The sequence below is a fragment of the Thermacetogenium phaeum DSM 12270 genome, from assembly GCF_000305935.1.
Taxonomy (GTDB): Bacteria; Bacillota; DSM-12270; order Thermacetogeniales; family Thermacetogeniaceae; genus Thermacetogenium; species Thermacetogenium phaeum.
In genome coordinates this window covers 2,421,569-2,479,239 of sequence record NC_018870.1, presented here as the reverse complement: position 1 = coordinate 2,479,239, position 57,671 = coordinate 2,421,569, and the positions used below count along the sequence as shown (strand labels likewise).

Below are 57,671 nucleotides of genomic sequence, written 5' to 3'. Positions count from 1 at the left end.
GATGAGCTGCTGCAGTCCCTGCTGATTTTGGAAGAACGAGGGCTGGGGATGAATAAAGAAGATGGTTATGGGGCTGTGCGCATCTGCGACGAAATTCACCTAAATAAGGGGAGACGGGAGGTATAAACGATGAACGCAGCTGAGCGAACCGTAGATGGCTTGAATGCCGAGCGGGATAGGAGAAAGGACCTTGAGGGTCTAAAAGAAGAGCTTGCCCAAAGGGCTGCGAAGTTTCTAGGGGATGGCAGATCCAAACCTGGTGGGATGGGTTACAGCCAGATTCGCAACTTGGTGTCGCTAACCCAGACGGCCTCCTCAGTGCTGGAAATCGAGGCCTTTATCGACTATCAGATGGGGCGGGACAATGATTATAAATCATGGCGCTGCTCGGTAGGCGATCGGCCTTTCGGGGAAGCGCTGAAAGATGAGATCGAGGCGATTGAAGAATTAGCGTTGAAGAAGCGAAAGGACGATCGAAAGTTCGTACTTCTCTGCCTGACTTACTATTTCGGATACCTGGCCTGGCGTGCCAAGTACCTGGAGTATGCCGGCAGCAAAAAAACAGGTAAGGAAGGGAGTGGGCGCCGTGGCAGGAGACGCTAGTCTTTTCTATGATAGGTTTGACAACAGGAGAAGGATTATAGGGCGATTGGTAGCCATCACACCGGTGCGCATCGGGAGCGGTGGCGGTATACCCGAACCGGGGGCTGTTGATAATCCGGTTATTCGCGATGCTTATGGACGCCCCTTTATCCCGGGTTCCTCCTTTAAAGGGGTCTGGCGGACTTTTGCCGAGCAGGTTCTGGGGCAGCTTGCTAACGGCGACAGGGGTTGCTGCGACCCGCTGAGCGAGCCCTGTCTGTCTACAAAATCCGTGAAAGAGCTCAAAAAAGAACACGGCAAAAACCTCCAGGCTCTGGCACAGGCGATTTACGAGCAGCTATGCCCGGCGTGCCGCCTTTTTGGAAGCCCCCATTTCGCCGGCCGCGTAAGGGTAAGGGATCTATTGGTAATTGAATCCAGCTGGCCGGGCTTCTATGAAATTCGCCCCGGTGTTGCCATAGACCGTGATAAAAGGACTTCCTTAACGTCCCGCAAGTACGAAACAGAAGCAGTGCCCGCAGGAACCGCTTTTACTTTCGAGGCGATCGTTGAGAATGCCACCGAAGAGGAGTGGCAGGATCTGCTCTTAACACTGTTCCCTTTTATCAGGGGTGAGCTTCCGATCGGAGGGAGTACGGGTCGTGGCCTAGGAAGGGTGCGCTTGGAAAATGTAAAGGTGGCCTCAGTTACTGTTTCCAACCTGCGGCAGTTTTTAATCGGTGGTTGGGAGTCTATATCTACAGAGGAGATGAAAGATGTCTGCAGGGCCTCAGAGCTCAATCCGGGGGGTGGAGAGAATGTTTAAGAACTTGCGCAACGAAATGAAGGTAACGTTCTGGCTACGGACTGCAGGCCCGTTGTTGATAAAGGGGCCCGATGAGCCCGGCTTAGATCCTCTGCTGCCCGACATGTGCTTTGTTCGTGCCTGGCAAAACGGCGAAAGTGTTCCCTATATTCCCGGCTCCAGCCTCAAAGGGGTGCTGCGCAGCCGTGCGGAGCAGATCGTCCGCTCCCTGGCTCCGGATGGGATGGAGATTCCGGATCCCTTTGATAAGCAGCAAATACACGACCTTGACAGATTGCTGCGGAACAAGTTGGGTTGCGAAGCCTATTACGCTTCAGATCCGCTGACCCAGCTTTTCGGGCAGACCTACCTGGCAGGAAGACTGCGCTGCTCCGATGCCTTTCCCGTGCCAGGCAAACCTTTAAGAATGAACGTCCGAAACCATGTTGCCATCAACCGCATCACAGGGGCCAGCCAGGGGACGGCATTGTTCAATCCAGAAGTTGTAGAGGAGGGGACTTTTGAAGCCGAAATCAGCCTCACCAATTTTGCCCTCTGGCAGCTGAAGCTCTTGGGGCTGCTGCTTCAAGATCTGGATGAAGGTTACGTTTTCCTCGGTGGCGGCTCTACCAGGGGGTATGGCAGGGTGCGGCTAGAAAACGTCCGCATTGTGCTGCGCGATTACCGCCGGGTTCTGCCGGAGGAAGTCCTGCTGGGCTATCAAGAAAAAGAAGACGCTGTAAAAGTAAGCGGACTCCGCTACGGCAGAAACGGTTTTTGCTGGGAAACCACCCGGGAAGGGCTTGCTTGGCTCCGCGATCTTGACGTGGATTTGGTGCAGGAACTGAAAAAACTGCACCGCCTTCAAAGTGAGATGCGTCAGAGGCTGGAGAGGGTGAATCAAGGTGGCTAAAGGAACCGGAACGCTGCTGCGGGATAAGCCCTATACGTTTATTCCTCTACTGCAGGTGCGTCCTGATGACCGCAGAGGGATTGTACCGCATAATCTGCTCGACAAAAGTCGCTGGACCGGAAGGATGACGCTCGAGCTGTCGGTGGTTACTCCTCTGCATATCGGCAGCGGCACTTATCGCCTAATTGACGGACGGCTGGTTCAAGCCTTTTTGCGTGACGGGGAGATCCCTGTAATTCCCGGCTCGTCCCTGAAGGGGGTTGTGCGCAGTCTGGCCGAGGCCTGTTCCCGGAGCTGTCTTCCCCGGCCGCCGGTGAAAAATAACTCCAGGCTAGAGAATGCCCTGCCTCCAGGAGTGCGGACAAGATGCAACGATAAGGCTGCCTGCATAACCTGTCGCCTCTTTGGATTTGTGGGCAGGGGGAAGAGCTATCGGGGAAGGGTGGTTTTCGGAGAGTTTCGCCCGGTAGGGGAGGTGCAGCTGTCCGTTGAGAAGCTGCCTACGCTGGAGCAGCCGTTTAAAGATTACCCCCAGAAGGATAACAGAGGTGGAGGGAATGAGCGACTGTATTACTGCAGTTTTTATGAGGCTGTTTCCTGTAATGGCCCCGCCCACTGCCCTGATTGCACGAAAGAGGAGTGGCTGAAATGGTTTAAACGGCTTAAAGAGAGGCTGCCGGCGGCGGCTTACCGCGGTCGTAAGCTTTACCTCCTGGGCGAACCGCGAAGTGGCAACCAGCCGGTTGAAACAGCTGCTCCCGGAAGTGTCTTTCAGGGAGAGGTGACCTTTCAAAACCTGGACGAGGATGAGCTGTCATTGCTCTGCTTTGCACTGGGCCTCGATGGGACGATCAATCTGAGCATCGGTTACGGAAAACCGGCTTACTACGGCACCGTTCGGACAAAACTGCTCGAGGTCAGCTGGTATGCCAGGGGCGGCCTTTTCGAACAGGCCGAATATCCGGATCTGTTGGGGCTTGCTCGAAATTACGGGGACCACGACCCTGACGTCAAAAAGAATGTGGATTTGGTCCGCCAGGTCCTGTCGGGTGAGCGTCGCGGCCCGCGCTGGGGCGCGGAAGGATATTAGGCGATGCAGGAAGGAGATGATTCCTTGATGGCAATGAATAAAGAGCGCCTTTTGAGCCTGGCATATCGATTGCTGGAGGGGCCGCCCTTGCGTGAAATGGGTGCTAAGAAGGGGACGACGGCAGTTAAAACTGTTGCTGGTATCTTTCGGGATGTTTCCCGTTCTTCGAAAGCGGATGACAGGATGCACAAGGCGTTGACAATGGTGGAGGCTTTGGCCGGAAGCCCTCTTGCCCGCTACGGTATGCGGCAGCAGTATGAGGCGATTATCAGCGCGCTCGAAATAAGCAGGGGGCGTGTGAATCACCCCGATTTAAAGGGTCTTTCATTTGATGAGCTTGCATATGTTCTGGGCTGGCTGAGCCGGATCTTCCACGCCCAGATTGCAGGGGTTTCGGCTTCAGGGGTACAGACTAGAAGTAAAAACAGGCGTTTGCAGGGTGATGTTGTGAAAAACGAAGAAAAACCCCCTCTAAATGAGCACGACGATTGGAAGAAAGTGCTCATGAACTGGGCCAATAAGCAAAAATTGTAACTGGGAGGGGATTTAGTGCAGCTCACCATTTTCTTCAGCGCCCCGGAGCCGGTGGCGGTCCCCGTTCAGTACGGGCATCTGCTCCAGGGGCTGATCTACAGCCACATGAACAATCCGGTGCTGAGGAGCTATCTGCACGAGCAGGGATTTTCCTATGAGAAGCGCCGCTTCAAGCTTTTTACCTTCTCGCGGCTCTTGGGGCGTGAGGTGCGCTATGACCGGCCGGCGGGTCGCCTGGTTTTGACTCCGCCGCTGCGTTTGGTGATCTGTTCTCCCATACCCTTCGTTCTGCAGGAGATCGGAACCGGTTTTCTCCGGAAAGGGCAGGTACGCCTCGGAGATGCCCGGCTGGAGGTGAAGGAGTTCGCCACCGCAGCTCCCCGGGTAAGGGAGGACAGGCTCAAGGTGCGGATGCTCTCGCCGCTGGTGGTCTATAGCACCCTTTCTGATGAAAACGGAAAGAAGTTTACTTATTATTATTCTCCCTTCGAACCGCGTTTTCCCGTTTTGGTGGCCGATAACCTGGCGAAGAAGCACCTTCTGGTCTACGGGCGCTCGGCGCGAACGGAGGAGTTCAGCATCAGGCCGCTGTGCGTGGAAAATAGGGACATGAAGATCACCCGCTACAAGGAGACCGTGGTTAAGGGTTGGATGGGTGAATACGAAATTCGTGCCGACCCGGGGCTTCTGCAGGTGGCGCTGGATGCCGGATTGGGGGCAAAGAACTCTCAGGGTTACGGTTGCTGTGTTCCGGTGAATTAGCTTGGTAAAGAATGCGGTGACAGAGAAGGGAGGTGATTCTGTGTTTGTGGTTCTTTCTACTATCGGCATTGGGAAATACGAGGAGATTGAGTATTGTTGGCTGCACGGCGGAGGGGGATACCAGATATATCGTACTGCTCTTTTCCCGCTGGCAGCTGATGCGTTTTTCCGACCGGACAAGCTTTTGTTGATGGTAACACCGGAGGCTCATGTTCACGAACATTACCGAGAGATAGAACGCCTGCTCGGCAATCGTTTACAGCCGGTGCCCATTCCACTGGGAAGAACAGAGGATGAGCTCTGGGAGATCTTCGATATCGTCTCAGGTGCAGTGCCGGATGGTGCAAGGGTTGTCTTAGATGTAACGCATGCATTGCGTTCTCTACCGTTTGTGATTTTTGGAGTCATTAATTATCTCAGACAGACCCGGGATATCCATCTGGAACGCATTATTTATGGAGCGTACGATGCTAGAGAGGCCGGACCCGACGGGGGGTGGCGCGCCCCTGTTTTTGATCTGACCATGCTGGTAGATCTGCACGAATGGCTGCAGGCGGTAGAGGCTTTCATAGTACGCAGTGAGGGAGAAAAATTGGCTGATTTGCTGATGGAGGCGCACCGCCGGCAGTGGATCTCAGAAAGGCGTGAGGGGGAGGAACTCCCCCGTCAGCTTCAGAAGATGGCGGGATGTATCAAGGTATTTTCCCGGTCTGTGCGCTTGTTGCGACCTTTAGAAGCGCTGAGCGCTGCAGCTAAAGCGCAAATTCTTGGTCGGGAGGTGGAGCGGGAAGCGGCACGCTGGGCGAAGCCGTTTGGACATATTCTTGCGCGGCTTACAGATGAACTAACGCCTCTGTCAGCGGCCGATACTCAGATGCTCGACGAAGGGGGACTCAGATGCCAGTTGTTCCTCATCAAATACTTCCTTGAAAAGGATCTCATTGTCCAGGCGGTGCTAATGGAAAGGGAGTGGCTGGTTAACTGGCTGGCATGGCGGGCAGGGTTTGGTGATCAATGGCTAAATTTGAAGGTTCGAAAAAAGCTGGAATCCGCAATGGGTGTGGCTGTTCAGAAATTAAAGAGAGAAAAGCCCACAGAGGAATCTCTTCCTTCATGGTACAGTCATCTAACAGAAGTAGACGAAATAACAGAGCTTTGGGATCATCTGACAGCGTTGCGCAATGATGTTGCCCACTGCGCTATGAACGACAGTCCGGCATCTCCGGAAAGCATAAGTAATCGGGCCAAGGAGATGGTGCAGAAGCTGGAACAAATGTTATCAACGGTAAGCTGAGTAAATTTCGTCCAAAAAATCTATTCTGGTAATTGGTTACTATTAAAAATAGCTAGTATCGTTCCAGTCAAGATTTTTCTTGTCTGCTATTTTACAGATGTTGACAAATATTTGAGGAGGTGATGACATGGGTTTCATCAGCGCCATTCGTTCACTGGGGTCGCTAACACCTGGGAAAGGGCTCGATCCGTATCTCATTTTCCCGATGGAAAAGGGCGGCAGGCTGATCCGGGTCGCCCTCAAGGTGGCCGATCGGGAGGCGGAACAGATCGATGTGTTGGGCGTTGCCTGGGTCGATCTGGCGGATCAGATCATGCAGCCCGAGATGAAGGGGAAATATCTTTATCGCAAGAGGGCGGGCAGCGCTGCCACCTGGGGTTTCAGCCCGATTCATCTGATGGGCAAGCCGAAGAAAGATAGTAACAAAAACAGAGAAGCAATCTTCGGGAAGGGTGATAACTGGGCGCAGGATAAGGGCTGTCACCTCAACAAGATCAGGAACAAGCTGCTGCTCGATTATGAGAGGGAAGAGACCTTCAGCCCCGGATCGGTAGATCGGGTGATGGCCGAACTACCGGAAAAATTGAAAGGGATTTTGCCCCACCTGGATCCGAAATCTTCGCACGCCTTTATCTTCGGGTTAGAAGGGGATGACGGCAGCTTCCTCTATCCCGGTGAGGTTCCCGCCTTTCTCGGTTACTTCAGGCGGAAGCTGGAGGACACCTTAAAGCTGGGGGAGGAGCAGGTTCGCTGCGCCTATTGCCGGAAGCTCTGCACACCCCGTTCCTTAAGTAAGGTCTTCAAGTTTTCTACCAGAGATAAAGTTAATATTTGCCATGGGTTAGACAAGAAACAGGAGCCATGGGATTTCCCAGTCTGTGATGATTGTTTTGAAAGCATCTCCTCCGGCCGGGACAGGCTCCAGATGAAGCTGAACAACAACACGGTACTCCCAGGGATCAACATCTGGACCCTCCCAGAGGCGGTCGGAGGCGGCGGTGGCCGGACGTTGAAGCAGCTGATCGCCAGCGTGGAGGAGGGCCTTTCTCAGGACAGGCTGCAGAGCCCCGGGGAGAAAAGGGAATCACGGTACTTCTCCCGCTTAGCCCAAGAGGGGAGCGGATTGGTTTTTCACTTCATCTTCTGGGAGAGAAACAACGCCCAGGAGCTGGTGCACCTGATGGTGGAGGACGTGCCCCCGGAACGGCTGGCCATGCTGGAGCGAAAATGGGGGGAAGCGATTAAAGCGGTATTCGGAGATGTTGGGCGGGATGATCTCTTCACCCTCGATTGGGCGATCAAGAGCCTCTATAAAACCCTGAGCGGTTTTGCCGGCAAGAGCGAAGGCGATAAGAAGGTTTTTAGAGATTATGCCTTAAAGGTGATCGGGAAGATGCTGCGGGGGGAGAGGCTGCCAGTGGCCTTCTTCAAACAGGCGGTTGTGGAACGGGCGGCCAGGCTGGCCTTCGAATCGGGGAGTTGGAACGATGTAGCCCGGACTCTGCTTTACGCACAGGCCTGGGCGGATTATATGTACCGGATCAATCAGGAGGTGGCAGTGTGAAACTGGATTTTCTATCGGATTTTGAGGATCCCTATCTGCAGAGTGAGCGGGGCAAAGGGGTCTTCCTGGCCGGGGTTCTTCTCGGCTACATGGCCCGCTGCCAGGTGGGGAAAGAGGGCGACATCAAGAAAGCCCCTCTTTTCAAGCAGATCGACTTCGGCAGGATGGACTTGAAGCGCTTGAAGAGGCAGCTGGCCCGGGTGCCCCAGCTGATCAGCGCCTACGAGGGGATGCAGAAGCATTCCTACCTGATCAACCGGCTGGCAGCCGAGGTGGGCAGGCTGATCCTGTCGGGGAACGGCGACCTGGGGATTGACGGCAATTTTGCCTTTACCGTCGGTTTTGGCAACGCCGCCAGTTACTTCTGGAAGATCTTTGGTAAAGAAGGGAAAGAAGAATTGGACAATGAGGGAGGTAATTAATGATGGAATTTAAGCGGAGAAGGGAGTTCGTTTTTCTCTATACGGTGGTTGATGCGAACCCGAACGGTGACCCTCTGAATGAAAACCACCCCCGTTATGACGAGGACACCTTACAGGCTCTGGTATCCGACGTCCGGATCAAGCGCACCGTCAGGGACGAGTGGGTCAACCAGGAGCGGCTGGTCTTCGTTGACGGCAAGCCGAAAACGCTGAAAACCAGGTTTGAGGAGCTGAAGCAAAGCACCGGCAAGGAGAAGGGCGACGAGGTATTGCGGGAGTGCATCGACACCAGGCTCTTCGGGGTCACCTTTGCCCTCGGCAACGAGTCCTTTGCCTGGACGGGGCCGGTGCAGTTCAAGTGGGGGCGCTCTCTGCATGCCTGCACTTTCGAGTTCATCCAGGGCACTTCGGCCTTTGCCACTGAAGGCGGGGAGGGGAAGGAAAAACAGCAGCGTTCCTTCCGCAACGAGTACAAGGTTCCCTTTGCCCTGATCGCCACCTACGGGATCGCCAACCAGCATGCGGCTAAGTACACCGGTGCTACCGAGGAGGACCTGGATCTGCTTGCGGAAGCCCTCTGGTCCGGCACCGATAACCTGATTACCAGGAGCAAGCAGGAGCATAAATCCCGTTTTTATTTGGAGATCACCTATAAAGAGGGCTTCAACGGCAAGATCGGGGCGCTGGATGAGAAGCTGCGCCTGCTTACGGCGGAGGGTGAGGAGCCGGATCGGGACGCCCAGAGGGCTTTGCGGCGCTTGAGCCAGCTGGTAGTGGATATCGAACCGCTCATCGATGCGGTGGAAGAAAAGTCGGATCAGATCGACCGGGTGAGGGCTATCGTCAATAAAGAACTCTCCCTGCTGGGCATCGACCGGTTGAAAAACCTGGCAGGAGCCGTTATTGAGGTGAGGTGAGCGGGATTGACCCTGGTTTTCGACGTCTGGGGGGACCTGGCCATGTTCCGGAAGCCCTATACCACCACATCCATGGTCTCCTTTCCCTTTCCCCCACCGACGGCCGTCTGCGGCTTGATCGCAGCGATTGTCGGCCTTGATCACGGCGCCTCGGAGGGAGCGCTCAAAGCCGAGTACTGGGATCGGGTCAGGGGTATGCAGGTGGCCTTGGGGCTGAGGCGGCCGGTGGCCTGGTTTTCTACCGCGGTCAATCTGATCAAGTTCAAATCGCCCAGTGGCGATATGGGGGAGCACATTCAGGTCAAACACCAGCTGCTGAAGAGGCCGGCTTACCGGATTTACGTTCGGGGCGGTGAGGTCTATGATGAGCTGAAGAAAAGGCTGGAACGGCAGGAGTTCATCTTCACCCCTTATCTGGGAGTGGCTTTTGCCCTGGCGGAATATTCCTATGTCGGGGAGTTCCGGGAGACCCCGGTGGAAGAGGAGGCTATGGGGATCGACAGCGTCCTACCCCTTTACGGAGATGTCCGGCTGGATCTGCAGCAGAGCGGCTGCCTCCATTCAGAGGTGGTCCCCTTCAGATTGGACGGTATAAGAAGGCAGCAGGAGACGGTCAACGTGATCTATCCCGAATACCGGGTGAACAGCCGGATCTACCTCCGGAACCGGGGGGATGTAGAAGTGAGCCTGGTAGGCACGGAAAGGGTGGCCTGGTTTGAGCCCTGGTGAAGTATACAGCCATAAGGGTAAGAGGTTGGAGCAGCACCTGCTGGAAACAGCTGAGCTGGCCCAAAAAATAGCGAGACACTTCCGGCTGGAACTCGAAGAGGGTGAAAGATGGGCGCTTCTCCTCCACGATCTGGCGAAGGCCCATCCCCTGTTCCAGAAGCACCTGCTGCAGCAGAAGGGGCGGTTTGGACACGCCGCTCCTTCTGCCGCCCTTGTGCTGGGGCTGACCGGAGATCTCCTCTGCACCGAAGCGGTGCGCCGCCATCACTCCTCTTTGGAGAACCTGGATGAGGCGAAAAAATTCTGGTTCTGCTGGGATTATCAGGAGAACGCCTGTGGGGTGATCGGCAAGATCCCGGTCTGGAACGGTGCGGAAGCCGTTATGGAGGCCCTGGGGCACCAGTTGGCGAAGTGGGGGGAGCTGCTGCCGGCTCAGGCGGACTGGGATGAGTTGATCTTTGAGCGGGTGGAGTTTTTCCCTCCGGATGAAGAAAAAATGGAGGAGGCCTGGCTGCGGCTCCGAATGCTCTATTCCCTGCTGGTCACCGCCGATCGCTATAATGCGGCTGTGGGCAGGGAGATGGAGTACCATCCCTTGAGGATCGACCAGAAGCGGGTGGAGGATTTTGCCGCATCCTTGAGGGGAAGACCGCTGGCGGAGTGGCGTCAGCAGGTACGGGAGGAGGTTGTCCGAAAGGCCGAAGAGGTCCTCAAAAAACCGGGCATTTATACCCTGACCCTGCCGACGGGAGCCGGGAAGACGCTGGTCGGGCTGGAGCTGGCCATGTTGGCGGCGGAAAGGTTTGCGGCAACCGGGATCATTTATGTGCTCCCCTTTATCAGCCTGGTCGAGCAGAATGCGGATGTCGCCCGGGTGCTCTTTAAGGATGCCTCTCCGGTCCGTGAGGATCACTACCTGAGTGAAGTAGCGGGAGAGGAGGGGGATCCGGAGAATTCCTCACCACAGGAGCGCTTTCTTTCCTTTTTCCGCTACTGGCAGGAACCTGTCGTGATAACCACCATGGCCAAATTCTGGGAAGTGCTCTACTCACCTAAAGGAAATGACACTATGTCCCTGCACCGGCTGAGCAGGGCGGTGGTGATTCTGGATGAGCCGCAGGCGATACCCTCCTGTTACTGGCAGGGATTTGGTAAAACCCTGAACCTCTTGTCGGAGAAGCTGAATACCACCTTCATCCTGATGACGGCTACACAGCCCGAGATCGCTCAGGGGTTAGAGCTGGCTCCCCGTCCCTACTTTTTCCCCATGATCAGGCACCGCTTTGAGTGGAGGCGCGAACGCCTGACTGTGCCGGAACTCCTGGGTTCCCCCGATGTTATTTCGAAGCTTCTGGCTAAGAGCGCCCTGCTGGTTTTCAATACGCACCGCTCGGCACTGCTGGCCTATCTGGAGCTGCAGAGCCGCGGAGTGACATCCTATTTCCTTTCCGGCTGGGTAACTCCCCTGGACAGGAGAGCGACATTGCAGCAGATAAGAGAGGATGAAAGTGCCGGTAAACCTGCCCGGCTGGTCTCCACGCAGGTGGTGGAGGCAGGGGTCGACCTGGATTTTCAGTTTGTCTATCGCGACCTCGGGCCGCTGGACAGCATCATTCAGGTGGCCGGCCGCTGCAACCGCCACGGGAAGAGGGAGCAGGGGGAGGTGCTCGTCTGCGAGCTGTGTGATGAGAACGGCAGGAGCTATGCAGGGTATGTCTACGACTCCACGCTCTTGGTTGCTACAAAGGCTGTTCTCAAAGACAGTTTCGATGAGAGAGACTGCCCAGGAATGGTTGCCGCCTATTACCGTAAGGTGCGGGAGATAACGGCGGAAAACCCGCTCTGGGAGGACATCAGCAGCGGCAGGTGGGGAGAATTCCACGATCTCATAGAGAAGGAGGAAAGAGGTGAAGCCACTCTGGTGGTGGCCTATGAGGGGGTGGAGAATGACCTCGATCTTCTAAGCCGGCAGGCGGCGCCGGATGAGGATGTCATGAGGATGGTGGAGCAGAAGCGGGAAGCCAGCCGGAGGCTCGGCCTCCATGCTGTTTCCGTGCCGGTAAAAATGCTGGAGGAGTGGCTGCTGCGGGTCGGAGGAATGATCTACGGGGCAGAGAGCGGCGATATCTTAAGGAAAGTATCCTCGGGTATTTATCTTGTTCAAGGAGAGGGGATCGGCAGGATATACAGCAGGCGGACTGGTTTTATGCCGCCTGATCTGGAGGCCGCAGGGGATGGGGTCGATGATTGGTGAACACTGGCCGGTCAACGGAACCCTGGTCTGGTACTACACCATCTGCCACCGCCAGGTGTGGCTGATGGCCAGACAGCTCACGCCGGACGAGGATGACGATAATGTGGCAATCGGCCGCTTCATTCACGAACACAGTTACCGGAGGGACAGGCACGAGCTGGCGGTAGGGAACATAAGAATCGACCTGATGCAGGCCTCCAGGGACGAGGTATTGATCGCCGAAATCAAGAAGTCGAGCCGGTTTCTGGAAAGCGCCAGGCTACAGTTGAAATACTATCTGTTTGTGCTAAAAAGTCTGGGTCTGGATTTCAAAGGGGTGCTGCTGGTGCCGGAGGAGCGCAAAAGGGAACTGGTTACTCTTGAAGAAGAAGATCTTGTTGAAATCGAGAGAATAATCGGGGAAATCAGGAGGATTATCGACTCTCCGGTGCCCCCGCCTGCGGTTAGAACCCGCTGGTGCCGCCCCTGTGCCTATGCTGAATTCTGCTGGGCTTAGGAGGAGAAGCCGTGCGCAAGTCGATCTATCTATTGAACAGTGGGGAGCTAAGGCGGGAGAACAATACCATCTGCTTGATCACGGATGAGGGCAAGCGTTTTCTTCCCGTTGAAGATATCGGAGAGATCCATGTCTTTGGAGAAGTTGACCTTAATAAAAGGCTGCTGGAGTTCCTCAGCGAAAAAGAGATCATCCTTCACTACTACAACCATTACGACTATTACATGGGGAGCTTTTACCCCAGGGAGCACTTCAATTCCGGGTATATGACGGTGAAGCAAGCAGAGCACTACATCAATCCTGAGCTGCGCATCTGTCTGGCCCGAGCCTTTGTCACCGGAGCAGTCAAAAATATCCGCCAGGTATTGATGTATTACCGGAACAGGGGGAAAGAGGTGGGCAGTGCTTTTGAGAGAATAGAAAAATTGATGGGAGAGATCGACTCAGCTTCCTCCGTTGATGAATTGATGGCCTATGAAGGGAACATCCGTGATGCTTATTACGGCACCTTTGATCTGATTATCGACAACCCGGATTACGTCTTCGAGGTGCGGAGCAAGCGGCCGCCGAAAAACCGGCTCAATGCTCTGATCAGTTTCGGCAACACACTGCTTTATACCACTACCTTATCGGAGATCTACCGTACCCACCTGGATCCCCGGATCGGCTACCTCCACACCTCCAACTTCCGGCGTTTTTCCTTAAACCTGGATGTGGCGGAAATCTTCAAACCGATTTTGGTAGACAGGCTGATATTCTACTTGACGGGTAAGCAGATGCTGAAAAAAAGCCATTTTGAGAAGAAGCTCGATGGGGTAGTGCTGAGCCGAAGCGGCCGCACCCTTTTCATTCAGAATTTCGAGCAGAGAATGATGAGCACTATCAAGCACAGGGAGCTGGGCCGCCAGGTTTCTTATCGGCGGCTGATCAGAATGGAGCTTTACAAACTGGAAAAGCACCTTATGGGTGAGGCAGACTACCAACCGTTCGTTGCCAGGTGGTAGAGATGTTTGTGATTGAAGTTTATGACGTTAACGAAAAAAGGGTGGCCAAGGTGCTCAAGGTGAGCAGAAAATACCTTTACTGGGTCCAGAACTCGGTGCTCGAAGGGGAGATCTCAGAAGCGAACTTCAGAAGGCTTAAAGAAGAGCTGCTCGAAATAATTGATCTGAAAGAAGACTCCCTGATTTTTTACACTTTCAGAACCACAAAATACTCTGAGCGGCAGTGCTTCGGGGTGCTCAAAGGCGGCGAGGAGACAATATTTTAAAGAGGGATCGAGAATGAGGTTGATCGTAGAATTCAGGGCAACCGAGAACGAAAGGATAACCCTTCCGCTGCAATATAACAAGGCCGTCCAGGGGATGATTTATCAGCGAGTCAGAGAACATCTGCCGGAACTGCACGACAGGGGGTTTGTTTCCGCCGGTAGGGTGTTTCGCCTGTTTGTTTTTTCCAGAATTGAGGGAAGCGGTGTTAAAATCATCAACGGGATGATATCTTTTAACTCACCGGTGAGGATAAAAATAGGCAGCCCCAATAACAACTTTTTGGAGTGCCTGGCCAACTCGCTGCTGCGTACTCCTCAGATCGATATCGGCGGCAGCCCTTTAGTAGTGGAATCGGTGGCAATTGCAAGAAACCCGGATTTCAGCTCCGGCCGGGTAAAGGTTAGGGCTATTTCACCGATCACCGTTTACTCGACACTAATGTCGGCAGACGGGAGAAAGAAGACTTATTACTATCACCCGGAAGAGAAGGAGTTCTCCGATCAAATAAGAAATAATATCATAAAAAAGGGCGCACTGCTGGGAGTTGATGACAAGGAGGCATACTTCACAATAGAGCCGTATCGGGTGCGGAATACAGATCTCAAGACCGTCTATTATAAAGATTACGTTGTAAAGGGATGGCTTGGGCAGTATCTCCTGAGGGGGACCCCTGAGTTGCTCAACATCGCCTATGATGCCGGAATCGGAGCGAAGAACTCCCAGGGCTTTGGTATGGTTGAAATTATATGACGCAGCTTCTGCACATTAAATGAAAAGCACTACTATGATAGATAAACTGACTGAGACGGCATGATACAACGCCCCGAATTGATTCGGGTGTTCCCAAAGAGACTTTTACTGAGATTCGACAATGTCTATATGCTGGTTTGTACTGACAACCTTGAAAAAGTGAAAAAGATAGAGGGGGAATCAGAAAAAGAAAAATGGCCTTTTGTGCTGTCGTCGACCCCGAGTAGCGTAAAAACTACCGGGGATCGACGACAGCAAAAAGTCCGTAATGAAGCCAGAAAGCCCTTAAATCCAACAAAAACCCCTCAACGGGTAAAAATCCATGAGGGGGCATTTTTGGCGGATCGTGACGGGTTTTCAGCGTACCTATGAGGAATTGAAACCCGCGGAACTCGACCCGACCATGCGGCATTCTCCCTCGTTTTCAGCGTACCTATGAGGAATTGAAACTGAACATACTTTGTTCCTCCTTCCGTAATTTTCCAGTTTTCAGCGTACCTATGAGGAATTGAAACGCGAGTAGGGGATGCGGATGCAGTTTGCGGCTTCGTTGTTTTCAGCGTACCTATGAGGAATTGAAACGTAAGTACATGGAAAGGCTGGAATAGGAATGGAGAAGTTTTCAGCGTACCTATGAGGAATTGAAACTCTCTTCAACGCTCTCTGCTTTTTCGATAATGAAAAGTTTTCAGCGTACCTATGAGGAATTGAAACAAGATATACGGCAATTGTGTGGTGATGAGCTTGAACGTTTTCAGCGTACCTATGAGGAATTGAAACATATTTTGACAGTTTACCGCCTGGGGTTTTCACTTCAAGTTTTCAGCGTACCTATGAGGAATTGAAACGCAAACTGCTCTATCAACCAATTCAACACATTTGCCGTTTTCAGCGTACCTATGAGGAATTGAAACTATGTCGTAAAAGTATAATAATACACACCTCCCTCTAGAGTTTTCAGCGTACCTATGAGGAATTGAAACATGCTTGGGCAGTCTGTGACTGTGTTAGGTTGCAGGGTTTTCAGCGTACCTATGAGGAATTGAAACGATACTGCCTCACGACATCCCGAATCTCTGCCAGTCGTTTTCAGCGTACCTGCCCTGAAAATAGATTGCATACCCTGCCGGTCTACCGCTCGACTCCCGATTCCAGGCCGGACAGGACGACGGCTCGCTTTGGGACAGCCCTGGGATGCTGCGTAACATGTTACAAACTGCTTCTGCCAATCGCAGCGTTTGGCCACGCAGCAAATCCATTCCGTTGAAACTCTTAAGCTCGCATTCCGGCCTGTCATCCTCGCTTCGCCTGTCCTGTTACCCGGCCTTCCATAGGTCGCTCGCCGGCAGACCCCGGGTATTTTCATTCTCTGATGGTGCCGCCGCTGGCGGCATGGTGGTCTATGAGGAATTGAAACCAGGTCAAAAACCTCCTGCCTGGGGTTGAAGCGGTCCGGTTTTCAGCGTACCTATGAGGAATTGAAACCCCTTTGGGCCGATGACAACCTGACGCCAGGTTTCAGTTTTCAGCGTACCTATGAGGAATTGAAACTTGAAGTGCCCCGGCATAGTGCATCATATAGTTTTTGTTTTCAGCGTACCTATGAGGAATTGAAACTAGGACTCAGGGGCGGCAGAAATCTCAAGGTGAGCCGTTTTCAGCGTACCTATGAGGAATTGAAACCAAGAACTCAGGCAAAAACTCGGTAATCTGTGTGATGTTTTCAGCGTACCTATGAGGAATTGAAACCTTCATATATCGCAGTGTCCGTTCGTCTGCCGGCTCGGTTTTCAGCGTACCTATGAGGAATTGAAACTCCGGAGGCATGGGCTCTGGACTGAGGGGCTCGCAGTTTTCAGCGTACCTATGAGGAATTGAAACACTGCTACCTGGGGGCTAAGCCTTTGGGAAGAGCAGTGTTTTCAGCGTACCTATGAGGAATTGAAACAACAGATCCGGGCCGAACACAACCTGGCTTACGGCAGCGTTTTCAGCGTACCTATGAGGAATTGAAACATCGGTATTCCAGCCAGGGTTGCCGGAATATCCCGTGGTTTTCAGCGTACCTATGAGGAATTGAAACACATAACTGTAACCGTAGTCGTCGTTTACATCGCCGGTTTTCAGCGTACCTATGAGGAATTGAAACAAAATAAAGAACTTGAATATCTTGCCGAATCAACACGTTTGTTTTCAGCGTACCTATGAGGAATTGAAACAAATGAACCCGACGATCCAGGAAAAAGAGGAATTTTTGTTTTCAGCGTACCTATGAGGAATTGAAACTTCTTCCTTCTCGCCCCGGAGAAGGACTTTATCCACGTTTTCAGCGTACCTATGAGGAATTGAAACCAGAAGTTGCTACAACAATTGAAGGTGCTAAAGCTGCGTTTTCAGCGTACCTATGAGGAATTGAAACCGATGCCCTTGCTCCCGTTGCCGCAGAACTTGCCCGTTTTCAGCGTACCTATGAGGAATTGAAACCATCCACGAGAAAGAGTTCGATGAAGAGTGGAAAATGTTTTCAGCGTACCTATGAGGAATTGAAACTAAGGCCGGATGCGGAGAAACCGTTCATCGTGGTCAGGTTTTCAGCGTACCTATGAGGAATTGAAACAAACCAGTACCCAGATCGCCGGCGGCTGGGGCGGAATGCGTTTTCAGCGTACCTATGAGGAATTGAAACGGCATTGAACGAAGACCCGCAGTAAAGGCTACAGGAGTTTTCAGCGTACCTATGAGGAATTGAAACCGACCACCGAAGTGTTCAGCATAAATTAACCAGGCCTGGTTTTCAGCGTACCTATGAGGAATTGAAACGAAAGTGCCAAGAAGGACGAAGGGGACGGTAACGTATCGTTTTCAGCGTACCTATGAGGAATTGAAACCATGGCACAGAGCTTACCATTTCGGTGCCCAACATTGGGTTTTCAGCGTACCTATGAGGAATTGAAACCGCATAAGGGATGCCGCCGCAGGTACATCTCTCGATAGTTTTCAGCGTACCTATGAGGAATTGAAACGCGGATCCAACGCCGTAAGCAACCAGAATCCCGGTCGTTTTCAGCGTACCTATGAGGAATTGAAACCCGGGATATCAAACAGATTGTAGAAAGCACAATCCGTTCCGTTTTCAGCGTACCTATGAGGAATTGAAACATGTTTGTAACTCCGCTTTCAACCTATCGCGTTCTTAGTTTTCAGCGTACCTATGAGGAATTGAAACCCACAATAGACAGGCAAACGCTTTTCTTTATACTGCCGTTTTCAGCGTACCTATGAGGAATTGAAACCAATCCGAACTCTTGAGGATGGAATTTCCAGACCCGGTTTTCAGCGTACCTATGAGGAATTGAAACTGATTCCATATATTCTTTTGCTACCCGCTCTTTCAGTTTTCAGCGTACCTATGAGGAATTGAAACTTCGGCCGCGGCCTCCCGCTCGGCCCGCAACCTTTTGAGTTTTCAGCGTACCTATGAGGAATTGAAACTTTCTTTATAGGCCAAATCGTCCGCTCGCGTTTCTTCGTTTTCAGCGTACCTATGAGGAATTGAAACACCGCATCAGCCACCATCTTGGTCAGTTCTTCTTTGGTTTTCAGCGTACCTATGAGGAATTGAAACTCATCAATCTCCAACAACTGGTAAGGCGTTCGGTTGCGTTTTCAGCGTACCTATGAGGAATTGAAACACGGGTGCAATTCCGGAACTGCAACATAATACCCCTGTTTTCAGCGTACCTATGAGGAATTGAAACCATCTTATGAACTACCACGTAAAAGGCTTCTTCAAGGTTTTCAGCGTACCTATGAGGAATTGAAACTCCTCGTCCCCGTATGCATCCCACGCCCCGCCGAACCGTTTTCAGCGTACCTATGAGGAATTGAAACCTGAGTAGTCCTCGTAGTAGTCCAGGCGCTCCCGCAGTTTTCAGCGTACCTATGAGGAATTGAAACGATTTGACACCAAGACGAAAGAAGTGAGAGAGGAGGTTTTCAGCGTACCTATGAGGAATTGAAACTACAATGGAAACAGGAAACAAACAAAGGGGGGAACGAAAGTTTTCAGCGTACCTATGAGGAATTGAAACTCTATGATGGTCGTTATCATGTTTACCATGCTTCGGTTTTCAGCGTACCTATGAGGAATTGAAACAGAAGCCTTCCGCTTTTTAGCCGGGCATTCGGAGAGTTTTCAGCGTACCTATGAGGAATTGAAACATTCTACATCAGTAAGAGGACAAACGTTTTTTGCGTGTTTTCAGCGTACCTATGAGGAATTGAAACGTGAAAACAGGCCAGGCAGAAACGACCATCAGTGCACGTTTTCAGCGTACCTATGAGGAATTGAAACCGATGCTTGGGTGCTATCTGGGTAAGGGGAGTAATTACGTTTTCAGCGTACCTATGAGGAATTGAAACTTGAGCTTCTTCGCGTATTTAAGTGCTTCAGATGCAGTTTTCAGCGTACCTATGAGGAATTGAAACTTCGGGTACTTCTGGACATCCGAAAGTGCCCAGAAAGTTTTCAGCGTACCTATGAGGAATTGAAACCCTCGTCAATGAGCCTCGGGCGACATGCTTTGATTGTTTTCAGCGTACCTATGAGGAATTGAAACACTTTGGATTATCAATTACGGCTGGAAACACCCCCGTTTTCAGCGTACCTATGAGGAATTGAAACCACTTCTTGCCGTTCAATCGCAAGAAAGGAGGGCATCGTTTTCAGCGTACCTATGAGGAATTGAAACAGCGTAATCCCAGGCCACCGAGAACATTTTCTCGGCGTTTTCAGCGTACCTATGACCGGAGTTCGACAGTCCATAGACAAACAGAAGGCCGGAAGCCGCATGGGACACAGAATTCAGTGAATATGTTTTTAAAGGTGTGTTACTAGGCGTTTTTCTTAGCTGTGGGGTTAATGGAGAAGAGAAGTGGCGGTTCTTTGACGGCTAACGCCTTGAATATCTGCTTCTGAGCAGGGGTGGTTTCGGTCCGCTGCCGTACCTGACCGGCTGTTCCGCTGAACTCTCCCAGCTGCATTCTCTGCAGGGTGGCCCTGAGGCTGCACCAGGTTTGCCCCGTTCTGTTCTCGGCAATCCTGATCAGCAAGAGCGCCAGCCAGCAGAGGAGCACATGGGAGCGGATGCGGTCTTCCAGGCGGTGGTAGACCGGGCGCAGCTCCAACCGGGACTTAAGGGTACGAAAGGCGTCTTCCACCAGCAGCAGCTGTTTGTAGCCCAGGGCGACATCTTCGGCGGAGAGGGTGTCGTCCGAGGTGCGCAGCAGGTATTTGCCGTCGAGTTTTTCTTCTTCCCTGATCTTGGCCCGGTCGATCTTCGGCAGGCTGCGGGAGTCCAGCTTCAGGTAGCGGCCGTAGACCGGATGGGCCATGAGTTCGCAGACTGCTTTGGCATGTGTCTTAATATGGGGAAGCTGTTCCTCCAGTTCCTTGATAATTTTTTCCCGCCTGGCTTTGTCCCGGGCAGCCTCTTCGGGGTTGCGCACCAGGATGTAGCGCTCCCTGGCCTCGCCGTTTCCGACGACGATCTCCTTGACTTCCAGGTTGTCCCGCACCGTCTGGTAGCGGCCTCCCCGCTTTAAGGCTTGCACGGTATTTTCCTTGCCGCTGCGCAGCTTCTCCCCGGCTATGTAGTGACCTCCCGCCCGCTGCAGGCAGCGCAGGTTGTCTTCGGAGTTGAACCCCCGGTCCAGCACGGTGATGACCCGGCCCAGCTTCCAGCCTATGAGGTCCTTCTTTACCTGTTCGACCACAGAGATGTCGGCGGTGTTGCCCGGCCACACCCAGCAGCGCACCGGGATGCCGTCCCTGGTGACGGCCAGGCCGATCACGGCCTGCGGCAGATCCGGCCGGTGGTCCTTGGAGTGCCCCCGGCGCCGCAGTCCGCCATCCTCATCTTCGTCCTCGATCTCAAAGTAGGTGGAGGTGGTGTCGAAGTAAAGGATGTCTACTTCCAGGTTGAGCAGGTTGGCCACGGAGTAATAAACCTGCTTCTGCAGTTCGGCTTCGTTCTCCAGAAGAAAGTCCATCGCCCGGTAGAGCTGCTGCAGGGGTATTTCCTCTACGCCCGGGATCACGGCGTCCTCTTTCACCCATTCTTCCACTCCGCGCTTGGACATGGGATCAAGGGCGCGGTTCGCTGCCATGGCAAAGATGGCTCTTTCTACCGGGGTCTTGTACTGCCGCTTCTTGAGCAGGGTTTCAAGTACGCCTTTGATCCCCAGCTCTTCCCAGAGCCTGTCCAGGACCCAGGCTCCTCCCAGTGGACGGCTGGTGATAAATTTGAGGGGTGCTGCACCTGTTTCCGCTTCATAACGCAGGGTCTCCCCGGGCCCCAGGAACCGGTTGATGCTCTTTACTAGACGCTTTAATGCCTCCCGGTCGACCTCCTCTTCACGCCCGAAGTTGAAGAGCACTTTGGCCTTGGCGCACCTGGCCTGGGGGTCCCATTGATTATGGGCAAGCTGGATGTAGCGGACGACGGAGCCGTCTTTGTTCTTGCGCTGGATGGTTCGGATGTACATGTCTACATTATACCACATGTACCATCCATACAACAAGAGATATAACACAAAACGTGTGCCTATGCATTTTTCGCTTTTTCTCCACTCCCAAACCCGCTAACCCTTGATATTAAAGGATCGCTCTTCAAAAATTTCGCTCTGAATGCCTCGTTAGTGTCGAACTCCGGTATGAGGAATTGAAACTACTCCCAGAGCACGTACATCCGCTCACAGTCCATGCGTTTTCAGCGTACCTATGAGGAATTGAAACTCCGGGACGGTATTGAGTATGAATTCACCATCTTTCTGTTTTCAGCGTACCTATGAGGAATTGAAACAATATACAAGCCCCATAATCATCCCGATTTTTCTCTTGTTTTCAGCGTACCTATGAGGAATTGAAACTCAACCCCCTCGTATCCAGTTAAAATTCCGATGCCGGTTTTCAGCGTACCTATGAGGAATTGAAACTGGGCTCTGCTCGCCGGGTGCTTCTTCACCTCTACCGTTTTCAGCGTACCTATGAGGAATTGAAACTAGGACTTTTTTCCTAACTTTAGTGGAAACTTCTTCGTTTTCAGCGTACCTATGAGGAATTGAAACGTTTTAGCGATGCGGCTTTAAAAGACCTTGAACAGAGTTTTCAGCGTACCTATGAGGAATTGAAACAGAGCGCCGACCGCGGGGCAGGTAATATGATAATACCGTTTTCAGCGTACCTATGAGGAATTGAAACGCAAGCACCGTCATTGCGCTCATCACGCCTGATGGAGTTTTCAGCGTACCTATGAGGAATTGAAACTTCAACAAAAGTGTGCCAAAAAATGCAAAACAGAAGTTTTCAGCGTACCTATGAGGAATTGAAACGGAAGGGGATCTCGAGAAGGGACTTTCTATTCTTGGTTTTCAGCGTACCTATGAGGAATTGAAACTGGCGCGATAGGACGAGAATATGCCACTTTCCTCTCTGTTTTCAGCGTACCTATGAGGAATTGAAACCTTCGAGGAGCTTCATCATGCCCTCGATCACGCTAAGTTTTCAGCGTACCTATGAGGAATTGAAACTAGGAAAAGAAGGATATTGTTTACTTATAATAGATGGTTTTCAGCGTACCTATGAGGAATTGAAACCTTCCAAATCGACAAATTCCGCAATCACCCTGTACTTCGTTTTCAGCGTACCTATGAGGAATTGAAACTAAGAACCTTCCCGTTCTTCTAATTCCCATGTAATAGTTTTCAGCGTACCTATGAGGAATTGAAACCCCGAGAAGAGCAAGTCCCTTCTCGAGTTCTCCTTCCGTTTTCAGCGTACCTATGAGGAATTGAAACGAGGTGCGTCGCAATGGTAGAGCTTGAATTTCTTTTGTTTTCAGCGTACCTATGAGGAATTGAAACCCGTACAACTCCATCAAATTAGGTTCAGCAGATTCCGGTTTTCAGCGTACCTATGAGGAATTGAAACAACTTCGGCAATTAAGTCTCTTAACTCCTTATCTGTGTTTTCAGCGTACCTATGAGGAATTGAAACCCTGTTTCCCAGATAACTGGGAGACAGGAAAGAGGGTTTTCAGCGTACCTATGAGGAATTGAAACACCGAGCAGGGAATCGACTGGATAGAAGTCCCGCGTTTTCAGCGTACCTATGAGGAATTGAAACAAGGAAACCCGTACGGAAGAGATAGAAGCCCTTGCTCTGTTTTCAGCGTACCTATGAGGAATTGAAACTAAAAAGTGCTATCACAATATCCCCCCTTACTCCACAGTTTTCAGCGTACCTATGAGGAATTGAAACGCAGGAGCCGCAGCCGCAGCCGCAGCCTTAGTCGGCGTTTTCAGCGTACCTATGAGGAATTGAAACCATCTCTTCAAGAACAGCAAAGAATGTGTGCTTGTGTTTTCAGCGTACCTATGAGGAATTGAAACTGGGGCGCGGTCAGGGTGGGCGTGCCGTAAAGCGTGCGTTTTCAGCGTACCTATGAGGAATTGAAACTTAATCGACTTGGCAGAGAAAGGAAGAATTACCCCGTTTTCAGCGTACCTATGAGGAATTGAAACATGTCATTTTTATCCCCTCTCTGCATCCTAAGCATGGTTTTCAGCGTACCTATGAGGAATTGAAACGGCCATTCCAACATATCCACAACGTCAAAGTATCTCGTTTTCAGCGTACCTATGAGGAATTGAAACCCTTTGGACACCTCAAAAGTGAAAGTGCATCTCTGGGTTTTCAGCGTACCTATGAGGAATTGAAACTGTATATGTCCGCCAACACAATTTCACCCAGTTTCTGGTTTTCAGCGTACCTATGAGGAATTGAAACGATTACTAGGATTATTATGGCGACGGCAAACTAAAAAGGTTTTCAGCGTACCTATGAGGAATTGAAACTGGCGACGGCAAACTAAAAAGTCAAAGAAAGTCAAAGTTTTCAGCGTACCTATGAGGAATTGAAACCCACTTCCATCGGGTTCCTACCGTCTACTACCGGGGTTTTCAGCGTACCTATGAGGAATTGAAACGGATATCTGCGCAGTTCGGGCACACCTCCGGCACATGTTTTCAGCGTACCTATGAGGAATTGAAACGCCCTGGTCATCGTCATCTTTCATACAATCACACACCGGTTTTCAGCGTACCTGCCCTGAAAATAGATTGCATACCCTGCCGGTCTACCGCTCGACTCCCGATTCCAGGCCGGACAGGACGACGGCTCGCTTTGGGACAGCCCTGGGATGCTGCGTAACATGTTACAAACTGCTTCTGCCAATCGCAGCGTTTGGCCACGCAGCAAATCCATTCCGTTGAAACTCTTAAGCTCGCATTCCGGCCTGTCATCCTCGCTTCGCCTGTCCTGTTACCCGGCCTTCCATAGGTCGCTCGCCGGCAGACCCCGGGTATTTTCATTCTCTGATGGTGCCGCCGCTGGCGGCATGGTGGTCTATGAGGAATTGAAACCAGAACGATATTTCAATCTACATAAAATTGAAAATGTGTTTTCAGCGTACCTATGAGGAATTGAAACGAAACGCTAAAAAACTCATAAAAGCAGGAGGGAGAAGTTTTCAGCGTACCTATGAGGAATTGAAACACCCCACCAGATCCAGGAGAATCCGCTTTACCGGCCCGGGTTTTCAGCGTACCTATGAGGAATTGAAACTACTTCGATAACTTCATACTCAGCATCGGGACGCATAAGTTTTCAGCGTACCTATGAGGAATTGAAACAGAACTCACGAGCAGTCACGATTCATCAGCACTCCTTTCGTTTTCAGCGTACCTATGAGGAATTGAAACGCGTGAGCGATTCTCGGGGCACGGCGGCACGATACGCCAGTTTTCAGCGTACCTATGAGGAATTGAAACCATAGTAACCACCGAGGAATCTGTTCCCGTAATCATTGTTTTCAGCGTACCTATGAGGAATTGAAACAATTAAGTTTAAGGAGGTCTTGAAATGTCAGTTGCTGGTTTTCAGCGTACCTATGAGGAATTGAAACCTAGTGTAAGACCTGTCTGGTGGTCAGATGGTAGTTTTCTGAGTTTTCAGCGTACCTATGAGGAATTGAAACTCAGCTTACACTTTCGGGAGGGATTGCATCTCTTCCGTTTTCAGCGTACCTATGAGGAATTGAAACTTATACTTTTACGACATATAATGCAGATGGTACTGAGTTTTCAGCGTACCTATGAGGAATTGAAACGAAGAAAAACGTAAAGAACTCGTTAAACCTTACAACGGTTTTCAGCGTACCTATGAGGAATTGAAACACAAACTGGAAGCCGGCAGAGAGTTGGACGCACTGGTGTTTTCAGCGTACCTATGAGGAATTGAAACCGGCATGGGCGGCGAATATTTATCCCGGCGAAACTGGTTTTCAGCGTACCTATGAGGAATTGAAACTCCGTAATCACCGCAGCCCCATCCGTAAAGGATTCCGTTTTCAGCGTACCTATGAGGAATTGAAACGCAGGATTCTCAAGGTAGAGGTCATCAATCTCCTTTGTTTTCAGCGTACCTATGAGGAATTGAAACTAAAGCTCCACATCCGACCGCGCATCGCCTTCAACTGTTTTCAGCGTACCTATGAGGAATTGAAACTGGAGACTGCTCAGCTACTGCATTTCCTTGGTTAACGTTTTCAGCGTACCTATGAGGAATTGAAACGACATCCGAAAAAGAAATGAAAGGAGTGCTGATGAAGTTTTCAGCGTACCTATGAGGAATTGAAACCATCTCTTCAAGAACAGCAAAGAATGTGTGCTTGTCGGTTTTCAGCGTACCTATGAGGAATTGAAACTGGTATATATAGACCTAACTCCTTCGTGATGTACTTTGAGTTTTCAGCGTACCTATGAGGAATTGAAACCAGGATTACGCTGGAATTTGAATGAAAGGAGGAGGAGTTTTCAGCGTACCTATGAGGAATTGAAACACGACCATGAACACCTTACTTCCTCCTCCTTTCATTGTTTTCAGCGTACCTATGAGGAATTGAAACTCGGGCAAGCCTATTTTACTCCGCCGGCAGGCTCCGTTTTCAGCGTACCTATGAGGAATTGAAACTTGAGCTTCTCCGCGTATTTAAGTGCTTCAGATGCATCGTTTTCAGCGTACCTATGAGGAATTGAAACATGTTGTGAATGATGATGGGATTCCGCTTGAAGAGCGTTTTCAGCGTACCTATGAGGAATTGAAACTCCGTTAGCATTTGCTAAGGATGAGGTGGTGGTCAAAGTTTTCAGCGTACCTATGAGGAATTGAAACTGCAGATGACGAGAGGTAAGCGTCAAATACAACCCACCTTGGCACAGTGCTCGAGATTAAGGGATAATCTTCCTCAGAAAACGAACTGAGGAGGATTTCCCCTTATGACCAGAGCCGAATTACAAAAACTTTGGGAAGCTCGCATAGCCGAATACAGGGAAAGCGGGCAAAGCGTTAAAGAATGGTGCGCCTCCCACGAAGGCATTAACCCCAGGCAGTTATGGTACTGGCTGCGGAAGTTTAAGAACCAGACCCCGGCTCCTCCGGAGATTTCCAACCGGTGGCTGTCGGTAGAAATAAGCGAGGAAGATTCCCTAGAACAGGCCCTACTGGTCAAAATAGGACCGGCCAGCATCGAGGTAAGACCCGGCTTTGACCCGGCCTTACTCACCAAGGTAGTTCAGGTGCTGATGGCGTTATGCTAAACGAAGCTGGTATCGACCGGGTTTACCTCGCCTGCGGAGCAACAGACCTGCGCAAATCTATTGACGGCCTGGCGGTACTGGTCAAGGAAGGCTTCGAATTAGACCCTTTTTCTTCTTGCCTCTTTGTCTTCTGCAACCGTAAGAGGGACAAACTGAAGATCCTCCACTGGGAGCACAACGGGTTTTGGCTTTATTACCGCCGGCTGGAGAAGGGCAAATTCATATGGCCTCAAGATACCACTTCTTCAACCATCACCATCAGCCGCCGGGAGCTGCGCTGGCTGCTTGACGGCCTCCCCTTAAAACAGCCTAAAGCTCATCCCGAAGTAAAAGCGCGCACCATCTTGTAAAAGAAATCGCCTTAGAAAGAAATATTTTTTTGTCTGTTGTTGATTTTAGAGGAATTCGACACGATTCGTCGAATCCTTAAAGCATGAACACTTCCCAATCTATCGCCACCATGACTATAGAAGAGCTGCGAGAGCGATGTGTCCAGCTGGAACAACAAAACGCCGAACTGACCGCTAAATTAAACTGGTTTATGGAGCAGTTCCGTTTAAGTAAGAAACGGCAATTCGGTTCTTCCAGCGAGCGGACTGAACCTCTAAAAGAGCAGCTTTTACTTTTTAACGAAGCGGAAGCGGAAGCCCGGCCGGAGGAAGCGGAGCCGGATTTGGAGACCATCACCTACCAGCGCCGCAAAACACGTACCCGCCGGGAGATGAACCTGGAAAAACTGCCGGTAGAAATAGTAGAGCACCGTCTGCCCGAAGAGGAGCGGGTCTGCCCGTGCTGCGGTGGCCCTTTACATGAAATGAGCACTGAGGTGCGGCAAGAGCTCAAAATCATCCCGGCCCAGGTGAAAGTGGTTAAGCACGTGCGCTACGTCTATTCCTGCCGCCGCTGCGAGAAAGAAGAAATAACCACTCCTGTTATCACGGCGCCTATGCTTGCTCCTGTACTTCCGGGAAGTCCTCCCTCATGGCCTACATTATGACCCAGAAATACGGGGCAGGATTGCCCCTCTACCGCCAGGAGCAGCAGTTTAAAAGTTTGGGGATAGACCTTTCCCGGCAGACCATGGCCAACTGGGTGCTTCATGGAGCTAACACCTACTTAACCCTTATTTACGACCGTCTTCATGAACACCTCCTCAAAAGAGACATTCTCCATGCCGACGAAACCACATTACAGGTACTTCATGAACCGGGAAGGGAGCCTACCACCAAATCATTCCTCTGGCTTTACCGTAGCGGGTGGGACGGTCCCCCGATTATCCTTTACGACTACCAGACCACCCGGGCCGGCAAACACCCCCGCCGGTTCCTGGCAGGTTTTAAGGGCTATTTGCATGTTGACGGCTATGACGGCTACAATGGACTTTCCGGGGTCACCCTGGTGGGCTGCTGGGCCCATGCCCGGCGCAAGTTTGACGAAGCTTTAAAAGCCCTGCCGCAAGATAAAAGAAACAAAGCAGTGGCTGCCCGGGAGGGGCTGGAGTTCTGCAACAGGCTTTTTGCCATAGAGCGCGAGCTTAAAGACAAAACCCCGGAGGAACGATATCAAATACGGCAGGGGCGCAGCCGGCCCGTGCTGGAGGACTTTTTGGCATGGCTGAAGAAGCAGAAAGCGAAAGTGTTGCCCAAAAGTACCTTTGGGCAGGCGGTTTACTATTGCCTGGGCCAATGGGATAAGCTAACGGCCTTTTTACAAGACGGGCGTTTGGAAATTGATAACAACCGCAGCGAGCGTTCTATAAAACCCTTTGTTATTGGCCGCAAGAACTGGCTATTTGCCAACACCCCTCGGGGTGCGAGGGCCAGCGCTATTGTCTACAGTATCATAGAAACGGCCAAGGAGAATGGGTTAAACCCCTTCCACTATCTCACTTACCTCTTCGAAAAACTTCCCAACCTGGACCCCCAGGATGAAGAGGCGTTGGACCGGCTCCTCCCCTGGTCCGAAACCTTACCCCCTACCTGCCGGTGAATTAATTGGAATGCTTAAGCCCCCACCTCAAACACAAGGTGGGGGTTATTTTACGCTTACGACGAGAGGATTCAATCTAAGGAGGCGATGTTTTCAGCGTACCTATGAGGAATTGAAACGAAGAACCGAGGACGGTATCATGAGGGTATTGTCCGGGGTTTTCAGCGTACCTATGAGGAATTGAAACATGAAGATCAATCGATATATCAGCAGCAAACTCTCCGTTTTCAGCGTACCTATGAGGAATTGAAACCTTGACGGTGAGTTTATTGGGATGGTTCATTAGGAAGGTTTTCAGCGTACCTATGAGGAATTGAAACTCCTCCGCTCATAACGCCGGATCGCGCCGCAGTGAGGTTTTCAGCGTACCTATGAGGAATTGAAACGAAACGCCTCCATGCAACGTAGCAAGAGCTTTCTTGTTTTCAGCGTACCTATGAGGAATTGAAACTGCTCTCTCGCAATGGCTTATTTAAATTTGGTAGTCCAGTTTTCAGCGTACCTATGAGGAATTGAAACAGAACAGGGGCAAGGGAAACAAAGGAAAATTCTCCTGTTTTCAGCGTACCTATGAGGAATTGAAACTACGAAATCCGCCAGTACGGGCCTGCGTCGTTCCAGTTTTCAGCGTACCTATGAGGAATTGAAACCGTCATCCTTGCGGCAGGCACCGGCCGGCCGGGGAGTTTTCAGCGTACCTATGAGGAATTGAAACCTTTGATAGGACAACACCCTCTTCCAAATCTGGTTGTTTTCAGCGTACCTATGAGGAATTGAAACCATCTCTTCAAGAACAGCAAAGAATGTGTGCTTGTCGTTTTCAGCGTACCTATGAGGAATTGAAACGCGACGTTCTTCCTCATTTCGCATTCCTCCCTTTTTGTTTTCAGCGTACCTATGAGGAATTGAAACATCTCCTGCAGCGGATAATACTTACCGGGGCATGCGTTTTCAGCGTACCTATGAGGAATTGAAACCAATAAATCATAATACGACACGAAACGGTAGCTTCCTCGTTTTCAGCGTACCTATGAGGAATTGAAACGGTAAGGGGAGTAATTACTTCGTTTCTTTCCCGGAGTTTTCAGCGTACCTATGAGGAATTGAAACTCGAAACACCCGCACTTCTCTCCTATACAGTTTCGGGTTTTCAGCGTACCTATGAGGAATTGAAACGAATCCCGCCGGTTCGTCCGGTAGCTCCGAAAGCGGGGTTTTCAGCGTACCTATGAGGAATTGAAACTGTAAGCATGTGACGCCCCCGGATATTGCTTTGCTCTGTTTTCAGCGTACCTATGAGGAATTGAAACGAAACGAAAAAGAAGCATATTGGCAGGAGTGGTTCCGTGTTTTCAGCGTACCTATGAGGAATTGAAACTGCCCAAAGAAAAAGACTGGGAAGGAATACGAGTTTTAGTTTTCAGCGTACCTGCCCTGAAAATTAGCTTCACAAAAAAGGCAATAATCAAGCAGACCCTAGGCATTAAAGGGATAATGAGACTTAAAAACGAATAAAACTAAGAGCTCGATTATGCAACCTCGATGCTCACACGATAACCCAATTGTTCTAATTGCTTAACAGCACGATTGACAACCGCTTTAGAATTTCTTTTCTCAAAATAGTCACCGCCGAGATCATGATAAGGCACTCTTCTAATCAACATGTAATAAACGCTGACCAAAATAGAATGAGCAACAGCAACAGCAGCCCTGTTAGCGCCTCTTCTGGCAGCAACACGGTGATACAGAGCGGAAAGGTAGGTGTTTTTAGTGCGGGAGGCAGCCCTGGCAGCCTGGATCAAGGTAGTGTGTAACAGCGTATTACCTTTGGTTGTTTTACCGCTCTTGCGTTTACCGGCGCTTTCATTATTGCCGGGGGCCACCCCTGCCCATGAAGACAGGTGAGCTGCGGATGGAAATCGTGACATATCTGCACCTATACAGGCTAAAATAACTTGAGAGGTTCTTCTCCCAACTCCTGGAATAGTATCCAAAAGAGCCAGCTCTGCCTCAAAAGGGCGCATCCGCTCCTCGATCTGTTGATCAAGGCGTGCAATTTCCTGATCAAGATAATCGATATGGCGCAGTTGGGCTGCTAAAAGCAATCGCTGGTGTTTTCCCACCAATCCAAACAGGGCTTGCTCCAGTTGCTCTTTCTTTTTCTTTAATTTCTTTTGTGCAAAGTCTGCGAGAACAGCGGGATCATCGATACCGGAAATGATACCTTCGATCATCGCCCTGCCGGAGACGCCGACAACATCTGTTGCCACTGATGACAGTTTAATCCCGGCGCCTTCCAGCGTTTTTTGGATACGGTTAACTTCCCTGGCACGTTCTTCGACGAGGCTTTTGCGGTAACCGACCAGTTCCCTTAATTCCCGCTGTTCTCTGTCAGGAATGTAGCTTCCTTTCAAAAGACCGTGGCGCAAGAGGTCTGCAATCCATTCGGCATCTTTGACATCGGTTTTGCGACCTGGAACGGCTTTAATATGCTTGGCGTTGACGACCAGGAGTTCCAGCTGATACTGTTCAAGGATATTATAGATCGGCTTCCAATAAACCCCGGTACTTTCCATGGCCACATGTGTACAGCCTTTGCTGGTAAGCCAGTCAGCCAGGTTTAAAAGATCTCTGGTCATGGTACCAAATGTTCTTATTTCCTTTTCATCTGGCGTAATAACGCAGGCAACGACAGAGTTTTTGTGAACGTCCAAACCACAACAGTACGGGAACACGACATCCATCAAAGATCCTCCTTTAGCGGCTTTGGATAGTCAGGGCTGGTGCAGTGGCCTTTGAATGAGCAATCTGCCCTGCGTGCTTCCCAGATGGGAGCAACAATCAGTGGTGCACCAGGCCGCTGGGGTCCGTCTAAGTATCGGGCTCAAAGCACCAAGGTATTTCGACCTCGTTACCAGCCGCTGAAGGTTTTATTCGACTAGCACCTATTTTCATCCTCTGTTGGTGTCACCGGAGGTGACATGATTGTCTATGAGGAATTGAAACTGAACCGGAACTGAAACACCCCCGCATGGTATATTTCGTTTTCAGCGTACCTATGAGGAATTGAAACAAAGAAACGTTCTTCGATGATATTATGAAGTACATGGGTTTTCAGCGTACCTATGAGGAATTGAAACAGGAACGAAATGAATGCAAAGTTTGAACAATATCGGTTTTCAGCGTACCTATGAGGAATTGAAACAAGAGCCTCGTCGGCACTATCTACCGGTTTTCAGCGTACCTATGACCGGAGTTCGACACTAACGAGGCATTCAGAGCGAAATTTTTGAAGAGCGATCCTTTAATATCAAGGGTTAGCGGGTTTGGGAGTGGAGAAAAAGCGAAAAATGCATAGGCACACGTTTTGTGTTATATCTCTTGTTGTATGGATGGTACATGTGGTATAATGTAGACATGTACATCCGAACCATCCAGCGCAAGAACAAAGACGGCTCCGTCGTCCGCTACATCCAGCTTGCCCATAATCAATGGGACCCCCAGGCCAGGTGCGCCAAGGCCAAAGTGCTCTTCAACTTCGGGCGTGAAGAGGAGGTCGACCGGGAGGCATTAAAGCGTCTAGTAAAGAGCATCAACCGGTTCCTGGGGCCCGGGGAGACCCTGCGTTATGAAGCGGAAACAGGTGCAGCACCCCTCAAATTTATCACCAGCCGTCCACTGGGAGGAGCCTGGGTCCTGGACAGGCTCTGGGAAGAGCTGGGGATCAAAGGCGTACTTGAAACCCTGCTCAAGAAGCGGCAGTACAAGACCCCGGTAGAAAGAGCCATCTTTGCCATGGCAGCGAACCGCGCCCTTGATCCCATGTCCAAGCGCGGAGTGGAAGAATGGGTGAAAGAGGACGCCGTGATCCCGGGCGTAGAGGAAATACCCCTGCAGCAGCTCTACCGGGCGATGGACTTTCTTCTGGAGAACGAAGCCGAACTGCAGAAGCAGGTTTATTACTCCGTGGCCAACCTGCTCAACCTGGAAGTAGACATCCTTTACTTCGACACCACCTCCACCTACTTTGAGATCGAGGACGAAGATGAGGATGGCGGACTGCGGCGCCGGGGGCACTCCAAGGACCACCGGCCGGATCTGCCGCAGGCCGTGATCGGCCTGGCCGTCACCAGGGACGGCATCCCGGTGCGCTGCTGGGTGTGGCCGGGCAACACCGCCGACATCTCTGTGGTCGAACAGGTAAAGAAGGACCTCATAGGCTGGAAGCTGGGCCGGGTCATCACCGTGCTGGACCGGGGGTTCAACTCCGAAGACAACCTGCGCTGCCTGCAGCGGGCGGGAGGTCACTACATAGCCGGGGAGAAGCTGCGCAGCGGCAAGGAAAATACCGTGCAAGCCTTAAAGCGGGGAGGCCGCTACCAGACGGTGCGGGACAACCTGGAAGTCAAGGAGATCGTCGTCGGAAACGGCGAGGCCAGGGAGCGCTACATCCTGGTGCGCAACCCCGAAGAGGCTGCCCGGGACAAAGCCAGGCGGGAAAAAATTATCAAGGAACTGGAGGAACAGCTTCCCCATATTAAGACACATGCCAAAGCAGTCTGCGAACTCATGGCCCATCCGGTCTACGGCCGCTACCTGAAGCTGGACTCCCGCAGCCTGCCGAAGATCGACCGGGCCAAGATCAGGGAAGAAGAAAAACTCGACGGCAAATACCTGCTGCGCACCTCGGACGACACCCTCTCCGCCGAAGATGTCGCCCTGGGCTACAAACAGCTGCTGCTGGTGGAAGACGCCTTTCGTACCCTTAAGTCCCGGTTGGAGCTGCGCCCGGTCTACCACCGCCTGGAAGACCGCATCCGCTCCCATGTGCTCCTCTGCTGGCTGGCGCTCTTGCTGATCAGGATTGCCGAGAACAGAACGGGGCAAACCTGGTGCAGCCTCAGGGCCACCCTGCAGAGAATGCAGCTGGGAGAGTTCAGCGGAACAGCCGGTCAGGTACGGCAGCGGACCGAAACCACCCCTGCTCAGAAGCAGATATTCAAGGCGTTAGCCGTCAAAGAACCGCCACTTCTCTTCTCCATTAACCCCACAGCTAAGAAAAACGCCTAGTAACACACCTTTAAAAACATATTCACTGAATTCTGTGTCCCATGCGGCTTCCGGCCTTCTGTTTGTCTATGGACTGTCGAACTCCGGTATGAGGAATTGAAACTTAGAACACCTCCTCTAAATCAGCCTGCCAGCCGAGAAGTTTTCAGCGTACCTATGAGGAATTGAAACCCCGCATTGCGGGAAGGCACTCCCCGAGGAAACTATCGTTTTCAGCGTACCTATGAGGAATTGAAACACATATACTGCTTGTGCATTGTTCCATACATCCTGACGTTTTCAGCGTACCTATGAGGAATTGAAACTCAGGATAACAAGCGGTAATTTGTATCTTTATCCTGACGGGTTTTCAGCGTACCTATGAGGAATTGAAACGATACCTTGTTGGTGTAGGTAGCGAAGTATTCTCACCGTTTTCAGCGTACCTATGAGGAATTGAAACACGCACCACCGGAAAAATCCTTTCAAGCATTTGCGTTTTCAGCGTACCTATGAGGAATTGAAACCATTTACATCGGCGGAGACGCAACACGGGATATTCCTGTTTTCAGCGTACCTATGAGGAATTGAAACTCTAGGAAAGAAACTGCCGGCGCCGGTGACCAGGTATCCGTTTTCAGCGTACCTATGAGGAATTGAAACGCAGGACAAGGCTGCTAAGGCTATTGCGACCGGTATAGGTTCTCAGCGTACCTATGAGGAATTGAAACTGAAGCAAAGAGGTAAGTTCCATGATTATTATTCGCGTTCTCAGCGTACCTATGAGGAATTGAAACTAAGGGAGAGCCTGTTTAGGCTCCCCCTCTTCCAGTCGTTCTCAGCGTACCTATGAGGAATTGAAACTAAGGGAGAGCCTGTTTAGGCTCCCCCTCTTCCAGTCGTTCTCAGCGTACCTATGAGGAATTGAAACCCAGGCTAACAAAGAGATGACGCTCGTACACCGCGTTCTCAGCGTACCTATGAGGAATTGAAACCCCGGCCAAAATGCGTATATAATGAAGCAAAAACCGCGTTCTCAGCGTACCTATGAGGAATTGAAACCTCCACCGACATAGCGGCGGCAATGGAGATTCTTGAAAGTTCTCAGCGTACCTATGAGGAATTGAAACACGCGAGCTGGGATACGGTTAATGGTGAGGAAGTCCGCACGTTCTCAGCGTACCTATGAGGAATTGAAACATGGTCAAGCATTCGTGCCCGACCAAAAGCTGGGGGTTCTCAGCGTACCTATGAGGAATTGAAACCCTGGGCGGCCAGCTGGTGAAGCGGGAGAAAAACTTGGTTCTCAGCGTACCTATGAGGAATTGAAACCCAGGCTAACAAAGAGATGACGCTCGTACACCGCGTTCTCAGCGTACCTATGAGGAATTGAAACCAACAATGCCAACGATTACAGTGGCAGTGTGCACCGTTCTCAGCGTACCTATGAGGAATTGAAACAGGTTTGCTCACTACGTTGAATAGAGTTTTAGGGGGTTCTCAGCGTACCTATGAGGAATTGAAACTCTTCATCATCCCAAAACTCCCAATCGCCAAATTGAAGTTCTCAGCGTACCTATGAGGAATTGAAACGAGTGTTCTTGTATCTGCCGAGCCACATCCCTACGGGTTCTCAGCGTACCTATGAGGAATTGAAACTCTCCATCTTTCACGCTCAGCTTCAGCGCCAGGGCAATGTTCTCAGCGTACCTATGAGGAATTGAAACCAACGCAGCGGCTTCGCCTTCCGCGCGGGGGGGATGGGTTCTCAGCGTACCTATGAGGAATTGAAACCCCGGTGCCTCAATTCCCCGGCTCTCATTACAACCGTTCTCAGCGTACCTATGAGGAATTGAAACTTGTGCCATAATTGCATTCCGCAATAAGATGATAAATGTTCTCAGCGTACCTATGAGGAATTGAAACTATCTGTGATATACCGTTTCGCCTAAACTGGCATAGTTCTCAGCGTACCTATGAGGAATTGAAACCCTTCCCATACATACTCTTTATTTGTTCTATCAACTCAGTTCTCAGCGTACCTATGAGGAATTGAAACACTGCATAGCCCAGGCGAGAACGACCTTGCCAGCATTGTTCTCAGAGTACCTATGAGGAATTGAAACGGCCATGAGCGGGCAAGCACCACCTCGGATATTTATGCGTTCTCAGCGTACCTATGAGGAATTGAAACTTCTAAGGATAGCGACAGATTCGTGCGACGTTTCGAGTTCTCAGCGTACCTATGAGGAATTGAAACACTTTTGCATCTTAACCTTCTCATGTTTTTCTTTCCGTTCTCAGCGTACCTATGAGGAATTGAAACCAGGGACTGCTCAGGGGAACTGACTTCGACACAGAAGTTCTCAGCGTACCTATGAGGAATTGAAACGGTTTTGGGGGCGTCGCTTTATGCCCCCAATGTGCAGAGTTCTCAGCGTACCTATGAGGAATTGAAACTCCTGACGGCGTGGTTTATGCATACAAGGAATATTATGTTCTCAGCGTACCTGCCCTGAAAATTAGCTTCACAAAAAAGGCAATAATCAAGCAGACCCTAGGCATTAAAGGGATAATGAGACTTAAAAACGAATAAAACTAAGAGCTCGATTATGCAACCTCGATGCTCACACGATAACCCAATTGTTCTAATTGCTTAACAGCACGATTGACAACCGCTTTAGAATTTCTTTTCTCAAAATAGTCACCGCCGAGATCATGATAAGGCACTCTTCTAATCAACATGTAATAAACGCTGACCAAAATAGAATGAGCAACAGCAACAGCAGCCCTGTTAGCGCCTCTTCTGGCAGCAACACGGTGATACAGAGCGGAAAGGTAGGTGTTTTTAGTGCGGGAGGCAGCCCTGGCAGCCTGGATCAAGGTAGTGTGTAACAGCGTATTACCTTTGGTTGTTTTACCGCTCTTGCGTTTACCGGCGCTTTCATTATTGCCGGGGGCCACCCCTGCCCATGAAGACAGGTGAGCTGCGGATGGAAATCGTGACATATCTGCACCTATACAGGCTAAAATAACTTGAGAGGTTCTTCTCCCAACTCCTGGAATAGTATCCAAAAGAGCCAGCTCTGCCTCAAAAGGGCGCATCCGCTCCTCGATCTGTTGATCAAGGCGTGCAATTTCCTGATCAAGATAATCGATATGGCGCAGTTGGGCTGCTAAAAGCAATCGCTGGTGTTTTCCCACCAATCCAAACAGGGCTTGCTCCAGTTGCTCTTTCTTTTTCTTTAATTTCTTTTGTGCAAAGTCTGCGAGAACAGCGGGATCATCGATACCGGAAATGATACCTTCGATCATCGCCCTGCCGGAGACGCCGACAACATCTGTTGCCACTGATGACAGTTTAATCCCGGCGCCTTCCAGCGTTTTTTGGATACGGTTAACTTCCCTGGCACGTTCTTCGACGAGGCTTTTGCGGTAACCGACCAGTTCCCTTAATTCCCGCTGTTCTCTGTCAGGAATGTAGCTTCCTTTCAAAAGACCGTGGCGCAAGAGGTCTGCAATCCATTCGGCATCTTTGACATCGGTTTTGCGACCTGGAACGGCTTTAATATGCTTGGCGTTGACGACCAGGAGTTCCAGCTGATACTGTTCAAGGATATTATAGATCGGCTTCCAATAAACCCCGGTACTTTCCATGGCCACATGTGTACAGCCTTTGCTGGTAAGCCAGTCAGCCAGGTTTAAAAGATCTCTGGTCATGGTACCAAATGTTCTTATTTCCTTTTCATCTGGCGTAATAACGCAGGCAACGACAGAGTTTTTGTGAACGTCCAAACCACAACAGTACGGGAACACGACATCCATCAAAGATCCTCCTCGTAAGATAGTTTTTGTAACACCAATTGATCCAGCCCTTAAAAGAAGCCCGGCTTGGATCAAAAATGCTCCTTGACAACTGGAAATTGGGTATTCACTTTTGGCGGTGTTCCAGGCAAAATGTAGTCGTGAGATTATGTTCTGGGTAGGTGTTGTCCTCCTTGAGGTCCGACCTCTTAGAAAGCCTGACCCCCAGCCCATAACCTGTACCCCTGACACGTAAGTTGCGCAACTTGTCAAGATCCTGTCCAATGGTAGCAGGTTGGATAGAATAAGGTCCTGACAGGAAAGCGTTGTTTCCGGCGAGGCTGTTGACCGGTTATGGTGCCTGGGACCCCGCATAATCTTGCACAATTCCTCCCTGGGAGGGGGTGAAACTGATGAAACTGTTTGTCGGTATCGATGTCAGCATGAAAGATTTCAAGGCCCGGATGTTCGACGCAGAGGGCGAGGAGATCGCCAAGCGTATGCGTTACAAGAACGACGATCCGGGAGCCGAGTCCTTTGTTAAGTACCTGGTGGAGATCTGCGGCGCCAACGAAGTTGATTCCCTGCGGATCGGCATGGAGTCCACCTCTGTCTATGGCTGGCACCTGCAGATGCGCCTGGCTGGTGAGCCTTTGCTGGCTTCCTTTCACCCCCAGGTGTACGTCTTCAATCCCAAGGTGATCGCCAACTTCAGAAAACAGTACGTCGATATTCCAAAGGATGACTGGTTCGACTGCCTGGTGATCGCCGACCGGCTCAGGTTCGGACGGCTGCCCGAGAGCTGCCAGGTGGACTTCCGCTACCTGCCCCTCCAGCGGCTGACCAGGTTCCGTTACCACCTGATCCAGACCATCACTCGGGAGAAGAACTACTTCCTGACCAACCTGTTCCTGAAGTTCAATACCATCTGCCAGGACAAGGTGCTGAGCGACATCTTCGGGGCCACCTCGGAGGCGATCCTGACCGAGTTCCTTTCTCCGGAAGAGATTGCGGCACGACCGCTTGATGAGTTAATTGACTTCCTGATGGAGAAGGGGAAGAGTCATTTCTCCAACCCCGAAGCTACGGCCAAGGCCTTAAAGCATGCCGCAGCCTGCGCTTACAGGCTGCACGGAAGCCTCCTGGAGCCGGTGAACCTGATCCTGGCCACCAGTTTGCAGACCATCTGCACCCTGGAACAGCAGGTCAAGAGTATTGACAGGGCGATTGAGAAAGAACTGTCACACTTTCCGAACACTCTGCAGTCGATGCCGGGCATGGGGCCTGTCTGTACCGCCGGAATAATCGCCGAGATCGGCGACATCCACCGGTTCGACAACGAGAAGGCAGTCGCCAAGTTTGCCGGCCTCACCTGGCGGAAACACCAGTCAGGCGAGTTTGAAGCCGATGACACGCCGCTTACGAAAACCGGCAACGTGTACCTGCGCTATTACTTTGTGATGGCCGCCGACAGCGTGCGTAAATGGGACCCCAGGTTTGCCGAGTTCTATGCCCGTAAGTTTAAAGAGAGTTCCACTCACCACCATCGCCGTGCTTTGGTTCTGACCGCACGTAAACTCGTGCGGGTGGTTGATGCTCTGCTACGCAGCAACCAACTATACGTGCCCCAGGGGCAGAGAAAGGTGGTTTAGGTTTAGTCTGTCGGGTGGCTCTTCTGCTAATAGCAACAGCTTCATAATACCGTATCGACCGTCCAGTAGGGTTTATCCCGAAAGACCACAACGGATAAGACGCTACAGTGCGTGGAGCAGCATGCATATCACCACCTGACTATTGTCTCTCAACCGATGAACCATTTATGTTGCTTTTTTCCATTTACCTCTGGAAACAAGCTTGGTTTGGTATGCGCTTTTTTAGAAAAATTTCTTAGAAATTTTGGTCCTTGGATCTTGACATATTACCGTAAGGCTTTAGCGGCTTTGGATAGTCAGGGCTGGTGCAGTGGCCTTTGAATGAGCAATCTGCCCTGCGTGCTTCCCAGATGGGAGCAACAATCAGTGGTGCACCAGGCCGCTGGGGTCCGTCTAAGTATCGGGCTCAAAGCACCAAGGTATTTCGACCTCGTTACCAGCCGCTGAAGGTTTTATTCGACTAGCACCTATTTTCATCCTCTGTTGGTGTCACCGGAGGTGACATGATTGTCTATGAGGAATTGAAACTATTCCGTTCCTTGCATTTCTTCCAAGCATCCAGAGCGTTATCAGCGTACCTATGAGGAATTGAAACCCAAGGCAGATTATCCCAGGGAATTTGTCCCATGGTAGTTCTCAGCGTACCTATGAGGAATTGAAACCGGCATTAGAGTTAGAAAAAAAGAGGGAGAAAGCAGGTTCTCAGCGTACCTATGAGGAATTGAAACCCGCACCTACGGTTATTGCCGCAGTAACAGCATCAAGTTCTCAGCGTACCTATGAGGAATTGAAACAGGCAATAAAGGATGATGAAGGAGAGGTAAAGGGGGTTCTCAGCGTACCTATGAGGAATTGAAACTCAACTTCTTCCCCGTATACTGCGCCAACCGCGGCGTTCTCAGCGTACCTATGAGGAATTGAAACTTACAAAGGGGGCGATAGTATATGACGCTAACGGAAAGTTCTCAGCGTACCTATGAGGAATTGAAACCGACACCTCCTTAGCGGGCTGAATTTTTATCTGACGTTCTCAGCGTACCTATGAGGAATTGAAACGCGGCCAGGGGGAGAACTCCCTTCAACCCCTCTACCTGTTCTCAGCGTACCTATGAGGAATTGAAACGTGGAGTCGTTCAGGAACAAATAACCGCCAAACCTGGTTCTCAGCGTACCTATGAGGAATTGAAACGCCGGGCATGCCGAGGGGGAGATGAAAGCCAATGCGTTCTCAGCGTACCTATGAGGAATTGAAACCCGTAATCGAAGCAGATGCGGCTTGACCCCCTAAAATTGGACAATTAGTCTTTGTTGCTAACTATTTCATAAAGTATCGTTGAATTGTTTAATCGGTTAATCGGAAGGCGGTGGCCTCGACTGCCACCCCGCAGGTGGTAGGCCAGGAACTACCGACGGGGTGGCTCCGGGGAACATGTAGGCAAGGTGTGCACGCCCCGTCGGAAAACACATTTTATGCGGGGTCCCCGGCCGTCAAGGCTTCCCTGACGGCGCCGCCCAAAGACCTCCAGGGCCCACCAAAGAACATGTTACACTTTTACTGGTTTTAACTCTACCTGGTTGTTTTTCAGCAGTTGATAGCATTCCAGCGGTGGTAAGTATTTAGTTGCTGAATGAATCCGGGTTTCGTTGTAAAAGTGGATGAAGTCGACAACCGTTGCATACGCTTCGGCATAGCTGGTAAACTCATGACGCGAGCATCCTTCGCTTCACAGGACAAACCGATATGGTAAGCTACAATGCAACGGTCAAAAACGTCAATGATCGGCATGATGAAAAAGAATCTATCTTCCCCGGCAATGTAGCCGTATTTAAGATCGGCTTCCCAGAGCTGGTTGGAAGCCGTAATGACCCGGTTCCTGGCCAGCCGGCGGGGGTGTTTGCGCTTTATTTTCCGCTGCGGCCTTAAGATATCCAGTTCCTTGCAAAGCCGGTACACCTTTTTCTTGTTAATGATCAGATGAAACTTTCGGCGCAGGCAGTGGGTTAATTTTAAGTATCCATAGGCAAACCCTTCGGCAGTAATTAATTCGCACAACCATTCTTTGACCTGTTCGTTGCTCACCACCTTGTTATCGCTGGTGAAGGTATAATGGGATTTAGGCCGGCCGCCGGCAAAGATCCTGGGTTTGGGTTGGCGCTTTAAATTAGGGTAATACGTGGAGCGGCTGATCCCGATAATCCGCAAAACCAGGGAGACTTTATATCCCAAAGAGATCCATTTTTGCGCCACGGCTATTTTATCGGGAAGGGTAGGTTCGTTTTTTTTAACAAATCACGAAGAATGGCGATTTCCAGGTCTTTTTCGCCCAGCAGTTTCTTTAGTTGCTCATTCTCCTTTGTTATCTTCTTGTAATCAGGAGGAATACAGGAGCCGTTTGTTCCTGGTACCTCCTTTTGCGGGTAAAATGTGCCGTATCTTTTATAGCACCTAGCCCAGCGGGCGACCAGGCTGGGTGCAATATCATGTCTTCTGGCCACGATCGAGGCATTGCCTGTTTCCAGGGTTTCTTTCACGATCTGCATTTTCATCTCTGGTGAATATTGTTTTCTGTTCAACTAAATCATACCCCCTTACTTAACTGTAACAGATTGTGGTCTAACTGTTCAATCTCGTTAGGGGGCTAAATAGCTTGTAGGTTCCCTTGAGCAACTCTTCCTTTATTTTCGGCCAGTGTTCCTTGAGGTATGGTCGAAGGGATTTTATCTCCATACCGTCTACACCATCCGCTCCTTTGTTGCTCTTTACCCGGCGCAAGGCTCGGAGCATGTTGCTCCGCTCTAACACCTTCTCCATCAGGTCGGTACCGCCTCCGCAGGGTTGCCCCTCTACTCGTGCTCATCCAACTGCTGCTAGCTTGCTTGCCGGTTCCTGTTCGTTGGGGCCGGAGGTTTGCCGCCGGCACACCAATCGGATTCCGCCTCACAACGGACACCTTTGCCTTAAGCTAACGACTACTGCCACCTTCGTCGTTCGGGACTTTCACCTGTAAGCCTTCGCCCATGCTGGGCATGTAAAAGAAGAAAGCCCGGCTTCAAAGCCGGGGCTTGCCTCAGTTTCCGGGGTTTCTCGTTCCTTATCCCTTGCCCTCCATCTCCCTGCGTATCCCTTCTGCTATCCAGGATCGCAGCAGGGTCTGGTAGGGGATGTCCTTCCTTTTGGCGATTTCCTTGGCCGCCTCTATCTGGGACACCCGCAAACGCAGGGTTACGCGCTTTGTTTTGGACGTGGCGGCAAGCTCCGGGTCGGGCTCTGCAGGGTCATCGGGCGCCAGCACACCCCGCTCCATAGCCTCCGCAAAGCTGTGCCTGTCAAAAAACTCGGCGGCTTCTTCCTCGCTGGCGAACTCCGGTATTTCGTCACCTTTAAACTCCGGTAATTCTTTCTTCTTGGCCATGCGCTTCATTCACCTCTCTCCCTCCGGTAATAACGCCTTTCAGAGGTGCTCATATCCCTCGCAGTGATCACACGGATCACATCGCTAGACTTCAAGGCAAAAACAACGAAAAGGTAGTGCCCCGCATCTGTCCGCCCCATCGCCACCTTCAAGCCTGACCGAGCCTTGCGGATCAAAGGCCTGCTGAGGAAGACCTCTTCAACTTCCTCCGGTTTCACATTGTGCCTGGCAATGTGGTTTACGTTGCGGGAATCCCACTCGAAACGCTTTGCTTTCGCCAACTGCACCCGCTTCCATTTTAGGCCTCCGTATTGCTTCTGACAATACACCGATCCAGGCGCTTTCTTCCTGGGGGACGGAAGCGTCCGGTCCCGGTTCTGGTCCCGGCTGCTTCGGCTTTAGGGTCCGCGCCGGACGCTTGCTGGAGCCCCTCACGGCGGCGTCGAAGCAGAGACCCTTGTGCTGGCCCTGCCCCCCTTCACCGGACCAGAGCTGCAGACGCAGACATAGGAGTCCTCCGTTGAAACGCCGCAGTTGGGGTACCTAGAGGTAAAAGCATCCGTGTCCCAGACAAACCCTTTAACCCCGCCGCAGTAGGGGCACCAGGTAGTGGTGCCCAGCTTCAGGTCGGAAGGGAAGCTGCCTCCGGTCGGCTTTTCGACTACATCGGACAAAAACACTTTCTGTCGGAGATCTTTGACGTATGGGCGTGTGCAATACCAACGGCTTCCAGAGGTCGTCCCGAAGAGAACTTTAGTTGACTAAAATGTACACAAAAAGGTATGCTAAAATGGAAACAATGCTGTCTAAGGAGGGATAGGCCGTGCCGTCCACCGTGCGAGTCAGCAACAGGGCGTGGAAGGCACTGAAGGAGATCGCGGAGCAGACGGGGGAAACGATGCAGGGCGTGCTGGAGCGGGCTGTGGAAGCGTACCGCCGCCAGTGGCTGCTTGAGAGGGCCAACAAGGCTTATGCGGCCTTGAGGAGCGATCCGGAAAAGTGGGATGAAGAGGTCGCCGAGCGCAGGGAGTGGGAGGCGCCCCTGGCTGACGGCCTGGAGGGCAGCGAGTGATGGCCTCCCCGCTGCGCGGCGAAGTCTGGCTGGTGGACCTGGACCCTGTCCGCGGGCACGAACAGGCCGGGAAGCGTCCGGCCCTGGTGATCTCGGTAGATGCCTTCAACACAGGGCCAGCAGGACTTGTGATCGTTTTGCCGATGACCTCAAAAGACAAAGGTATACCGCTTCACGTGAAGGTGGATCCCCCTGAGGGGGGCGTAAAGGCAACAAGCTTCGTAAAGTGCGAGGACATCCGTTCGGTCTCAACTGAGAAGCTGGTAGCCAAACTTGGCAGGGTCTCTGCCGAAGCGATGATACTGGTGGAAGATAGGGTGCGGATACTCGTGGGCTTGTAGCTGTGTGTGCCAAAAAAACCGGCGAAACCGCCCGGCCTCTTCAGGCTTTTAGAAGAACCGCTTTTCTAAAAAGCGTAGGGAGCGGCTCAATCGCCCACTCAGTCTGGACCCTGTCGTGGTAGGGCCAGACCCAGCGGGCCTGTTTGACAAGGCCGCGGAACTCGGCGACTTCTTTCGCTCAGCACGAGGGTTTTGTTCTCTCCTTCTTGTTCTCTCTCTTCTAACAGCGCTCTCTCAACCATCATCCGCGGGGCGGGCCGGTGAAGGCTTGCCCCAATCACCATCTTTCGTGAGAATAGGTTGGGCCGATTCTAACCTGAAAGTGCGAAGCTCGGTTTTCCTCAGACCCCCTCACGAAGTGAAACTCTCTTTCCACAGCACCATTTTGTCTTTGTTTCCCTCAGAACGCTGCCATATCTTGACCACCGTCACGCGCTTGCCCGGCGGGATCCAATAGACGTTCACAAAATTTTTGAACCAGATTGCGTCTATGTAGAAGCCTGTGTCTAACTCCGCCACCCGCGCACCGCGTCAGTCGGCCAGCTACATTGCTTCTTGGTGTTCCCACACAGCCACACCGTCTACGGTAGTCCACCCCTTTATGGCCCGGTAACGCTTGCGAGTTTTGCAATGCCGGTGCCGGCCACGAGAAAGGGTTAGTAGAAAATCTTATTGGATGGGTGAGGCGTAGTTTTCTGCCCCCTGTGCCCCGGGTTGAAAGCTGGGAAGAATTAAGCAACATCCCTTTAACAGCATGCCAGAATTTACGAGGAGCACCGGATCTGTGACCGCAGCCAGACAGTTGGTGAGGCCTTCGCAGTGGAACAACAAGCCCTTACGGTGCTCCCCAAATATCAGATGGCTTATGCCGATGTGGAGATCCTGGATGTTGACCCTTTTTCCACCGTCCGTTTTGACCGGAATCGCTACTCAAAACGTCATTATGGTTGGCAACCCCAGTACAGGCAAAACGCATCTATCTATCGGTTTAGGTGTTGCTGTCTGCAGGGATGGCCACCGGGTCTGCTTATTACAGCCCCGGCTCTGGCACCGGAGTTGGCCGAAGCCCAGGATAAATACCAACTGCGCCGCATCGAGCAGGGGATCAACAAAGCGGCTCTTTTAATCGTTGATGACCTCTCATACATTACTTTCAACCGCAGACACTCAGAGTTACTATTCAAGCTCATTGCGGAGCGGACGGAGAGCGCAAGCATCATCAGCACAAACCTTGAATTTTCCCGCTGGACGGAACTATTTGAAGACCCGATGTTAACAATTTATTCTTGCCATAATCTTCTATCGGTCGGTAATAATCCTGGTTTAATCATCATATATTTAAAGGAAAACTTTTTAGGGAGGCGATTAAATGTCTGACGTGATGGATGCCTTTGAGGCTTTTTCTAGTGTCTTAACAGATAATTTCCACAAAAAGAAAGTAAATGTGGAATTTTTCTGTGGGGAATGCTGTAAAAAGGCAGTCAAGGGCAAATTGGAGCATATTGACAGACATGTAATCATTCTAGATGGGGATGAAAAGGATATCAAGGTCATAACCTTTGGGGATAAGGGTCCAATTGATATTGAATTTGTAGAAAAAATCATAATTCCCATTAAAAATATTTGTAGCGTGGAGATTCCTTCTCGTGATGATAAGCGTGAGGATTGATCCGTAATATAAAGAGAAAAACAGCCTCCGGGATTCCAATGGATGTTTTATTTAACCAGCCTAGCTGGGTTGGCTTTAGTATTACCTAAAGAATAATATCTCATGTAACTCTGTCCCATAAGGCCCCGGGGAATATTGTTACCCAAAGTCTTAAAAAGTTATGGATAAAGTCATTGCTTCTTAATGAAAAATCCTATAATATCAAGGGTTTCAAGATGTATCGAAGAAGCCTGAATACCCGAAAAGGGTCTTCTAATCCGTCGGTCGGGGGTTCGAATCCCTCCTGGGACGCCATGAGAAAAGAGAATGGCAAGGGCAAGTTAATCGCCCTTGCCATTTTAGTTGGCCAGAGATTGTTTTTCCGGGTTAAGATTTATTATTTACCATTTCTCGTGGGGTCACGAATAATTTGATCAGCCAAAGTCCCGAGAGCCCCACCAGTACATAGATGAACCTGCTGAATGCCGATAAATCCCCTCCGAAGATCGCTCCTACTAAATTGAATCTTGCCAATCCAATCAGTAACCAGTTAATTGCTCCAATAATAACTAATACAAGTGCTATTCTGTCTACGGTGCCTACATTCACGGTAGCATGCCTCCTTTCAAAGGAAAGGATGCCCGGTTATTAAGACAAATATTCGGCAAGAGGTAATTTTTCTCGGTTAGCTCAAATTTCTTGTCTAAAAAGTCCTAGCAGGAGGTTGAGTATGGCTACCAGAGGGACGATGACCTTTTAAATTATCCGGTCTTTTGTGAAGATGTCATACGCCAATTATACTTTGGCGATATTCATAAGTAAATAAGCTTTATTTTCGGGTAAAAACACAAAGGATGTCGAAAAGTTTGATATAATTCTCTATTACTCTTTATTATTATAGCTATTGTTGTAGCTGGTTGTTGCGAAAGCCATAAAATGGCTAAATGTTCCACATGATAGAGCCAATAAAGATGTTGGGGGGATGGATTGTGGCTCCAATATAGTGTTTAAGGTCGGTTGGATTTTACGGCTGTATTTGCTTTTAATTTGTAATGAGAGAAAGGAGACACAGATCATGGGAAAAATTACACGCCGTACCTTTATTAAAGGGGCAACCCTGGGATCAGCAGGGTTGGCATGTGCAGGCATATTAGCGGGGTGTGGCCGATCAGAGGAAGGCTCGCAGTCATCTCAGATATCGGGTGAAGAAGCAAAGCCGAGTTTTATGAAACCACCGGCACCTATAGCTGACAGCGAGATCAAAGAAACCGTAACAACAGATGTAGTGGTATGCGGGGCCGGCATGGCCGGTTTATGTGCTGCCATTGCCGCTGCCGAAGGTGGAGCCAAAGTTGTGCTTCTGGAAAAGGGCAATTGCACAGGTTTCCGGGGGATGGAATATGGCGCAATTGGCAGTCGGATTCAGCGGCAAAGCGGAATTAATATAAACCGCGATGAGATAATTAATGAAGTTATGCGCTGGGGAGGGTATAAGGCTGACCAGCGTGTGGTTTCACTTTGGGCGGATCATAGCGGTGAAACTATGGATTGGATAGTAGATATGGGTAAGAAGTACGGCATCGAGGCCAAACCTGTTGCGTTAGAAAGACAGGTCATCAATGGAACGTACTTCAAATACTACCCTACAGTTGCATGCGAGTTTATTCCCAATGAAGAAGCTATGGCACAGGAACCGAAGCTGCATTTTCTCACTCAACATGCTCTGAGATATATTTTGGAGAGTGCTATTAAAGATCTGGGTGTAGATCTACGGTTTAAGACACCGGCAGTGCAGCTTATTCGTAAAGGTGAGGGCCGGGTCACCGGCGTTATTGCAAAAAATGACTCTGGCTATATCAAGTTCAATGCTAGCAAAGGCGTTATTCTCTGTACCGGTGATTATGCTAACGACCCGGAAATGTTAAAAACCTATATACCCTCCTCAGAGAACATTTACGGCATTACTTATCCGAGCAAGAACAATACCGGTGATGGTCACAAGATGGGCCTCTGGGTTGGCGCGGCTATGGATGAAGGTCCGCATGCTCCCATGTATTTTGACCAGGGATTGGATGGAATGCCACCCGGCTATAAGCCGGTACCCCTTACCCGTCAGCCCTGGTTGGGGATTAATATCCTTGGTGAACGGTTTGCCAATGAAGACCTTCCTTATGGTTATGTTTCAAATAGTATGCTCAGACAACCTGGATGCATGAAATGGGTTGTGTGGGATGCGAAGTGGCCAGAAGAAGTCGACCGATTTGGCTATATTGTATGCAAGGAGATGAAGCCGCCGCTCCACGATCCCAAGGAAATTGACGATCTCATTAAAAAAGGCATTATCAAAAGTGCTAATACGATTGATGAGCTGGCACAGAAGATGGAGGTACCTGTTGAGACCTTCAAGGCCACCGTGGCAAGGTACAACGAGCTGGCAAAGCTGGGGAAGGACCTGGATTTCGGCAAACGCCCTGAGTGTCTAACGACTCTAGAGAAAGCTCCATTCTATGCAGCCAAGCTGGCGGTGTGTTTGCTAGTTACTTTGGGAGGGCTGAAGGTCAACGAAAAGTTGCAGGTGCTGGACAAGGAGAATAAGGTTATCCCCGGCCTGTATGCGGCAGGTAACACCTCGGGTAATTTCTTCTTCTATGATTACCCCATTAATGTTTGTGGAATCAGCCATGGCAGAGCCCTGACTTTTGGACGGCTCGCCGGCATGAGTGTTATGCAAAATGGTTAGTATAGGCAATAATATCCAGAGCATGGGAGCTCAGCCATTTGGGCTCCCTAAGTTTGGTTATGACCCTCTAGAGACCGTCTAACAATCTTTCTGGAAGATAGGTGACTGATAGACAGCAATAAGCCTCTAATGGCCAGCTTGAATAAATAAGGATATAAATTTTCCTGCCGCTTTGGACGAAAGAAATGATGAAGATAAATCTAAGGGAGTGTGGGCTCCTATGCAGAAAAAAGCACCGTCCGATGTTTATTATTTATTGAATGGAATGTTAGAAGAAGGGCTTTCTTTTATAGCTGCTCATTTGGGAAAGACCATTAAATATCCGGTGGTGTTTACCGATGCTATTGGAAGAATTCACTATCCAGATGAGCCGGGCAGTCCATTACGGCTTGATGATCTGTTTATAGAACTCCCAAGGGGAATGAAAGATCAGGAGTATTACTATGATGCCGATAAGAGAAATCTCTACCTGCGCATCGGAGAGACCCGGGGTACTGCCTATATAGTTATCGAAAATCTTCCCAGATCAATGGTGGCGCAGACGATAGCTGATATAGATGATAAATCCAAGTTAGCTGTTAAATACTATTTTTATAATCTGGAAAAGCTTAGACAGAGCCAGACGAGATTTAAGCAGGAATTAGTAGAGTATTTATTTTTTAAGAGCCAGTTTAATATCAGGGACTACCTTAAATTGATCCAACAGGAACTCCAACTTGATAAGCCTTATATGGCTGCCATTATGAAAGCTGATCAAGCCAACAGTAAGGTTGACTGGGAATTGCTTAGCTCCTACACCGCCCATCATCTTAAGAGAATTGGCCTGGAAATCATCCCACTGTTCTGGAATGATTCTATGATAGCCATTTTTCCGGTCAGTTATAAGAAAGATACCCTGGAGGTCGACCCAGAGTGGGTCAATCAGATTATACAGAATAGCTATAAATTCAGGGATATAGTCAGCAGGATATTTGAACAAGATATCTCTATTGCTTTCGGACAGACCTATATATTAAATGAGCTTCACAAGAGTTTTAATGAGGCACGTATTGCCATGGCTTTAGCAAGACTGATGGGAAAGAAAAAATTTGTTCAACAGTTTGCTGAAATGGGTGTATTTACCTGTATTTTTTCTGCTGATGTTAATTTATTGAGATCTTACACAATAAATACTTTGGGTAAACTATTGGACTATGATCAAGCCAATAATACCCAACTATTGGATACTTTAAGGCACTTGCTGGATAATAATATAAACTGGAAGTGCACTGCAGATCATTTATGTATCCATGTGAACACACTGGATTATCGTGTAAAAAAGGTAGAAGAGTTACTGGGAGTAGATTTTTCCACAATGGAGACCCGGGTTAATCTGTATGTAGCTATTAAAGTGTGGGATGTACTTAACATGACCGGTTTTGGAATTAAAGAAGACAGCGATAAAAAGCAATAAAGCAACCTATCTACAGCAGATAAGAGAACGCACGAATTGGGAGGGTTTCCGGTGAAAAAAAACGATGGAGAGAGGCAAAGTTTTCGCGTAAGAATCTTTAACAGAAGGCTGATTTTTGCAATAGCTCTGCTGGTGATACTCGTTGGGGCAGGTGGAGGTATTTATATGATGAAAGCCGGTGATCATCCAGCCTTCTGCGCTACATGCCATATCATGTCTTATTACGACTCCTGGAATGACAGCAATCTTCTGGTCAACAAACACGCTGAGGAGGGGCTAGAGTGCCACGACTGCCATGAGCCATCTCTGTCAACGCAGCTTGAGGAAGGGATCAAATATATAACCGGGAATTATCAAACACCGCTGGAAAAGCGTGAATTTTCGCAAGAGTTTTGTCTTAAATGCCATGATGATATGGAGAGCGTTAAGGATGCAACCGATTTTGAAGAATCAAACCCTCATGACTCACATTTGGGGGAACAAGAGTGTAACTTGTGCCACAACATGCATCAGCAGTCCCAGGTGATGTGCGCAGAGTGCCATTTTTTTGATTGGATAGATGATCTAGATGATAGCTGGGTAACGGACGAGGTGAAAAATAACTAAAAATTAGGATATTAAGGGCGATGGGTCACAGCATCGCCCTACCCCGATTTCAGGAGCTCAAGCACAAACCGGTAGAAGTTTCCCAGATACTCTATTTGCCTCTTCGTAATACTCCTCGGAATGAGGTAGGGGGGAGATTCCAGGGGTGGATGTTTAATCTGTTATTACCTTCATCGCCATTTCCAGAACGAACCCAGCGTCTTCGATGGCCCGCTCGGCGTCTTCCAGCGTGTACTCTTCCGTGGGAATGAAGTCGACATCCCCGTAAAAGGAAAACTCCCGCTCCTTACGCAGCCACTTGGAGATTTCCGCCAGCCTGTTTGCCTTAGCGGCCACCTCTTGGGGTAGCCGGGAGCGGAAGTCCACGATCAGCCTTCCGACATCATGCTGTTTTGGTGGTTCGACGCCGATCTGCCGCAAGATACCCTTGAGGGCCAGTTCTACCAGTTCCTGGGCTTCCCGCACCACGTCCGAATAGGCATCCTCTTCTAGGAGCACCGAGAGCACCTTGAATCTTTTTCTTGCTTTCAGAAGATAGCTTTGGGCCAGGGTTTTGTTGGTCATATTTCGAACTCCTCACCGGGCTTGTATTTTTCTTTCAGCACCCAGTACCAGGCACCACCCCTGTATACCTTTTTGGCTCCCAGTTCGTCGAGCCTTTTCCTCAGTTCGATTAGATAGTTTCGGAAGAAGGAGTTTTTGTCGTAAAGAATACGGGCGTCGTCCAGCATGTCCAGAAAAATCAGGCTTCCTTTCAGGACATCTCCAGGCTCCTTGATCAGGGGGGAGAGGGATGTTTCGATTCCTTTTTGCCGCATTCTTTCCAGCAGCGGCTGCAGTTTTTCCTCTACCAGTTCGAACTCTCTTACCCGCCTGATCCGGCCGGGGGGGAGGTCGTCCGCTACGATCAACAGATCGATGTCTGAATCCGGGCGCGGCGTATTGCGCCCCACGGAGCCGAAAACGGCCAGGGTTACCAGCCGCTGGCCGTAGACCTCCTCTACGGCCTTCTGCAGTTCTTTGAGGATTTCTTGGAAGCGCTCCAGGTACACTCTTTCCCCTCCGGATGCCGGCGTAAGGTAAGTGCGGCCGCCGTTTCCCGATACCATCATACCATATTTTATCAGGGATAGGGTAACCCCGGCTGCACTGCGAATTCTTATCCTTGTGAAAGCTTCTTCTCGCCTTTCCTCCTTCCGAAGGTGGGACAAGCTGCACCCAAAGGGAACTATGGTACCGCGTTGGTTGCCCTCAGCACCGACGGCAGGATCCTGGAGGACTGAAGGCGCGGACGGTAATAAGGCCAGGGGGAAGGGCTTTAGAGCCGGCAGCGCCCGGCTTGACGCAGCCTCAGATGCGGCCTGCCGTTCCGGCGGCAGGCCGGTTATTATTTCTTTCCTTATGTCCTTAGCAATGCTCTTAGCACTCTTACCGCTCGAGTGCTAATAAATTTAAAAAATTTTTTGAAGGGAGGGAGGAGTTTTATTTTCGGCGGCGAATGGAATATATCAAAAGCATACACAGTGTATACAACGAATCAATCGAAGCCTGGATTTTATGATTTTGACAGGGGTTGCCCGGAAGGGCGGATGAGAGAATTACGCTAAAAAATTCTCTAAAAAATTTTTCGGGATCCGGCAGGAGATCCGGATCTTGTCGGCGAAACAGGTTAAATGTATGGGTGCGGTAGGTAGTCGGCTTTTGGAGAGGAGAGTTCCCCCTAGGACTTAAGCGAACAAGATCCAATTGATATCAGGCTCGAGAGATGAAACTTTATTTTTTACACGAAATTGTATACCAGAAGTATAATCAAAGTATGAGATGGGTATAAAGCAGGAGCTATCGATTATTTTCATCCGCGAGCATCCGTTTTCATTTGAAGCCTCTTGAAGTGATTGGGGCCGGGGGGGAGCAGTACTCAAGCGGCAAAAAGGTTTGTTCCAAGATCTCATTAACGTCATCCATCAACGTCATCAGCATCATCCTGTGAATAATCTCTAAGGAGGAAGAGACATGGCGGATCTGAGTGTAGAAGTAGCGGGAGTAAAGTTTAAGAATCCGGTGATATTGGCATCGGCGACTCCGACGATGGACAGGTATGGGATGAAGAGGGGTATTGACGGAGGTGCGGCGGGAGCCATAGCGAAGTCGCTGTTTGGCGAGAGTGGTAAACTGGGGCGGAAATTTCCGCGGCCGCGGTTCAAACTGTTTGACTACAAAGATTACCCGGGGTATCCGAACGAACTGCCGCACGCCTTCACCCTGCACTCGCTGGAAGAGTGCTCGCACTATGGGTACGAAGAGTACATGGACGACATCAACAAAGCGAAGGACATGGTAGGAGACGAAGGGGTAATCATGGCCAGCCTATCGGGTGCGACCATGGACGAATGGGAGGCCATGTGCAAGATGGTCAATGAGACCAAAGCGGACTGGGTAGAACTGAACGTCTCCTGCCCCTTTGCGGCGGACATGGGAGTGAAGATGGGAGCTGGGGCGGTAGAACTCTGTCCTGAGATCACCAAACTGTGTGCCGGGATACTGAAGAAACCGTTCAGCGTGAAGATTTCGCCGCAGGCAGCGGATCCGGTAGCGATAGCGGAAGAAGTGGAGAAAGCGGGAGCGATGGCGGTCAATCTTTCGGCCCGCTTATCGGGGATCATGATTGACATTGAGACGGCCAGGCCGATTGGTCCCGGAGCCATGGGAGGCTGGGGAGGGCCCTACCTCATCGGCTACGGGCTGAAGATAGTGAGCCAGGCGGCGAGGAGGCTGAACATTCCGATCATAGCCGGATTGGGAGTATGGGACTGGCAGGACATCATCCGCTACACAATGGTAGGGGCCAGTCTGGTGCAGTCTGGTGCGGGGATCATGCTGCAGGGTTACAACATCAGCAAGAAGTGGGTAGAGAACATCAACGCCTGGCTGGACAGCAAGGGCTACAGCTCGCTGGACGAGATTCGGGGGGTGGCGCTGCCGAACATACTGAAGACGAGAGACATCGAGAGGGAGCCGGAAGGGGTACATGCGGTAGTAGACTTCAAGAAGTGCAACAAATGCGGTACCTGCATCAGGAGCTGCTTCTACGCTGCCATCAAGCTGACGAAAGCGGGAGCGATAGTCAACCCCGAGGTATGCGATGGCTGCGGAATGTGCATGGAAGTCTGCCCGCAGAACGCCGTCTCCATGAGCAAGGGCAGATAAGGCAGATAAGCGGCCGGAAAAACGAGAAGCTGGGTGAAAAGCATGGTTGAGTTGAAGTGTGATGTTTTGGTAATCGGGGGCGGAGCGGCGGGAAGCCGCGCCGCCTATGAAGCGAAGCGAAGGCACCCGGAGCTGAACGTAACCCTTGTCGTGGCCGGCAAGTATGGGCTGAGTGGAAGTACCAATCTGATTGCTTCGGAGAGCTTAGGGATCAACGCCCCCTTTAATTACATGGGTGACGGGGACAGCCCCGAAGTCTATCTCCAGGATATGCTGGAAACCGGCGGGGGCTTAAGCGATCCCGTGCTTTGCAGGGTCATTGCCGAAGAGGCGTGTGCCAGGATCGAAGAATTAATGGCCCTCGGCCTGCAATTTGACAGCCGGGACGGACGGCCGGTGCAGAGGAAGTTATCCGGTTGCACCAAGGCGAGGTCCTTAACCTGTGGCGGTTCTACCGGACGGGAAATCGTCGCCGTCCTTAAAAAGGCCAATGCCGCAATCGGCGTCAACGTTCTGGAAAACGCCCGCATCCTGGATCTGGTTCAAGACGACAACGGTCGCGTCTGCGGGGCTGTAGGTTTGGTCGGCGAGGAGCCGCTCCATGTATCTGCAGGAGCGGTGGTGCTGGCTACCGGTGGGGCCGGAAGGGCCTTTAGAAAGAATGTGAACCCGCCGACAGTTGAAGGTGACGGATGGGCGATGGCCTACCGGGCAGGGGCGCGGCTGGTTAATATGGAGTTTTTCCAGATCGGGCCTGCCGTGGTGAAGCCGAGGATAAAGTTCATTATCCACAGCCATATGTGGCGTCTCCGGCCGAAACTCACAAACGCACTGGGTGAAGAGTTTTTGGGGCGTTACTGTCCCACAGGCGTCGATGTCGGGGAAGTAGTCGACGCCAAGGCAATGTCCTATCCCTTTTCGGTGCGGACGATCGCCATGTACCTGGATATAGCGATATTTAAAGAGATCTTGGAGGGTCGGGGGACGCCAGATGACGGGATAATTTTTGATGTGACCCATGCGGGAGAGGAGGTCTTAAGGGTAAAGGCTCCCATCACCTATGAGTTCCTGAAGAATGCCGGGGTCGATCTGGCCCGAGAAACGATTGAACTCGGCCTGGTCGTGCAGAACTTCAATGGTGGAGTCTTGATCGATGCCGACGGCTTCACAGGTGTAGAAGGGCTCTATGCGGCGGGTGAAGTTACCGGCGGAGTCCACGGCTCGGACCGCCCCGGAGGGAACAACCTGATCGACACCCAGGTGTTCGGCTACCGGGCGGGAAGAAAGGCCGCGGAAGCAGCCTTGTGCTTCAAAGAGAAGGGCACCTGCCGGCATGCGCCAAAGGGATTGCCTGTGAAGATCGAGGGAGTGTCCCCTCAGGCCGGTGAGGAAGCAATTCTAGAAAAAAGCGCATATCTCTATTATCGGGAACTGACCGTAGTGCGCAGGGCTCAAGGTCTGAAAAAGGTTTTAGAATTTATCGACGCCCAAAAACGACAGGCGCAGAGCCAGATGCTGATTAACCGTCTCCTGGTGGGCGAGATCCTGGCTTCGGCGGCGTTAGCCAGAGAAGAGAGCCGGGGCACGCATTACCGGGAGGATTTTCCGGCTACCGGCAGTGATTGGGTCAAAAGGCTGGTTGTTTATCGGGGCCCAGACGGTGAGCTGGTAGTGAAGACGGAGAAGCTTTAACAAAGCCCCCCCCTAAACACATTAACATATAATCTTAATGGGCATGGAGCTTTGTATGAGGGGACTGCCCCGGGCAGGATGAACCTTTGAGACATGCCCAAAGCCGATGAGAAATATGATCACGGGAGATGATTAGATTGCCGTTGGATGAGCGGTATCGCCAACGTCTCGAAAGGCTGTCGACAACCAATGTTGCGGATGCGCTCGATGCCCTCGGGCTTAAAGGGGCCACCTACGGAATTCGGCCGATCTGGGAGGGTGCGTCCAAAATCGTGGGAAAAGCGGTTACCGTAAAGCTTACGGCCGCCGGGTTGACCAAGAGCAAGCATCACCTGGGGGTGAAGGCCATTGAGGCCGCAGAGCCGGGGGATGTCATCGTAGTCGACAACGGAGGGCGTCTGGATACTTCGTGCTGGGGGGGAATCCTGGCAAACGGTGCCCAGATGAAGGGCGTTTCCGGAGTGGTGATCGACGGCGCCTGCCGTGATGTCGATGATTACGTCGCAATCAAGTTCCCGGTTTACGCTCGGGGCTCGGTTGTGGCTACGGCCAGAGGAAGGATCATGGAGGAGGCCACCAACGTTCTGATCCAGTTCGGCGGTGTTCAGGTCCGTCCGGGAGATGTGGTTATCGCCGACCGCAGCGGGGTCGTCATCATACCCCAGGAGAGGCTCGACGAAGTGGTGGAGAAGGCCGAAGAACTCTTCGAAAAAGAGGAGAGCATGATCGCCGAGATCCGTGCCGGGCGTTCTATGCTGGAAGTAGACACCAAGTATAACTATGAAAAAATGCTGAAATAGAGAAGGTTACTTTCAAGCAATAACGGCCAAGGAAGTGTTGAGAATGTCGTTGAGTCGGGAAGATATCCAGAGTTTTATGAAGCTGCCGACGGGTAATGTCTGTGATGCCAACGGTAAGAGCGGAAACATGGACCCAGCGATCAAACCGATTGATCCCAAAACCAAAATGGCCGGCCCTGCGGTGACCGTGCGCTGTCAGCCCGGAGATAACCTGACGATACACAAGGCAATTTATGAGGCGGAGCCGGGATCGGTTCTGGTGATCGATGCCCATGCCTACGTCGGGGCGGGGCCGTTCGGGGAAATCATGGCCATCGCCTGCCAGGAGAGAGGGCTTGCCGGTGTGGTTATCGACGGCGCCTGCCGTGATTCCGGCGATATTGAAGAGCTGGGGTTGCCTCTCTTCTGTCGGGCCTTTAATCCAGGAGGTACGGTCAAGGAGAGCGTGGGCACCATCAACGAAGTGATCCAGTGCGGAGGGGTTGTCGTCAGACCAGGTGACATTGTCGTAGGGGATCGCGACGGCGTGGTTGTCGTGCCCCGGGAGAAGGCCGGGGAGGTTTTGGAGCGGGCCAGGGGGATAGCTGCCAGGGAGGAGAAGGTAAGGGAACTGCTCCGCCAGGGAAAGACCACTCTGGAGATATACGGGTTCGACAAGCTGCTGCAGATGAAAAGCTCTAAATAACTTCTTTCAAAACTTTTTAAAGGAGGGAGTCTAATGGCTGCAAGTGTCGGAAAAACGGATCCGGATCTCATTAAGGCTTTCAAAGAACTGGATACGACCAGCGTTTCCGATGCTCTTGACAGATTGGGAATTAGCGGAGGTTTATTGGGTATTAAGCCGATTGTTCCCGGTGTCACCATGTGCGGGCCGGCCTTTACAGTGCATTACGTTCCCTGCGGCGTGGTTAAGGGAACTGTGGGGGACTTCCTGGATGACGTCGAGCCGGGGCAGGTTGTCGTGATTGACAACGCCGGACGGGAATACTGCACCGTTTGGGGTGACCTGATGTCGCTGACCGCATCCCGCAAAGGGGTCGCCGGTACGGTTATCGACGGGGTCTGCAGGGATATAAGCGGTATTCGTGAGCTGCGTTATCCTATCTTTACCAAGGGCTTTTATATGGTGACCGGCAAGGACCGGGTTCAGGTAGATGCTGTTAATGTGCCGGTGGCGATTTCCGGAGTGCTGGTCAAACCCGGAGATATCATGCTCGGCGACGACACCGGAGTTGTGGTTATACCCCAGGAGAAAGCCGCTGAAGTATTGGATGTAGCCAGGGAGATAGCCGAAAAAGAAGAGATTATTGTCCGGGAAGTAAAAAACGGGGCTACGCTGCGTGAGGCGCGATCCCGGGTAGGGTACCACAATTTACAAACACGCCGCAAATAATGTCAGCTACAAATGTGTGAGCTAATAGCAAGAAGAGTTGCACAGTAATCGAAAATCGTATTTAGTCATTGCCACTAATCTGTCAGACGCGGCATATAAGAACAGGTCAAAGGGGAGCAAAGATGCAGTTAACCGACGAAGAGAAGAGGATGCTTGACGGTGAGTACGGCGAGGTAGTTCGGAAATCCCTGAAGATACTGGTAGCTCTGGGTGAGATCTACGGCGCCGAAAGAATGCTGAAGATCAAGAATGTCCATTCTCCCGGCGTATCCTACCGGGTCGCGGGAGATGCTGGTTTGAACTTTGTGAAGGATGCCAGCAGGGAGGGGCGCTTCACGATCCCGGTGACCCTCAACACCATCGGGATCGATTCTGAGCGCTGGGAAGAACTGGAGTATCACTTTCCGCGGTGCTTTGCCCTAAAACAGATCGAACTGCTTGACGCCTACCAGAAAATGGGAGCAATAGCTACCTATACCTGTGCCCCATACTTGACGGGCAACATTCCGGCCATGGGAGAGCACATTGCCTGGGGTGAATCCTCTGCGGTAGCTTATGTCAACTCGGTAGTCGGGGCGCGCACCAACAGAGAGGGTGGCCCCAGCGCACTGGCGGCTGCCGTAACGGGAAGGGTCCCGGAGTACGGTTTTCATCTCGAAGAAAACCGCAAAGGGAAATACCTGATCAGGGTTGACATGGAGTTGAAAACTG

47 protein-coding genes, 2 pseudogenes and 7 CRISPR repeat arrays (2 of these 56 running past the window's edge) are annotated in these 57,671 nt (G+C 50.9%); of the genes and pseudogenes, 36 read left to right on the top strand and 13 right to left on the bottom strand.

Going from position 1 to position 57,671, the window contains the following annotated elements; genetic code table 11:
• The 17 genes from TPH_RS12160 to cas6 (TPH_RS12080) form a co-directional block, all read left to right on the top strand.
• A protein-coding gene (locus tag TPH_RS12160) for a hypothetical protein (protein WP_015051492.1) crosses the window boundary here: on the top strand, positions 1-126 show its final stretch. It extends 1,044 nt beyond the left edge of the window; 126 of the gene's 1,170 nt are visible here — the last part of the coding sequence; its start codon lies off the left edge, out of view; it ends in the stop codon at positions 124-126.
• A 3-nt stretch (positions 127-129) separates the two neighbouring features.
• Complete coding sequence (locus TPH_RS12155) at positions 130-603, top strand: hypothetical protein (protein ID WP_015051491.1); 474 nt, start codon at positions 130-132, stop codon at positions 601-603.
• Positions 587-1,408 (top strand): type III CRISPR-associated RAMP protein Csx7, encoded by an 822-nt coding sequence (gene csx7 / locus TPH_RS12150; protein WP_015051490.1) that lies wholly within the window; start codon positions 587-589, stop codon positions 1,406-1,408. The genes TPH_RS12155 and csx7 overlap by 17 nt, the downstream gene beginning before the upstream one ends.
• The gene (locus tag TPH_RS12145) at positions 1,401-2,300 is read left to right on the top strand and encodes an RAMP superfamily CRISPR-associated protein (protein WP_049886130.1); all 900 of its coding nucleotides are present in this window, start codon (positions 1,401-1,403) and stop codon (positions 2,298-2,300) included. Before csx7 ends, TPH_RS12145 begins: the two co-directional genes overlap by 8 nt.
• Complete coding sequence (locus TPH_RS12140) at positions 2,293-3,390, top strand: RAMP superfamily CRISPR-associated protein (protein ID WP_015051488.1); 1,098 nt, start codon at positions 2,293-2,295, stop codon at positions 3,388-3,390. The genes TPH_RS12145 and TPH_RS12140 overlap by 8 nt, the downstream gene beginning before the upstream one ends.
• Positions 3,391-3,417: 27 nt before the next feature.
• Positions 3,418-3,924, top strand: a complete 507-nt coding sequence (locus TPH_RS12135; RefSeq protein ID WP_015051487.1) for a hypothetical protein — start codon at positions 3,418-3,420, stop codon at positions 3,922-3,924.
• Between the two features lie 15 nt (positions 3,925-3,939).
• Positions 3,940-4,686 (top strand): CRISPR-associated endoribonuclease Cas6, encoded by a 747-nt coding sequence (gene cas6, locus TPH_RS12130; RefSeq protein ID WP_015051486.1) that lies wholly within the window; start codon positions 3,940-3,942, stop codon positions 4,684-4,686.
• 40 nt (positions 4,687-4,726) lie between these two features.
• Positions 4,727-5,980, top strand: coding sequence for a TM1812 family CRISPR-associated protein (locus tag TPH_RS12125; protein ID WP_015051485.1), 1,254 nt, complete (start codon positions 4,727-4,729; stop codon positions 5,978-5,980).
• Positions 5,981-6,107: 127 nt separating this feature from the next.
• On the top strand, positions 6,108-7,544 hold the full coding sequence (locus TPH_RS12120) for a TM1802 family CRISPR-associated protein (RefSeq protein WP_015051484.1): 1,437 nt from the start codon (positions 6,108-6,110) through the stop codon (positions 7,542-7,544).
• Positions 7,541-7,966 (top strand): TM1802 family CRISPR-associated protein, encoded by a 426-nt coding sequence (locus TPH_RS16240; protein ID WP_015051483.1) that lies wholly within the window; start codon positions 7,541-7,543, stop codon positions 7,964-7,966. The genes TPH_RS12120 and TPH_RS16240 overlap by 4 nt, the downstream gene beginning before the upstream one ends.
• Entirely contained in the window at positions 7,966-8,883 is a 918-nt protein-coding gene (cas7b, locus tag TPH_RS12110) for a type I-B CRISPR-associated protein Cas7/Csh2 (RefSeq protein ID WP_015051482.1), read from the top strand. The genes TPH_RS16240 and cas7b overlap by 1 nt, the downstream gene beginning before the upstream one ends.
• A 6-nt stretch (positions 8,884-8,889) precedes the next feature.
• Entirely contained in the window at positions 8,890-9,612 is a 723-nt protein-coding gene (cas5b, locus tag TPH_RS12105) for a type I-B CRISPR-associated protein Cas5b (RefSeq protein ID WP_015051481.1), read from the top strand.
• Positions 9,599-11,866, top strand: coding sequence for a CRISPR-associated helicase/endonuclease Cas3 (locus tag TPH_RS12100; RefSeq protein ID WP_015051480.1), 2,268 nt, complete (start codon positions 9,599-9,601; stop codon positions 11,864-11,866). Before cas5b ends, TPH_RS12100 begins: the two co-directional genes overlap by 14 nt.
• Entirely contained in the window at positions 11,847-12,362 is a 516-nt protein-coding gene (gene cas4, locus TPH_RS12095; RefSeq protein ID WP_015051479.1) for a CRISPR-associated protein Cas4, read from the top strand. Before TPH_RS12100 ends, cas4 begins: the two co-directional genes overlap by 20 nt.
• Positions 12,363-12,373: 11 nt before the next feature.
• Entirely contained in the window at positions 12,374-13,366 is a 993-nt protein-coding gene (gene cas1b / locus TPH_RS12090; RefSeq protein WP_015051478.1) for a type I-B CRISPR-associated endonuclease Cas1b, read from the top strand.
• Positions 13,367-13,368: 2 nt separating this feature from the next.
• Complete coding sequence (cas2, locus tag TPH_RS12085) at positions 13,369-13,632, top strand: CRISPR-associated endonuclease Cas2 (RefSeq protein ID WP_015051477.1); 264 nt, start codon at positions 13,369-13,371, stop codon at positions 13,630-13,632.
• Positions 13,633-13,645: 13 nt separating this feature from the next.
• Positions 13,646-14,383, top strand: coding sequence for a CRISPR-associated endoribonuclease Cas6 (gene cas6 / locus TPH_RS12080; RefSeq protein WP_015051476.1), 738 nt, complete (start codon positions 13,646-13,648; stop codon positions 14,381-14,383).
• A 353-nt stretch (positions 14,384-14,736) separates the two neighbouring features.
• Positions 14,737-15,432: direct repeats of the CRISPR family, unit length 30 nt; unit sequence GTTTTCAGCGTACCTATGAGGAATTGAAAC.
• 405 nt (positions 15,433-15,837) lie between these two features.
• A CRISPR array of direct repeats spans positions 15,838-19,134; the repeat unit is 30 nt; unit sequence GTTTTCAGCGTACCTATGAGGAATTGAAAC.
• A gap of 142 nt (positions 19,135-19,276) precedes the next feature.
• On the opposite strand, the gene TPH_RS12075 is transcribed toward cas6 (TPH_RS12080), so the two are convergent.
• A complete protein-coding gene (locus TPH_RS12075; RefSeq protein WP_081578676.1) occupies positions 19,277-20,947 on the bottom strand; it encodes an IS1634 family transposase in 1,671 nt (556 codons plus the stop codon).
• 202 nt (positions 20,948-21,149) lie between these two features.
• A CRISPR array of direct repeats spans positions 21,150-23,496; the repeat unit is 30 nt; unit sequence GTTTTCAGCGTACCTATGAGGAATTGAAAC.
• Between the two features lie 406 nt (positions 23,497-23,902).
• Positions 23,903-25,676: a CRISPR direct-repeat array (repeat unit 30 nt; unit sequence GTTTTCAGCGTACCTATGAGGAATTGAAAC).
• A gap of 104 nt (positions 25,677-25,780) precedes the next feature.
• Between TPH_RS12075 and tnpA the strand changes: the two genes are divergently transcribed.
• From tnpA to tnpC, 3 genes and pseudogenes are all read left to right on the top strand, one after another.
• Complete coding sequence (gene tnpA / locus TPH_RS12070; RefSeq protein WP_015049782.1) at positions 25,781-26,101, top strand: IS66 family insertion sequence element accessory protein TnpA; 321 nt, start codon at positions 25,781-25,783, stop codon at positions 26,099-26,101.
• Positions 26,095-26,451, top strand: coding sequence for an IS66 family insertion sequence element accessory protein TnpB (gene tnpB / locus TPH_RS12065; RefSeq protein ID WP_015051475.1), 357 nt, complete (start codon positions 26,095-26,097; stop codon positions 26,449-26,451). Before tnpA ends, tnpB begins: the two co-directional genes overlap by 7 nt.
• Positions 26,452-26,534: 83 nt before the next feature.
• A pseudogene (gene tnpC / locus TPH_RS14920) lies at positions 26,535-28,090 on the top strand (IS66 family transposase).
• A gap of 89 nt (positions 28,091-28,179) precedes the next feature.
• A CRISPR array of direct repeats spans positions 28,180-29,468; the repeat unit is 30 nt; unit sequence GTTTTCAGCGTACCTATGAGGAATTGAAAC.
• Positions 29,469-29,619: 151 nt separating this feature from the next.
• On the opposite strand, the gene TPH_RS12050 reads toward tnpC, so the two are convergent.
• Positions 29,620-30,834, bottom strand: a complete 1,215-nt coding sequence (locus TPH_RS12050) for an IS110 family RNA-guided transposase (RefSeq protein ID WP_015051472.1) — start codon at positions 30,832-30,834, stop codon at positions 29,620-29,622.
• Between the two features lie 655 nt (positions 30,835-31,489).
• On the opposite strand from TPH_RS12050, the gene TPH_RS12045 reads away from it, so the two are divergent.
• Positions 31,490-33,160: an IS1634 family transposase gene (locus TPH_RS12045; protein ID WP_081578676.1), complete on the top strand. Its 1,671-nt coding sequence runs from the start codon at positions 31,490-31,492 to the stop codon at positions 33,158-33,160.
• 141 nt (positions 33,161-33,301) lie between these two features.
• A CRISPR array of direct repeats spans positions 33,302-35,599; the repeat unit is 30 nt; unit sequence GTTTTCAGCGTACCTATGAGGAATTGAAAC.
• Positions 35,600-35,749: 150 nt separating this feature from the next.
• Here TPH_RS12045 and TPH_RS12040 read toward each other — a convergent pair.
• Positions 35,750-36,964: an IS110 family RNA-guided transposase gene (locus TPH_RS12040; RefSeq protein WP_015051472.1), complete on the bottom strand. Its 1,215-nt coding sequence runs from the start codon at positions 36,962-36,964 to the stop codon at positions 35,750-35,752.
• 392 nt (positions 36,965-37,356) lie between these two features.
• Between TPH_RS12040 and TPH_RS12035 the strand changes: the two genes are divergently transcribed.
• Positions 37,357-38,595, top strand: a complete 1,239-nt coding sequence (locus tag TPH_RS12035) for an IS110 family RNA-guided transposase (protein WP_015051471.1) — start codon at positions 37,357-37,359, stop codon at positions 38,593-38,595.
• Between the two features lie 565 nt (positions 38,596-39,160).
• Positions 39,161-39,849: direct repeats of the CRISPR family, unit length 30 nt; unit sequence GTTCTCAGCGTACCTATGAGGAATTGAAAC.
• A 290-nt stretch (positions 39,850-40,139) separates the two neighbouring features.
• Here TPH_RS12035 and TPH_RS16650 read toward each other — a convergent pair.
• The 7 genes and pseudogenes from TPH_RS16650 to TPH_RS15230 all read right to left on the bottom strand — a co-directional run bounded on the left by TPH_RS16650 (position 40,140) and on the right by TPH_RS15230 (position 42,682).
• On the bottom strand, positions 40,140-40,253 hold the full coding sequence (locus TPH_RS16650; RefSeq protein WP_408033298.1) for a hypothetical protein: 114 nt from the start codon (positions 40,251-40,253) through the stop codon (positions 40,140-40,142).
• A gap of 260 nt (positions 40,254-40,513) precedes the next feature.
• Positions 40,514-40,675: pseudogene (locus tag TPH_RS16645) on the bottom strand (transposase); the annotation flags it as partial.
• 170 nt (positions 40,676-40,845) lie between these two features.
• Positions 40,846-41,169 (bottom strand): transposase, encoded by a 324-nt coding sequence (locus TPH_RS12025; protein ID WP_015051469.1) that lies wholly within the window; start codon positions 41,167-41,169, stop codon positions 40,846-40,848.
• Between the two features lie 40 nt (positions 41,170-41,209).
• A complete protein-coding gene (locus tag TPH_RS12020; protein ID WP_015051468.1) occupies positions 41,210-41,407 on the bottom strand; it encodes a hypothetical protein in 198 nt (65 codons plus the stop codon).
• A 280-nt stretch (positions 41,408-41,687) separates the two neighbouring features.
• A complete protein-coding gene (locus TPH_RS12015; protein ID WP_015051467.1) occupies positions 41,688-42,017 on the bottom strand; it encodes a CopG family antitoxin in 330 nt (109 codons plus the stop codon).
• Entirely contained in the window at positions 42,014-42,295 is a 282-nt protein-coding gene (locus tag TPH_RS12010) for a BrnT family toxin (protein WP_015051466.1), read from the bottom strand. Before TPH_RS12010 ends, TPH_RS12015 begins: the two co-directional genes overlap by 4 nt.
• Positions 42,296-42,439: 144 nt before the next feature.
• Positions 42,440-42,682: a hypothetical protein gene (locus tag TPH_RS15230; RefSeq protein WP_148275911.1), complete on the bottom strand. Its 243-nt coding sequence runs from the start codon at positions 42,680-42,682 to the stop codon at positions 42,440-42,442.
• A gap of 149 nt (positions 42,683-42,831) precedes the next feature.
• Here TPH_RS15230 and TPH_RS12005 point away from each other — a divergent pair, with 149 nt between their 5' ends.
• The 5 genes from TPH_RS12005 to TPH_RS11990 all read left to right on the top strand — a co-directional run bounded on the left by TPH_RS12005 (position 42,832) and on the right by TPH_RS11990 (position 45,090).
• Positions 42,832-43,080 (top strand): hypothetical protein, encoded by a 249-nt coding sequence (locus TPH_RS12005; RefSeq protein ID WP_015051465.1) that lies wholly within the window; start codon positions 42,832-42,834, stop codon positions 43,078-43,080.
• On the top strand, positions 43,080-43,421 hold the full coding sequence (locus tag TPH_RS12000; RefSeq protein ID WP_015051464.1) for a type II toxin-antitoxin system PemK/MazF family toxin: 342 nt from the start codon (positions 43,080-43,082) through the stop codon (positions 43,419-43,421). The genes TPH_RS12005 and TPH_RS12000 overlap by 1 nt, the downstream gene beginning before the upstream one ends.
• A gap of 754 nt (positions 43,422-44,175) precedes the next feature.
• A complete protein-coding gene (locus tag TPH_RS16640) occupies positions 44,176-44,547 on the top strand; it encodes an ATP-binding protein (protein WP_155990803.1) in 372 nt (123 codons plus the stop codon).
• Positions 44,445-44,798, top strand: coding sequence for an ATP-binding protein (locus tag TPH_RS16635; protein WP_456243261.1), 354 nt, complete (start codon positions 44,445-44,447; stop codon positions 44,796-44,798). The genes TPH_RS16640 and TPH_RS16635 overlap by 103 nt, the downstream gene beginning before the upstream one ends.
• Positions 44,791-45,090: a hypothetical protein gene (locus TPH_RS11990; RefSeq protein WP_015051462.1), complete on the top strand. Its 300-nt coding sequence runs from the start codon at positions 44,791-44,793 to the stop codon at positions 45,088-45,090. The genes TPH_RS16635 and TPH_RS11990 overlap by 8 nt, the downstream gene beginning before the upstream one ends.
• Before the next feature lie 366 nt (positions 45,091-45,456).
• Here TPH_RS11990 and TPH_RS11985 read toward each other — a convergent pair whose 3' ends face one another.
• Positions 45,457-45,678, bottom strand: a complete 222-nt coding sequence (locus TPH_RS11985) for a DUF378 domain-containing protein (RefSeq protein ID WP_015051460.1) — start codon at positions 45,676-45,678, stop codon at positions 45,457-45,459.
• Between the two features lie 466 nt (positions 45,679-46,144).
• On the opposite strand from TPH_RS11985, the gene TPH_RS11980 reads away from it, so the two are divergent.
• The 3 genes from TPH_RS11980 (at position 46,145) to TPH_RS11970 (ending at position 49,868) form a co-directional block, all read left to right on the top strand.
• Entirely contained in the window at positions 46,145-47,809 is a 1,665-nt protein-coding gene (locus TPH_RS11980; protein ID WP_015051459.1) for an FAD-dependent oxidoreductase, read from the top strand.
• A gap of 220 nt (positions 47,810-48,029) precedes the next feature.
• A complete protein-coding gene (locus TPH_RS11975) occupies positions 48,030-49,262 on the top strand; it encodes a PucR family transcriptional regulator (protein WP_015051458.1) in 1,233 nt (410 codons plus the stop codon).
• Between the two features lie 51 nt (positions 49,263-49,313).
• Complete coding sequence (locus tag TPH_RS11970) at positions 49,314-49,868, top strand: cytochrome c3 (RefSeq protein WP_015051457.1); 555 nt, start codon at positions 49,314-49,316, stop codon at positions 49,866-49,868.
• A 153-nt stretch (positions 49,869-50,021) separates the two neighbouring features.
• Here TPH_RS11970 and TPH_RS11965 read toward each other — a convergent pair whose 3' ends face one another.
• Positions 50,022-50,432 carry a HEPN domain-containing protein gene (locus TPH_RS11965; RefSeq protein ID WP_015051456.1) on the bottom strand — a complete coding sequence of 137 codons (411 nt, stop codon included), beginning with the start codon at positions 50,430-50,432 and terminating at the stop codon, positions 50,022-50,024.
• Positions 50,429-50,920: a nucleotidyltransferase domain-containing protein gene (locus tag TPH_RS11960; RefSeq protein WP_015051455.1), complete on the bottom strand. Its 492-nt coding sequence runs from the start codon at positions 50,918-50,920 to the stop codon at positions 50,429-50,431. Before TPH_RS11960 ends, TPH_RS11965 begins: the two co-directional genes overlap by 4 nt.
• A 961-nt stretch (positions 50,921-51,881) precedes the next feature.
• Here TPH_RS11960 and TPH_RS11955 point away from each other — a divergent pair.
• The 6 genes from TPH_RS11955 to TPH_RS11930 all read left to right on the top strand — a co-directional run.
• Complete coding sequence (locus tag TPH_RS11955) at positions 51,882-53,075, top strand: 4Fe-4S binding protein (protein WP_015051454.1); 1,194 nt, start codon at positions 51,882-51,884, stop codon at positions 53,073-53,075.
• Positions 53,076-53,117: 42 nt separating this feature from the next.
• Complete coding sequence (locus TPH_RS11950; protein ID WP_028991313.1) at positions 53,118-54,767, top strand: L-aspartate oxidase; 1,650 nt, start codon at positions 53,118-53,120, stop codon at positions 54,765-54,767.
• 137 nt (positions 54,768-54,904) lie between these two features.
• Positions 54,905-55,567, top strand: coding sequence for an RraA family protein (locus TPH_RS11945; protein WP_015051452.1), 663 nt, complete (start codon positions 54,905-54,907; stop codon positions 55,565-55,567).
• 43 nt (positions 55,568-55,610) lie between these two features.
• Positions 55,611-56,252, top strand: a complete 642-nt coding sequence (locus tag TPH_RS11940; protein ID WP_015051451.1) for a 4-carboxy-4-hydroxy-2-oxoadipate aldolase/oxaloacetate decarboxylase — start codon at positions 55,611-55,613, stop codon at positions 56,250-56,252.
• 33 nt (positions 56,253-56,285) lie between these two features.
• Positions 56,286-56,960, top strand: coding sequence for an RraA family protein (locus tag TPH_RS11935; protein ID WP_015051450.1), 675 nt, complete (start codon positions 56,286-56,288; stop codon positions 56,958-56,960).
• 122 nt (positions 56,961-57,082) lie between these two features.
• Positions 57,083-57,671: the beginning of an aconitase X gene (locus TPH_RS11930; protein WP_015051449.1), read on the top strand. It continues 632 nt past the right edge of the window; the window shows 589 of its 1,221 coding nt (coding positions 1-589); it begins with the start codon at positions 57,083-57,085; its stop codon lies beyond the right edge, outside the window.

Bases quoted from the DNA above. Each gene is read 5' to 3' on its own strand.
- TPH_RS12155 (WP_015051491.1), top strand. From the start codon at position 130: ATGAACGCAGCTGAGCGAACCGTAGATGGCTTGAATGCCGAGCGGGAT.
- TPH_RS12145 (WP_049886130.1), top strand. From the start codon at position 1,401: ATGTTTAAGAACTTGCGCAACGAAATGAAGGTAACGTTCTGGCTACGG.
- TPH_RS12135 (WP_015051487.1), top strand. From the start codon at position 3,418: ATGGCAATGAATAAAGAGCGCCTTTTGAGCCTGGCATATCGATTGCTG.
- TPH_RS12120 (WP_015051484.1), top strand. From the start codon at position 6,108: ATGGGTTTCATCAGCGCCATTCGTTCACTGGGGTCGCTAACACCTGGG.
- cas7b (WP_015051482.1), top strand. From the start codon at position 7,966: ATGATGGAATTTAAGCGGAGAAGGGAGTTCGTTTTTCTCTATACGGTG.
- cas4 (WP_015051479.1), top strand. From the start codon at position 11,847: ATGGGGTCGATGATTGGTGAACACTGGCCGGTCAACGGAACCCTGGTC.
- cas2 (WP_015051477.1), top strand. From the start codon at position 13,369: ATGTTTGTGATTGAAGTTTATGACGTTAACGAAAAAAGGGTGGCCAAG.
- cas6 (WP_015051476.1), top strand. From the start codon at position 13,646: ATGAGGTTGATCGTAGAATTCAGGGCAACCGAGAACGAAAGGATAACC.
- TPH_RS12075 (WP_081578676.1), bottom strand. From the start codon at position 20,947: ATGTGGTATAATGTAGACATGTACATCCGAACCATCCAGCGCAAGAAC.
- tnpA (WP_015049782.1), top strand. From the start codon at position 25,781: ATGACCAGAGCCGAATTACAAAAACTTTGGGAAGCTCGCATAGCCGAA.
- tnpB (WP_015051475.1), top strand. From the start codon at position 26,095: ATGCTAAACGAAGCTGGTATCGACCGGGTTTACCTCGCCTGCGGAGCA.
- TPH_RS12050 (WP_015051472.1), bottom strand. From the start codon at position 30,834: ATGGATGTCGTGTTCCCGTACTGTTGTGGTTTGGACGTTCACAAAAAC.
- TPH_RS12045 (WP_081578676.1), top strand. From the start codon at position 31,490: ATGTGGTATAATGTAGACATGTACATCCGAACCATCCAGCGCAAGAAC.
- TPH_RS12040 (WP_015051472.1), bottom strand. From the start codon at position 36,964: ATGGATGTCGTGTTCCCGTACTGTTGTGGTTTGGACGTTCACAAAAAC.
- TPH_RS12035 (WP_015051471.1), top strand. From the start codon at position 37,357: ATGAAACTGTTTGTCGGTATCGATGTCAGCATGAAAGATTTCAAGGCC.
- TPH_RS12020 (WP_015051468.1), bottom strand. From the start codon at position 41,407: ATGGAGAAGGTGTTAGAGCGGAGCAACATGCTCCGAGCCTTGCGCCGG.
- TPH_RS12015 (WP_015051467.1), bottom strand. From the start codon at position 42,017: ATGAAGCGCATGGCCAAGAAGAAAGAATTACCGGAGTTTAAAGGTGAC.
- TPH_RS12000 (WP_015051464.1), top strand. From the start codon at position 43,080: ATGGCCTCCCCGCTGCGCGGCGAAGTCTGGCTGGTGGACCTGGACCCT.
- TPH_RS16640 (WP_155990803.1), top strand. From the start codon at position 44,176: ATGCCAGAATTTACGAGGAGCACCGGATCTGTGACCGCAGCCAGACAG.
- TPH_RS11990 (WP_015051462.1), top strand. From the start codon at position 44,791: ATGTCTGACGTGATGGATGCCTTTGAGGCTTTTTCTAGTGTCTTAACA.
- TPH_RS11980 (WP_015051459.1), top strand. From the start codon at position 46,145: ATGGGAAAAATTACACGCCGTACCTTTATTAAAGGGGCAACCCTGGGA.
- TPH_RS11975 (WP_015051458.1), top strand. From the start codon at position 48,030: ATGCAGAAAAAAGCACCGTCCGATGTTTATTATTTATTGAATGGAATG.
- TPH_RS11965 (WP_015051456.1), bottom strand. From the start codon at position 50,432: ATGACCAACAAAACCCTGGCCCAAAGCTATCTTCTGAAAGCAAGAAAA.
- TPH_RS11955 (WP_015051454.1), top strand. From the start codon at position 51,882: ATGGCGGATCTGAGTGTAGAAGTAGCGGGAGTAAAGTTTAAGAATCCG.
- TPH_RS11950 (WP_028991313.1), top strand. From the start codon at position 53,118: ATGGTTGAGTTGAAGTGTGATGTTTTGGTAATCGGGGGCGGAGCGGCG.
- TPH_RS11940 (WP_015051451.1), top strand. From the start codon at position 55,611: ATGTCGTTGAGTCGGGAAGATATCCAGAGTTTTATGAAGCTGCCGACG.
- TPH_RS11935 (WP_015051450.1), top strand. From the start codon at position 56,286: ATGGCTGCAAGTGTCGGAAAAACGGATCCGGATCTCATTAAGGCTTTC.